The sequence below is a fragment of the Methyloligella halotolerans genome (assembly GCF_001708935.1).
In the GTDB taxonomy this organism is placed as follows: Bacteria; Pseudomonadota; Alphaproteobacteria; order Rhizobiales; family Methyloligellaceae; genus Methyloligella; species Methyloligella halotolerans.
On record NZ_MASI01000004.1, the window covers coordinates 1 to 56,457 of the forward strand.

The window sequence follows — 56,457 nt, forward strand, 5'->3', positions numbered from 1 at the left end:
GCCGGTAGCGAGAGAACTTCAAGGCCGCCGCAACATCGCTCCGGCGCTTGAGGGACCGTTTCTTGCCTTGGCCTGAACCTGCTATGCGTTTCCTTTTCGCCATCTCAGGCCACCACGGGCGCCGAGGCCCTTACCGGCCAGGTTATATGGACCGAGTGGTACATTTATCATCATTATCCGGCGAATGACAGAATAGGAGGCCCCGATGGACGATCAGACCATGGACGACCAGAAGTTTAACATGTCGATGCGGAAGTTCCTCAAGGAGGTGGGCGTCACCTCCCAGCAAGCGATCGAGGAAGTGGTCCGCGCGGAAAATCTCGGCGGCAAGGGCAAGCTGAAGGTCAAAGCGGTCCTGACTGCGGAAGGCACCGGCCTTGAGCATGTGGTCGAAGGCGAGATCGACCTCGGCTGAAGGCAGGCAGGTTTTATCCATGACAGACCGGACTTCCGAGCCTTGGCCCACGGAGCTTCGCGTGGCCAAGGACCGCCGCAACCTGCTTGTCCTGTTCGATGACGGCAGCAGCTACGATTTTGCCGCCGAGCTTTTGCGCGTCCGGAGCCCGAGCGCGGAGGTCCAGGGCCACAGCCCGGATCAGCGCGTGACGGTGCCGGGCAAGAAGAACGTCGAGATCGCTCGGCTCGAGCCCGTCGGCAACTACGCCGTGCGCGTCGTCTTCAGCGACGGCCACAACACCGGGCTGTTCTCCTGGGACTATCTGAAGGAGCTCGGCGAGAACAAGGACGCCCGTTGGGCGGAGTATCTGGACGAGCTGAGCCGTCAGGGCTTGAGCCGGTAGGGCGCTCTCGTCGGGCCGCGCCGGCTGGCGAGTTCACGCCGTCGCGAAGAAGTCCGGCCCGCGCCCCACGATCTTGGGATCCGGAGCATCGGCGACTTCCGGATCCTTTCCGTCGTACTGGATGCCGTGGAGAATGGCGCGAATGGCGTTGAGCCTTGCGCGCCGCTTGTCGTTGGAGCGGACCACCAGCCAGGGCGCGAAGCTCGTGTCGGTCCTGGCGAACATGCGGTCCCGCGCGGCCGTGTAGGCATCGAACAGCGCAAGCCCCCGCACGTCGTTGTCGGTCAGCTTCCAGCGCTTGAGCACGTCGTGGCGGCGGGCGTGAAACCGCTTGAGCTGCATCTCGCGCCCCACCGAAAGCCAGAGCTTGATGAGGATGATCCCGTCATGCACGAGCCCCGCCTCGAACTGGGGCACGGCTTCCATGAACCGGTGATACTGCTCTTCGGTGCAGTATCCCATCACGGGCTCGACCCCGGCCCGATTGTACCAGGAGCGATTGAAGATCAGCATATCGCCCGCCGTGGGGAGCTCGGCCACGTAACGCTGGAAATACCATTGCCCGCGCTCCGCATCCGTCGGCTTGGACAGCGCGACCTGTCGGGCGTGGCGCGGATTGAGATGGGCCAGAATGCGCTTTATGCAGCCATCCTTGCCCGCCGCATCCCGACCCTCGAAGACGATGACGAGGCGCTTGCCTTCCCGCTCCACCCAGCGCTGCAGTTTCAGAAGCTCGATCTGGAGGTCCAGCAACTCCTCGTCGTAGCGCTTGCGCTTCATGCGCTTGTTGTAGGGGTAGCCGCCGCTTCGGAAGGCCTTCTTATCGATCTCTTCCGGCAGCTCCGGGGCGTCGATATCGAAGCCCGGCAATTCCTCGCCTTCGCCCGCGTCCTCAAGCAGAAAAGATCCGCGCATACTTCCCTCCCAGCCCGCCAATGGCCATATGCCCTACCGAGTCTGTTAACCATGGTGTGGCGGCTTGTCGCGAAACGGTGATATTACCTAAGCAATTATCGCTCCCGACGGAAGCGCAGCGATTCGCACCGGAAGGGCGCTAAAATCGCGCTATGGCGGAGAGCCGAACCCCTATATTGCTGAGCGGCTTGGTTGAAGGTGCTAGGATTGCATCGCATGCAGAGCTTTTACGAACTTGGAGCACGCTTACGGGCAGCCCTCTGGCTGATCGTCGCCGTTGCGGCCATTCTCGCGACCCTCGTCGTCGAGACCGACCTGCCGCTGCTCTATGGTCTCGCCGGCTTCCTGGTGTTCCTCGTTTGCGCCGGTGCCGCACCGCGCAACCTGTCTCTCGAGGATGAGCCGCAGACGCTTCCCGGCAAGCGTTCGTCGGAGAATGCGGAGATCTCCCTCAACCTGGTGACGGAAGCCTACCCCGACCCGGCCGTAATGCTCGATAGCGCCGGCCACGTCCTGTTCTACAACGCCGCCGCCGGGGCCATCTTCACCTCTCTTCGCGAAGGCGGCCATGTCTCGAGCGTCATTCGCAATCCGGCGTTTTTGGACGCCCTCACGGCCGCGCCCGACCGCGGACGCTCCATCACCGTCAGCTATACGGAGCGCGTTCTCCCCGTCGGCCGCCGCATGGCGGTCACCGTGGCGCCCTTGAGCCATCAGGGCCATCGGGCCCGCTACATCCTGGTGCTGCTCCGCGACCTCACCGAATCCGAGCGTATCAACCAGATGCGGTCCGACTTCGTCGCCAATGCGAGCCACGAGCTCCGCACGCCGCTCGCCTCCCTGCGCGGCTTCATCGAGACCCTACAGCTGAGCGCCAAGGACGATGCCGGCGCCCGGGAGCGCTTCCTCAAGGTCATGGCCGAGCAAGCTGCCCGCATGACGCGCCTCATCGACCAGCTCCTCTCCCTCAGCCGGGCCGAGATGAACGTCCATGTCGCGCCGAGCAACCTCATCGATCTGAATCACGTCATCGACAATGTGCGCGACGCGACCGAGCCTCTGGCGCAGGAGCACGGCGTGAAGCTTCAGCTGAAGCGCTTCGCAGCGCCGGCCCTCGTCCGTGGCGATCTCGACGAGCTGGTCCAGGTCCTTCAGAACCTCGTGACCAACGCGCTGAAATACGGCGCCGACAAGGGTGTCGTGCGTGTCGAGGGGAACTACCGGTCGGCCCAGGGCCGCGGCAACGGACGCTATTCCATTGCCGTGATCGACGAGGGGAAGGGCATTCCCTCCGACCATCTGCCGCGCCTGACCGAGCGCTTCTACCGGGTCGACGTGGCCTATAGCCGCGAACGTGGCGGAACGGGCCTCGGCCTCGCCATCGTCAAGCACATCGTGAACCGCCATCGCGGCGAGCTCACCATCTCCTCCAAGCCCGGCGAGGGCTCGACCTTCACCGTCGTGTTCGATGCGGTCGAAAAGCCTCAGGAAAAGCCGGCCCCCTCCCAGGCGGCCGAATAGGCGTTCCGGGGAATTTCCCCGGCCGTCCACAGGGTGTCATCCGGCCCTGAACACTGTAATCGAACTGTCATATAACTGACATAGGGCTTCCCTCATGGCGCATCGGCGGGGATGCGGGCATTTCGTCCGCGTCCGCGATGCCGGAGAGGAGCGAAGTCTGAAATGTGTCCGGAGCAACCCCGGATCGGAGCCGCTGCCAATCGCGGATCCTCCACAGGCTTCAACCGTGGTGCCCTTTGAAAATCAACAGTTTGGGACTGTCACCAAGAGGAATCCGAGCTGTCATAAAAGCATTATCGCTGACGACTAGCGTGCCGGCGAGCTCGCGGCAGTCGCCGCTTTGCAGGCTCGCACCCAGAAACAAAAGCTCGCATCCAACGCAAGGGAGAGCAAAGTGAAAAGGTTTTCCATCATGGCGTCGGCCATCGCCGTCGGCGCTTGCATCACGGCCGGCCCCGCGCTCGCACGTGATCAGATCCAGATCGCCGGTTCTTCGACCGTCCTGCCCTATGCCCAGATCGTTGCCGAGGATTTCGGCAAGACCTACGGCAAGTATCCGACCCCCGTCGTCGAGTCCGGCGGCTCCTCTGCTGGCCTGAAGCAGTTCTGCAAGGGGCTCGGCGAATCCACGATCGACATCGCGAACGCTTCGCGCAAGATCAAGGACAAAGAGGTCGAGGCCTGCCACGCAGCCGGCGTGAAGAACATCATGGAAGTCCGCTTCGGCTATGACGGCATCGTCTTCGCCAGCGACGTCAAGGGCCCCGACATGGCCCTCGAGCCCAAGGACCTCTATCTCGCCCTCGCCGAGCAGGTCCCGGTCGACGGCAAGATGGTCAAGAACCCCTACAAGACCTGGGACGAGGTCAACGCCGACCTGCCGAAGTGGGAGATCGCCGCTTACATCCCCGGCGAGAAGCACGGCACCCGTGAGGTCTTCGAGGAGAAGGTCCTTGCCAAGGGTTGCGAAGAGGCCGGCGCCATCAAGATCATGGAAGAGGCCGGCAGCGACGAAGACACCATCGACGACGCCTGCATCAAGGTCCGCAAGGACGGCAAGGCCGTGGACATCGACGGCGACTACACCGAGACCCTGGCCCGCCTGCAGTCCAATCCGGAAGGCATCGGCGTGTTCGGTCTGTCCTTCTACGAGAACAACACCGACAAGCTGAAGGTCGCCACCATGAGCGGTGTCGAGCCCTCCGTCGATACCATCGCCAGCGGCGAGTATCCGGTGTCCCGTCCGCTCTTCTTCTACGTGAAGAAGGACCACATGGACGTCATTCCCGGCCTGAAGGACTACGTGGCCTACTTCGCCTCGGAGAAGATGATCGGCCCCGACGGCCCGCTCGCCGAATACGGCCTGGTTCCGCTGCCGGATGACGAGTTCGAAGAGCTGCAGACGCAGATCGAGAACGGCACGACCATGGGCATGTAGGCCCAGGATTTAAGACGATATCGAAGGGGCGGGCCGACAGGCCAAGGGCTTTACGGTCCGCCCCCTCATCGCGGGGCAACAAGATAAATTCGATAAGAGTGGGGCGCTCGTGTCCAACCTGACCATCCTTGCCATTCTCGCGGCGGCCGCAGTGCTCGCCTATCTGGTCGGGCGGTATCGCTCGGTTCAGGTCTCCAACGGCAACACCATCCCGACCCATTCGCGGCCGTCCTACCACGGCGCCTATCTCGCCATCTGGACAGTCATCCCGGCGCTCCTCCTGCTCACCGTTTGGACCGCGGCCGACAATCCGGTCTTCGAGTATTTCACGGCACAACAGCTTCCGGCGGCCTATCATGAGCAGTCCGACGCTCAGCAATCCCTGACCATGAACGTCGTGGAGTCGATCGCCGAAGGGCTCCCGCACCTGACCCCGCGCGAGGACGAAATCCTCCGCAAGGCGCGCTACGGCTTCGTCACAAACGACACCGCACGCGAGGTGCTGTCCGAGAACGGCGTCATCCTCGGCTCCGCCCCCGAGCCCTATGTCATCCAGGCCGCGATCTATCTCGCCGATCTCCGGGCCACTGCGCGGCTTGTGCTGCCGGCTGTGTGTTTTCTTCTGGCTGCGGGATGCTTCTTCTGGGCCTACCGCAACATCGCCCCGGCCTTGCGCGCCCGGACCTATGTCGAGCGGACAATGACGGCAGGGCTTTTCGCCGCCTCGACGGTTGCCGTCCTGACCACCGTCGGCATCGTCCTGTCGGTGCTGTTCGAGACCATCCATTTCTTCCAGCTCGTGCCGCCCCAGGACTACTTCTTCGGCACGGTCTGGGATCCGCGCTTCTCCGCCGCGGGAAGCGGGGGGAGCGAGGGCCAGTTCGGCCTCCTGCCGCTTCTCTGGGGCACCATGTATATCTCCCTGGTCGCGCTGCTCGTCGCGGTGCCCGTGGGCCTGTTCGCCGCCATCTACATGTCCGAATATGCAGGGCCCAAGGTGCGGACGATCGCCAAACCCTTGCTGGAGATCCTGGCCGGTATCCCGACCATCGTTTACGGCTTCTTCGCCCTCGTCACCTTCGGTCCCTTCATGCGCGACGCCGGCGCGGCGGTCGGCCTAGACATCTCGGCCTCCAGCGTCCTCACCGCCGGCATCGTCATGGGGGTGATGATCATCCCCTTCGTGTCGTCGCTCTCCGACGACATCATCAATGCCGTTCCAAATTCCCTGCGTGAAGGGTCCTACGGCCTGGGCGCCACCCAATCGGAGACCATCAAACGGGTGATCCTGCCGGCCGCCCTGCCGGGCATCGTCGGCGCCATCCTGCTGGCGGCCTCCCGCGCCATCGGCGAGACCATGATCGTGGTGCTGGCCGCCGGCATCGCCGCCAACCTGACCCTCAACCCGTTCGAGCAGGTCACCACCATCACCGTGAAGATCGTCAGCCAGCTGACCGGCGACCTCGAGTTCAACAGTCCCCAGACCCTGGTGGCCTTTGCCCTCGGTCTCACGCTCTTCGTCATCACATTGGGGCTCAACATCTACGCCCTGTACATCGTCCGCAAATACCGGGAGCAGTACGAATAATGACCGATCAGACCGTAGGCTCAGGCGGGCTCCCCGGGATCGCAAGCGCGGCCAACGAGAGCTCCAAGCGTCTCGCCAAGCGTCACGCAGCCGAGCGCCGCTTCCGCTGGTACGGCATCGCGGCGCTGCTGTTCGGGCTCGGCTTCCTGGTGATCCTATTCACTTCGATCATCGGCAAGGGCTGGACGGCGTTTCTGCAGACCTCCGCGCATCTGGAAGTCTATTTCGACCCAAAGGTCGTGAACCCCTCCGGCAATCCCGCCGACCGGGACGAGCTCTTGCGGGCGAACTACGCCAAGCTCGCCGACGAGGCGCTCTACAAGGTGATCGGCGTAGACCCGGACAACCGCAAGGAGCGTCGCTCTGCCAACAAGCTCTTGTCCCGTGGCGTCGACACCCAGCTCAAGGACATCGTCATGGCCGATCCCTCGGTCATCGGCGAGAAGCGCGACGTCTGGCTGCTGGCGGCCGATGATGTGGATGCTCTCCTGAAGGGTTCCATCAGCCGCGACACTCCAGAGGAGCGCCGCGCCCTGGACAACCAACAGCTGGGTTGGATCGATCACATGGTCGAGAAGGGCCTTCTGGAGAAGCGCTTCAACACCGGCCTCTTCGTCTACGGCGCCTCCAGCTATCCGGAAACCGCCGGCTTGGGCGTGGCGCTCATCGGCTCACTCTTCATGATGATGGTCGTCATCCTCTTGGCCGTGCCATTGGCGGTGGCCGCGGCGACCTATCTGGAAGAGTTCGCCGCCAAGAACCGGATCTCGGACCTGATCGAGGTCAACATCAACAATCTCGCGGCCGTACCGTCCATTGTGTTCGGTCTGCTCGGTCTCGCGATCTTCATCAACTTTCTGGGCTTGCCGCGCTCGGCGCCCATCGTTGGCGGTCTCGTGCTCTCGCTCATGACGCTGCCCACCATCATCATCGCCACCCGTGCCGCCCTGAAGGCGGTGCCGCCGTCCATCCGGGAAGGTGCGCTGGGTGTCGGCGCCTCGAAGCATCAGGTGATCATGCATCACGTTTTGCCCCTTGCCTTGCCAGGCATCCTCACGGGGACCATCATCGGTCTCGTGCAGGCGTTGGGGGAAACGGCGCCGCTGCTGATGATCGGCATGGTGGCTTTCGTCGCGGATTACCCGTCCACGCCGATGGATCCAGCGACGGCCTTGCCCGTGCAGATTTATATGTGGGCGACTGCGGCGGAGCGCGGCTTCATCGAACGTACGGCCGGCGCGACCATGGTGCTGCTGGCCTTCCTGATCGTGATGAACAGCTTGGCTGTGTATCTGAGGCACAAATTCGAGCGGAAGTGGTAGGGCCGCGTTATGGAGGACAGTGTGGACGTACAATCTGCAATGAAAGAGCGGGCGCCTGCTGTGCCCGAGCAAAATCCCGGCGCGATCTCTATGGAAGAGCACGCGCTCAAGATGGCGGCCAACAACGTCAGCCTTTGGTACGGCGAGAAGCAGGCGCTCCATGACGTCTCCCTCGAAATCTACGACAGCTCGGTCACTGCGCTGATCGGGCCGTCCGGCTGCGGTAAGTCGACGTTTCTGCGTTGCCTCAACCGGATGAACGACGTCATCGACATCGTGAAGATCAAGGGCGACATTCGGCTCGACGGCGAGGACATCTACGCCCCGGACGCGATCCGGTGCAGCTTCGCGCTCGCGTCGGCATGGTGTTTCAGAAGCCGAACCCGTTTCCCAAATCGATCTTCGAGAACGTCGCCTACGCTCCGCGGATTCACGGAACCGCCAGCAACAAGGCCGAGCTCGAGGATATCGTGGTGAACAGCCTTCGCCGCGCCGGCCTCTATGAAGAGGTGAAGGATCGCCTGGACGAGCCGGGCACGGGCCTCTCCGGCGGCCAGCAGCAACGTCTCTGCATCGCCCGCGCCATCTCGGTGAACCCCGAGGTTCTCCTGATGGACGAGCCGTGCTCCGCCCTCGATCCGATTGCCACGGCCAAGATCGAGACGCTGATCGACGAACTGCGCGAGACCCTCTGCATCGTCATCGTGACCCACTCCATGCAGCAGGCCGCGCGCGTATCCCAACGGACCGCCTTCTTCCATCTTGGCAAGATCATCGAGGTGGACGACACCACAGCGATGTTCACGAACCCCAAGGACGTGAAGACCCAGGATTACATCACTGGCCGCTTCGGCTAGTCGACGCGGGCCTAGAGCCAAAAGGAACGGCTAATGGAAGATCACGAGCATATCGTCAGCGCCTATGAGGAAGAGCTGTCGTCGCTGAACAACAAGATCGCCCGCATGGGTGGTCTGGCGGAGCAGGTGCTCGGCCAGTCCATCGACGCTCTGCAGGGGCGCGATCCGGAGCTTGCCGGCAACACCATCCAGCAGGATGAGGCGATCGACGCCCTGGAGAAGGAGATCGAAGAGCAGGCGATCACCATGATCGCCCGGCGCCAGCCGCTCGCCTACGACCTTCGCCAGATCATGGCGGCGCTCCGTATCTCGTCCGACCTGGAGCGCATCGGAGATCTGGGCAAGAATATCGCCAAGCGGGCGCTTGCCGTCGTCGAGGAGCAGCAGCCCAAGCAGCTCATGCTGGGTCTTCGCCATATGGGCGAGCTGGCGCTGGAGCAGCTGAAGGAGGTGCTGGACGCCTTCATCGAGCGCGACGCCGACGCCGCCCTGAAGGTCTGGTACAAGGACGAAGAAATCGACGCCATGTACAACTCGCTGTTCCGCGAGCTCCTGACCTACATGATGGAGGACCCGCGCAATATCGGGCTCTGCACCCATCTGCTGTTCGGCGCGAAGAATATCGAGCGCGTAGGCGATCATGCGACCAACATCGCGGAAACAGTCTACTTCCTGGTCCACGGCAAGCCTGTCTCCGAGGAACGTCCCAAGGGCGACAACACCAGCACCACCTTGCCGTTGCAGAGATCAACTGGCTAACGGGCAGAACGATCATGACGAATGGAACTGGAGCGAAGGTTTTGGTCGTCGAGGATGAGGAGCCGCTTGCCCTTCTCCTTCGATACAATCTGGAAGCGGCCGGCCACGCCGTAGACGTTGTCTATCGTGGCGACGAGGTCGAGCTGCAACTCGCGGAGAACGCGCCGGATCTCATCATCCTCGACTGGATGCTGCCCGGCATCTCCGGCCTGGAGCTCTGCCGCCGCATCCGGACCAATCGCGAATCCCGCCATATCCCCATCATCCTGCTCACCGCGCGCAGCGAGGAGAACGACCGCATCCGTGGCCTGACCACCGGTGCCGACGATTACGTTGTGAAGCCGTTTTCGGTGCCCGAGCTCATGGCGCGGGTTCAGGCCATCATGCGCCGGACCAATCCGGAGCGGATCGCCTCGGTGCTGAGCGCCGGAGATATCGAGCTCGACCGCGTTTCCCACCGGGTCACGCGGAGCGGCCGGCCAATTCACCTCGGCCCGACGGAATTCCGGCTTCTGGAGTTCCTCATGCAGAGCCCGGGCAGGGTGTTCAGCCGCGCCCAGCTCCTCGATGGGGTGTGGGGCCGCAACGTCTATGTCGACGAGCGCACCGTGGACGTCCATATCGGCCGCCTTCGCAAGGCCATGATGAACGACACTGAGCAGGATCCGGTCCGCACCGTCCGTGGCGCCGGCTACGCCTTCTCCGACGCTCTCGAGACGGCACCCGCCTAAAACGGCATCGTGACGCTCATGGTGAGGGCGCTCGCGTAAGCGGGCGCGTCTCGACCGTGCTGGCCCCGGCGTTGCAGCACCGAACCGCGCATCTCGGGCCTGGCGCCTTCGAGCTGCGCGTGGCGCGCCGTGCTTTCAGGGTGATCATCCAGCCCAAAAAAGAAGGCGCCCCGATAAGGTGGCGCCTTCTCATTCCCCGCTTTTTTTGACCGGGCCTGCCGAAGCGGTCCGGCCGTCCCTCTAACCGGTCGCGGACCGCTTGTCGCGCCGACGCTGCACGGGCTGATACGCCATGCGCGAGTGATGCTCGCAATAGGGGACCCCGGTCCCGCTCTTGCGTCCGCAAAAATGAAAGTTCTCTTCGCCGGGATCGCCAATCGGCCACCGGCACATATGCTCCTTGAGGCTGAGGATGGTCGCCCGCTCATGCAGCGGGATCACAAGTTCCTCCACCGGCTGCGGCGCCGCCACCGTCTCCGGCTCTTCCTCGAATTCCGGCTTCAGCGCCGTCGCGCCCCGCGTGGCGTAGACGACAGTATTCTGCTTCGGCTGCTGCGGCCGCCGTGCCGGAGTCCGCCGGATACGCGGCGCCGTGGACCGCGTGGTGGTGGCCCGCGCCGAAAGACCCAGCCGATGAACCTTGCCGATCACCGCGTTGCGGGTCACACCGCCAAGACGCGCGGCAATCTGACTGGCGCTCAGCCCATCGGCCCAGAGCTTCTTGAGAAGCTCCACCCTTTCATCATTCCATGCCATTGATTTGCCTCCTCGATTTTTCGGACTCAGAGTCCACCCGCAGCCGCGAAAACGGCTGAGGCCATACTCTGATGTACATTTGAGATGGACCGCTCAGACATCGCGAGGAACACCGCAACATCTTGTGGCCGAGCGGTTTCAACCCTACTAACTCCGGGGATCGCCAGCAACCGTCCGCCACGGATGAGAGCCGTTTTTTCCACCGGAATAGCCAGATTCTGCCACCGCTGGCTTGAGAACTCAATCGATCGTTAACCGGCTGTTAAGAAAGTTTCGTGGGTAACCTCTGAAACCGGCGGGAAAGCCTGTGTACGAACCCTGGGCAAACGGGCCTCGAGCCCAGATTGACAGCCAGCGCGGGCAGACCTAAAGCTCTTCTATGCGCCGCCGCCGGTTCGGCGGCGCTTTTGTTTTTGGCGTTTGCCAGCACCGTTTGCCAGTGAGGGAAAGCCGATGTCGGCCCTCTTTCCGACCTACGCGCGCTCGGCTCTTTCGTTCGAGCGCGGCGAAGGGGCTTGGCTCTTCGATGAGAACGGCGAACGCTACCTCGACTTCGGATCGGGCGTGGCGGTGACGGCGCTCGGCCATAGCCATCCTCATCTCGTGGAAGCGTTGAAGGCCCAGGCCGATAAGGTCTGGCATGTCTCCAACCTGCACCGGATTCCGGGGCAGGAGCGTCTCGCCGAACGCCTCTGCGAGGCGAGCTTCGCCGATCGCGTGTTTTTCGCCAATTCGGGTGCCGAGGCCAACGAAGCCGCCATCAAGCTGGCCCGGCGCTACCACTACGCCAACGGTCATCCGGAGCGCACCCGGCTCATCGCCTTCGAAGGCGCCTTCCATGGGCGCACGCTGGCGACCATCGCCGCCGGCGGCCAGGCCAAGCATCTGGAGGGCTTCGGTGAGCCGATGCCCGGCTTCGATCATCTGCCGGCGGGCGATATCGAGGCCGTGAAGGCGGCGGTGACCGAGGAGACTGCGGGCATCATCGTGGAGCCTGTGATGGGGGAGGGTGGCGTCCGCCTGATCGATCCCGGCTTCCTGCGCGACCTCCGCGCCCTTTGCGACGATAAGGGCATCCTCCTGATCTTCGACGAGGTGCAGACCGGCATGGGCCGCACCGGCCGCCTGTTCGCCCATAAATGGTCGGGCGTGTCGCCGGACATCATGTCCCTGGCCAAGGGACTGGGCGGCGGCTTTCCCCTAGGGGCATGTCTTGCCACCGAGGAGGTCGGCAGCACCATGACCCCCGGCACCCACGGCTCGACCTTCGGCGGCAATCCGCTCGCCATGGCGGTCGGCAATGCCGTGCTGGATGTGCTGCTCGAAGACGGATTCCTGGAGCGCGTGTCGGAAACGGCTCTGCGATTCAAGCAGCGGCTCGCCGCAATCAAGGACGAGCACAGCGATATTTTCGAAGAGGTGCGGGGCCAGGGTTTCCTGCTGGGCCTGAAATGCACCTCGTCCATTTCCAATGGCGATCTGGTGAAGGCGCTCGCGGCGCAACATCTTCTCACCGTTCAGGCCGGCGACAACGTCGTCCGCCTCCTGCCGCCCTTGATCATCGGCGAGGCTGAGATCGACGCGGCGTGTGAGAAGATCGAAGCGGCCTGCGAAACCGTCGCCCCGGCTGCTGCCGCGGCGTCCGCCTAGGCAGCCGAGCGCCAACGATTTCAGGCCGAAAGATGCAAAAAGCGACCACTCAAATCAGCCATTCGCTTCCCCAGCCGGGAGCCTCGGGAGAGTTGCGGCATTTCCTCGATATCGGCGATCTCGATACCGCGACCCTGAAGAAGATCCTCGCCCACGCCCACGAGATGAAGGCGGAGCGGAAGTCCGGTCCGGCACCGCTTCTGCCCGGCGCGGTGCTGGCCATGATCTTCGAGAAGCCGTCGACACGGACCCGCGTCTCCTTCGAGGTGGCCATCCATGAGCTCGGCGGCAAGGCAGTGGTGCTAAACCCCAACGAGATGCAGCTCGGCCGCGGCGAAACCATCGCCGACACGGCGAAGGTGCTCTCGCGCTACGTCGACGCCATCATGCTGCGTACCGGCCCCCATGACACGCTGCTGGAGCTCGCCGGCAATGCCGACGTGCCGGTGATCAATGGCCTCACCGGCCGCACCCATCCGTGTCAGATCATGGCCGATATCATGACCTACGAGGAGCGCAAGGGGTCGATCGAAGGCGCCACTGTCGCCTGGGTGGGCGATGCCAACAACGTTGCCGCGTCCTGGATCCATGCCGCGGCCCGCTTCGGTTTCGCCCTTAAGATCGCGGCACCCAAGGAATATCCGCCCGCCGAGGAGCTGGTCGCCTTCGCGCGCGCCGAAAATGCCGATGTCGTCGTGACCCAGGACCCCGGCGAAGCGGCCACCGACGCCGACTGCATCGTGACCGACGTCTGGGTCTCCATGGGCGATGCGGATGGCGAGCAGCGCAAGAAACTGCTTCGGCCGTACCAGGTGAACGCCGCCCTCATGGAAAAAGCGAAATCAGACGCCATATTCATGCATTGCCTCCCCGCCCACCGCGACGACGAGGTGACCGCAGAGGTCATCGACGGTCCGCAGTCCGTGGTTTGGGACGAGGCGGAGAACCGGCTTCATGCCCAGAAGGCGATCCTCGCCTGGTGCCTGGAGTCCAAGTCGAAACAATTAGGAGACTGACGATGGCCGGGCCATCTCAGGAGATGGCCGAACTGGTCATCCCCAAAGACGATCTCGCGCTCCCCTTCCAGGCGGAGCTGTCGCATGTGACTGGCCGGCTGGTGAAGCTCGGCCCCACCGTGGACGACATCCTTTCCCGTCACGACTACCCGGAACCCGTTTCGGAGCTTCTGGGGGAGGCCGTGGCGCTCGCCGCCCTTCTGGGCGCCGCGCTGAAATTCGAAGGCAAGTTCATCCTCCAGGCCTCGACCGACGGACCCGTGGATCTGCTGGTGGCGGATTACCAGACGCCGGGCCAGCTCCGGGCCTACGCCCGCTTCGACAAGGAGCAGGTCGCGGCTCTGGATGGCGCTCACGTCGATTCTGCGACCCTTCTCGGCAAGGGCCACTTCGCCATGACCATCGACCGCGGTCCCGACATGGAGCGCTATCAGGGCATCGTGCCCCTGGATGGCGAAACCCTGAGCCAGGCGGCGGACATCTATTTCCGCCAGTCGGAGCAGCTGCCGACCTTCCTGAAGCTCGTCACCGCCAAGCACTACCAGGGCGAGGACAAGAGCTGGAGCTGGCGCGCCGGCGGCCTGCTCGTTCAGAAGCTGACCTCGGAAGGCGGTCTGGCGTCGGAAGGGGAAGAGGCGGCGGAAGACGAGGACTGGAACCGGGCCAAGCTTCTGGCCGAGACAGTCGAGGATCACGAGCTGCTCGACCCGACACTGGCGGCCGAGCGTCTGCTTTATCGGTTGTTCCACGAGGAGCGGGTGCGGGCCTATCCGCCCCTGCCGTTGGACCCCTATTGCAGCTGCTCCCGCGACCGCATCGAGGGCATCCTCCGGAACTTCACCGATGAGGAGGTCGAGGAGATGACCGTCGAGAATGAGATCGAGGTCACCTGCGAGTTCTGCAACAAGCAGTACAGCTTCGATCCGGCGGAGATAAACGCCAAGCGCAAGCCGAACTAGCGGCTGACGCGGTCCTGTAGGCGGCCGAGAAAACCCATGCACGCCTCGAGCTCCGAGACACTGACGAACTCGTCGGGTGCATGGGCCTGGGCGATGTCGCCGGGACCGCACACCACCGCCGGGCAACCGGTCTTCTCGAACAGGCCGGCCTCGGTCGTGAAGGAAACGGCGCCGGTGGAATTCCGGCCCGTCAGGCTGAGAGCCAGCGCCACGGCGTCCGAGCCGGGCGGCGCTTGGAAGCCCGGAACATGTTCTTCCTGGGTCATCTCGATCCCGGTCTCTTCCGATACAGCATGCATCTTCGGCAGCAGCTCACGCTCGGCGAACGCCATCAGCTCGTCCGGGATTCGCGCCGCACCTTCCATGGGCAGGCTGCGCATGAGCCATTCGAACCGGCAGGTCTTCGGAATGATATTGGTCGCCGTGCCGCCCTCGATGGTCCCCGCTTCGGCTGTGGTGTAGGCGGGCGAGAACCGGTCGTCGTGATGGGTGCGCGCGGCTTCGGCGCCGAGCCGCTGCAGCTCGACGATCAGCTCCGCCGCATAGCGGATGGCGTTCACGCCCTTGTCAGGCTCGCTGGAATGTCCGGCCAGCCCGTTGACCGTCACGGCGTAGATGTCGATCTGCTTGTGGGCATCGACGACGCTCATCTTGGTGGGCTCGCCGATGATGGCCGCCCGCGGCATGGGAAGTTCCTTGCCGAAAAGGTCCAGCATGGGCCGTACGCCCACGCAGCCGACTTCTTCGTCATAGGAAAGCGCCAGATGGATCGGCTCGGCGAGCTCTGCCGCGACAAAGGAGGGCACCAGCGCCAGCACGCAGGCGAGAAAGCCCTTCATATCGCAAGACCCGCGCCCGTAGAGCTTGCCGTCCCGCGCGGTCAGCGTGAAGGGATCCGAGCTCCAGCTCTGCCCCGTGACGGGCACACAATCCGTGTGGGCGGAGAGCGCAACCCCGCCATGCCCTTCCGGCCCGATCGTGGCGAACAGCCCGGCCTTCGTTCCGTCTTCCGTCGGAACGCGCGTCGAGACGACGCCATGCTGACGGAGATAGTCCTCCACGAACGCGATCAGCTTCAGGTTCGACTTCGCGCTCGTCGTATCGAAGGCGACGAGCTTCTCAAGCAGCTCGGTTGCGGTGGTGATGTCGGACAAGGAAGCCTCGGCGGTCGTGAGAAATCGTCGGGACGATAGCGCGGTGCTGGCCAAGATACTCTTGGCCTTTTGGGGTAGTAGCCTCCCCCATGCGAGCGGTTATTGCCTGGCTTCCTAAATCGCCGCGACGCCCTTCTTGAGGTCGCCGATCAGATCGTCAGCATCTTCCAGCCCGATGGAAAGCCGCACCGTCCTGTCGAAGATGCCGGCCTCCGCGCGCGCTTCCGGGCTCAGCCGCTGATGCGTCGTCGTCGCTGGGTGGGTGATCAGGCTCTTCGCATCGCCCAGATTGTTCGAGATCTTGAAGATCGATAGCGCGTTGATGAAGCGGAAGGCCTCGTCCTTGCCGCCCTTCACCTCCAGCGCAACCATGGGTCCGCCCGAGGCCATCTGCTTCTTGGCCAGCGCGTGCTGCGGATGATCCGTCCGCCCCGGATAGAAGACGCGGCTGATCTTGTCCTGCTCGCCGAGGAAGTCGGCGATCTTGGCGGCGCTCTCGACCTGGCGTTCCACCCGGAGCGGCATGGTCTCCAGCCCCTTCAGCAGCACCCATGCATTGAACGGGCTCAGGGACGGCCCCGTATGCTTCAGGAAGGTGTGCAGGGTCTCGTCGATATAATCCTTTCGGCCCAGCACCACGCCGCCGAGGCACCGGCCCTGACCGTCGATATGCTTGGTCGCTGAGTAGACGACGATATCGGCCCCCAACTCCAAAGGCCGCTGCAGCATCGGCGTGGCGAACACGTTGTCCACCACCACCTGCGCGCCGACCTTGTGGGCGATCTTGCAGACGGCCTCGATATCGACAAGGCCCAGCACCGGGTTGGTCGGCGTCTCGAAGAACACCGCCTTGGTGTCGGGCCGCATCGCCTTCTCCCACTGGTCGAGGTCGGCCCCGTCCACCAGCGTGCATTCCACGCCGTAGCGCGGCAGCAGATCCGAGACGATGTAGAGACAGCTGCCGAACAGCGCCTTCGCCGCCACGATATGATCGCCCGCCCTCAGGAACGAGAGCAGGGAGGAGGACACGGCCGCCATCCCGCTCGCCATGCCGTGGGCAGCCTCGGCGCCTTCCAGCGCGGCGATGCGCTCTTCGAACATGGAGACGGTCGGGTTGGCGTAGCGACTATAGACATAGCCGTCATCCTCGCCCTTGAAGCGGGCCTCGGCGATTTCCGCACTGTCGTAGACATAGCCGGAATTGAGGAAGATCGCTTCCGACGTCTCGCCGAACTGGCTCCGCCGCGTGCCCTCATGCACCAGCGTCGTCGCCAGCTTCCAATTCTTCTCGTCTCCCGCCGCCATGGCGACACCTCCATCTCGCGCACCCGAAAGCGGGCACAAAAAAACCCGGGGCTTAGGCTGGCCGCCAAAGAACCGGGTGCTCGCGGGGGCTTTCCCGCAACGGCCCTTTTAGCGACTTGTTTTACGTGGCTGCAAGCCGCCGGCCAAATCACCACGAAGGATCCGAGTTAAAGCGCGGGTCGTAAGCGGCGTCAAGTGCGCGCTCATCGGGCGCGCTCCACAACCTTGCGGTAATAGACGACCCGTTCGGTCTCTTCGAAGCCCAGCGCCTGGTGCATGCCCTGGGAGGTCGTGTTGCCCAGCAGCACGTCCGAGGCGAGCTCTGTCACGCCTTTGACGCCAGACCAGCTCTCAACCGCTCCGACCAGCGCCCGCGCCACGCCCTTGCCGCGCCAGTCCGGCACCACGTAGATGCCTTCCAGGAAGGCGACCGGCGGCCGCCCGCAGCCGTTCACATAGTCGTAGCGCAGCGCCACCTCGGCGAACCCCACCGCCACGCCGTCCTCCGTCTTGGCGATGAAACCGGCGGAATCCTCGCTTTCCATCACCGAGAACGCCTGGGCGCGGTTCTCCTCGTCCGTATGGTCGGGCCAAAGCTGAATCCGCAAGGGCAGCCACGCGGCGAAATCTTCCGGTCGGCATCTGTCGATCTGCATGGGGGACATATAGGCTATTGTGAATCCGGGGGAGAAGCTTGGTGAGCACGTGACTCTGCCATAAACCGGTGTCACGAACCTTGCCAGCATCGATAAAACCGCGCCGGGACCCGATATTGTCAACAATGCAAGCCGCCGAGACCATAGTTCCGAAACCCGCAGACGACGGCAAGACCGCCCTGTCGCGCGCCGGCGTGCTGCCTGCCCAGGCGTTGCGTGCGCTCATCAAGCAGGGCGAGATCGCGTCTGACGGCGAGGACATCACTGAAGCCCAGATCCAGCCGGCGAGCCTCGATCTCCGCCTCGGCAGGACGGCCTATCGCATCCGCGCCAGCTTCCTGCCTGGGGCCAAGGCGACCGTGCGGGAAAAGCTCGACCAGTTCGCTTTCCATGAGATCGACCTGACCAACGGCGCGGTGCTGGAGACCGGCTGCGTCTATCTCGTGCCGCTCCAGGAAACGCTGGATCTGCGGGCGACCATCGCCGCCTTCGCCAATCCGAAAAGCTCCACCGGCCGCCTCGATGTCTTCACCCGGCTGATCGGCGACCGTCAGGTCAGCTTCGACGCGATCGAGGAGGGCTATTCCGGCCCGCTTTACGCGGAGATCTGCCCGCGCAGCTTCTCCATCAAGGTGCGCACCGGCTCGCGGTTGAACCAGATCCGCTTCCGCCGCCGGGGCAGCCAGCCGTTCCAGGCCGACGAGCGCCCGGGCCGGGTCGGCGACCGCGCGCTCAAAGAGCTGCACACCGATCTCGGCCTCGTCGAAGGCGAAGCCGCCATCCGCGAGGGGCTGAACCTCTCCATCAATCTGGCCCCGGCTTCAGGCGCCAAGCTCATCGGCTATCGCGCCCGCCGCTATGCCGGCGTGGTCGATATGGACCGCATCGGCGAGTACGCTGTAAGCCAGTTTTGGGAGACCGTGGAGCCGGACAAGGATCGGCGCCTCGTTCTCGATCCGCACGAGTTCTATATCCTGGCGTCCAAAGAGAGCGTTGCGGTGCCGCCGGGCTACGTCGCGGAGATGGCGCCCTTCGACCCGCTGATCGGCGAATACCGCGTGCACTACGCCGGGTTCTTCGATCCCGGCTTCGGCTATTCCGAAGGCGGCAGCCCCGGCGCCAAGGCCGTGCTCGAGGTTCGCAGCCTCGACATTCCCTTCATTCTGGATGACGGCCAGATCGTCGGCCGACTGGTCTACGACCGGCTGACCGAGCAGCCCGATACCCTCTACGGCCAGGGCATCGGCTCCAACTACCAGGGCCAGGGTCTGAAGCTCTCCAAGCACTTTAAGTAGGCGGGCACGGGCGTCCCCCCAACTCCTTCGTCATTCCGGCGTAAGCCGGAATCCGGCGTCAAGCTCAACAGTCGCGGTTGGATGCCGGCTTTCGCCGGTATGACGGAGAACCAGCTCTGTTCCACCTCCCGCCGTTTCCTGCCATAACCGTTGACGGGCATAAGAACGGGCAGGGGGAGCCGCATGCAATCCATTACATCCGCGCTGGAGTGGCTCCAGGTCATCGTCTGGGGCGTACCCATGCTGGTGCTGCTGCTGGGCGTCGGCCTCTACCTCACCATCGGCCTGCGCTTCCGCACTATCACCAACATCCCGCGCGCCTTCGCCATGCTGTGGAAGGGACGCACGGCCGCGGGCGAGGGCGATATCACCCCCTTCAACGCCCTGATGACCTCGCTCGCCGCAACGATCGGGACCGGCAACATTGCTGGCGTGGCCACGGCAATCTTCCTCGGCGGCCCGGGCGCGGTTTTCTGGATGTGGATGACCGCGCTGCTCGGCATGGCGACGAAATACGCCGAGGCCGTTCTGGCGGTGCGCTACCGCGAGAGGGATGTGCGCGGACAGTATGTCGGCGGCCCCATGTACTACATCCGCAACGGGCTGGGCGCAGGCTGGAGCTGGCTCGCCATCCTCTTCGCCATATTCGCAAGCGTTGCCGGCTTTGGAATTGGCAACACCGTCCAGGCCAACTCCGTCGCCGATGCCCTGGAAGCCTCCTTCGGCGTGCCCCACTGGATCACCGGCCTGGTGCTCGTGGGCCTGGTCGGCGCCGTCCTGATCGGCGGTATCCAGCGCATCGCAAAGGTCGCCGGCAGCCTGGTGCCCCTCATGGCCATCTCCTATATCGGCGCGGGCACCCTCGTTCTCATCATCAACGTGGCGTCCCTTCCGGAAGCCTTCGCCATGATCTTCACCGAGGCCTTCTCTGCGACGGCCGCCACCGGAGGCTTCGCAGGCGCCACGGTTTGGGCGGCCATCCAGTTCGGCGTTGCCCGGGGCGTCTTTTCCAACGAGGCGGGGCTCGGCTCCGCCCCGATCGCCCACGCCGCCGCCGAATGCAAAGGACCGGTCAGCCAGGGTATCGTCGCCATGCTGGGGACGTTCATCGACACCATCGTCGTGTGCTCCTTCACGGCTCTAGTCATCCTGTCTTCGGGCGCCTGGGATAGCGGAGAGACCGGGGCCGAGCTCACCGGCCGCGCCTTCGAGCTTGCGCTGCCCGGCTTCGGTAACACCATCACCGCGATGGCCCTCGCCGTCTTCGCCTTCACCACCATGCTGGGCTGGAGCTATTACTGCGAGCGGTCGCTGCAATATCTGTTCGGCGTGAAGGCGATCCTTCCCTTCCGCGTGGTTTGGTGCGCCGCTCCGCTCGTTGGCGCGACCGTGAATCTCGGCATCATCTGGCTCCTGGCGGACGTGCTCAACGCCATGATGGCGATCCCGAACCTGATCGCGCTGGCGCTTCTCAGCCCCGTGGTCTTCAAGCTCAGCCGGGAGTTCTTCCGGACACGGGGAGCGTCGGAGGACAATCCATTTTGATGGTGGGTGCTGACCCGATGTGAAGCGTCATGCCGGCCTTGCGCCGGGCATCCATAACCCCTGTGATTGTTCTTTCAATTTGCGTGGGTGTCCATGGATCACCGGGACAAGCCCGGTGATGACTCGGAGTAGTCAGCTGCAGCTCGCCCCGCCCAGCACGCAGAACTTCGCGCAATGGGGATGGCAGAGCTTCACCGCACCGGACTCGAACATCGCCCCATCGGCATCCGCCGCTTCCGCCAGCGTCGACCCCATCTCGAACGCACGGTCGTAAGGCAAGAGCGTGCAGGGCAGCACAGTCGGCTGAGTGGCGCCTTTGCGCTTCACGACCATCCGGCTGGACGCGCACATGACCTCATCGGGGCTCTTGCCCAAAATCTCCCAGCAGCCGGTGGTGATCTCTGGCACCTCCGCCGTCTCGTCCATCTCCGGAAAGATGACGAGCTGTGCCGGATCCTGCGCATCGATCGGCCAGCCGCGTCCAGCGATCAGCGTGGCGAATCCGGCCCTGGTTTGGTCTTCCGTTTCGGCCCAGCGGCTCCGCGCCGCGATGGTGACGTCGAACCCTTCGGCCGAGAGCCAGTCCATGCCGGCGGCAGCCTTGTCGAAGCTCCCGTCCCCGCGCTCCAGATCGTGTAGGCGGGCCGTGAAATGATCGAGGCTTACCCGCAAGGTCAGCTTCGCGCCGTAACGTTCGCGAAGTCCGATAAGCCCCTTCCGGATCGGCAGCCGCATCATGGGCTGCATGGCGTTGGTCAGCACCAGCGCGGAGAAGCCGCGAGCCAGCGCATCGTCGAGCATGGGCAGAAACGCCGGGTTCATGAAAGGCTCGCCGCCGGTGAATCCGATCTCGGAGGTGGGCAACGACAGCTTATCGATCTCATCGAGATAGGCCGCCACCTCTGCTGCGGTCAGGTAGACGAGCCGATCATTGGTGGGGCTCGATTCGATGTAGCAGTTCGCACATTCGATATTGCAGAGGCTGCCCGTGTTGATCCAGAGGGTCTGGAGCGCCCGCAGAGCCACGCGGGCACGTTCGGATCCGTCGGCGGTCCGGTCTGGGTCTGCAAACTTCTCTTGGCTGCGGAATTCGGTCAGAGCGCTCACGGTGAGAACCTAGCGGCGCACCGAGGCACAGCAAATCACTTCCCGGTGATTTCGGGCCATGCTACGACCGTCTCGGCGCGGGTGTAGCTCAGTGGTAGAGCAGTAGCTTCCCAAGCTACGTGTCGTGGGTTCGATTCCCATCACCCGCTCCAACCTTTCCGGTCACACGTCATCACCTCTCTTGCGCCCGCGTTTGAACCGCGGCGGGCGCGCTCGCGTTTACGTTTAGCAACCGAGGGAGGACGGAATGGAAGTTGTAGAGAATGCCGCGGGATGGATGTGGGTGATCGTGGGCGTCGGCGTGGTCTGCCTGGCGGCCTCGCTCGTCTATGGCCTCACCATGCAGCGGGGCGGGGAGACGCGCTCGGAGGCGGAGCGCCTCCGCACGGACCCAACCAAGGAAAGCTACGATTAGCCGGAAAGTCTAAACCGGCGAGTGCGGCGCACGACCGTTGTTTCGAAGACCGCTGGGCGGCATGATCCGGGCCAGACCGTGCGGCGTCTTCTCCCAGGCAAACCGCTTGGTGACGAAATGCCAGAGGCCACGATAGGTGCCCCAGGAAACAAGCAGCCAGTAGGCCGGCATCAGCGCGATCTGCGGCAGCAATAGCCGATGGCGCCGCTTGCGCGCTGCGAAGGCGGCGAGGGCCAGAGCACCGCCATAGCCCCCCAGGAAGACGAAGGCCGCGAGCCCCCAGATCGGCCAGCCGAGCAATCCTGCCGGGGCTGCAAAGAGGGTGCTTCGCACGAAATCGTAGGCTGCCAAGGCGTAGAACCAGGGATGCACCAGGGCGGAAAGCACCGTGCCGCCGACCATCAGCTGAAATCCGAGAAAGCCGCGCCAGCCCAGTTCGCGTAGCGTGCGGCGCGGATGGCGCATATGCACCAGATAGGTCTGGATGTACCCCTTCATCCAGCGCGTCCGCTGAGCAACCCAGAGCCGCAGATGGGGCGGTGCCTCCTCGTGGGTGGTCGAATCGATCACCCCGCAGGAGTAGCCGGCCCGCGCCAGCCGGATCCCGAGATCGGCGTCTTCGGTGACGTTGTAGGCGTCCCAACCCGAAAGCCACTTCAGCGCCGAGATGCGGAAATGGTTCGAGGTGCCACCCAGCGGTATCGGCAGACCGAACGCGGACAGCGCCGGCAGCAGCCCGTCGAACAGGGCCGTGTATTCCAGGGTGAACTGCTTGGTGAGCCAGGATTGACCCGCATTGTAGAGGTTGAGCTTGGCTTGCACGCAGGCGAGGTTCGGCGGGCCGACCCGAAACCCATGCAACGCCTTGCGCAGCTGATCCGGCTCCGGCAGATCCTCCGCATCGTAGATCACCACGTAGTCGCCGCGGGCGAGCGGCATGGCGAAATTGAGCGCCTTCGGCTTCGTGCGCGGCGCGAAGTCCGGCGCCACCACCAGTTCGAAATTGCCGGGCAGCCTGAGCGCCCGGACGGCGGCGAGAGTTTCGTGGTCCGTCTCCTCCAGGATCAGTTTGATATCGAGCTTGGCCGCCGGATAGTCGAGGCGCTTCAACGCATCCGTTAGCCGGCCGACGACGGCCGCCTCCCGGAGGAGAGGAACGAGCAAGGTATAGACCGGCAAGGCGGCGTCCGGAATTCGGGGTACCGCACGGATGGGCGCGCCGGCTTTCGTCGCGAAATGCCAGAGCGCCGCGATTCGCAAGCCTGCGATCGGCACGAACAGCGCCGCCGTCAGCAGGCTCAGCACCCGGATCGTGTCCGTGAACGAGACCGCGAGGGATCCGGCGATCGCGATCGCGGCGGCGGTCAGTGTTCCTATGATCCATCGGGGCAGGGGAGATTTCGCACTTCGATCCGGGTCGCGCCGGTGGAGCCCTTCCGCGGCGTGGCCTTTGAAAGCGGTCTCGAAATGCCGGCAGATCGCGGCCCGTACGGCCGGCTGAGGCGCCAGAGCGAGGAACCGTTTATCGATGCCTGCGAGTCCTCGTCTAAGGTCTGCGGGGTTTCTGTTGTCGCCTGCGAGTACGGCGCGGACCCGCGCACCGCGCTGCTTCAACAGGCCCGTCCGCAAGCAGTCGCGGGGCCGCAGGGCCGGGGCGGGCGGCACGAGCCGGTGGCGCTGCTCGGGCTCGACGAAACCGACCCCGCAGTGACGCGCCAATGCCCGGGTATAATCTTCGGCATCGAGCCGTCCCGTCGAGATGAGGGCCTGATGGGGAGCGACGCCCCAGCGGGCACCGAGGGCGACGCCGAGCGCAAGGGTGGCGCGGTCGATCGTGCCGTGGAGGAGAAATTCGTAGTCTGTGAAAGGATCGGGGTGCGCATCCGGTGCCGGCCAGACTCGCGCGTCTCCGATCTGCTTGCCCCCCAGCACCAGCCCACCCCTACGCAAAATAACGCCAGGGACAGTATTCCCGGATGCCGAGCAAGCTGCAACGCAGAACACGCGAAAAGAGCAACTAATTCAGCACTTTAAAGCTGTATCGTATTTGTAATACAACCTAAAGATGTGAAATCTTGCTGCTGACAGGGTGATGCGACGCAAGTAGAACCGGAACAAGCAGATGAAGCGGGGGATCGGAATGCGAGACGCTCAGAGAAGGGCCGGGTTTGCATCGGCTTGCATGACCGCGCTCTCGCTATCGCTCTTAGCCCTGCTGACTTGGGCTGCCGGTATCTATCCGGCGTCGGCCCAATCCCAGAATCCCCTCGTTCCCGATGTCTGGCAAGGCGATGTGGTGCCCCAGGCACCCAAGCTGGGAGATCGCGAGAAGCTCCGTTTCCTAACCGATAGCGACTATCCGCCGTTCCACTATTTCGATGAGGAAGGCGTTCTCACCGGCTTCAATGTCGACCTTGCGCGGGCGATCTGCGAGGTGCTCGAAGTGGAGTGCGAAATCGAAGAGGTCGACTGGGACGACATGCTGGACCGCCTCGAGGCGGGCGAGGCGGATGCCGCCATCGCCTCCATCCGCATCGACAAGGAGAATAGGCGCAAGGCCGATTTCACCCAGCGCTACTATGCGACGCCGGCCCGCTTCATCGGACGCAAGGACAGCGAGATCTCAGACCCGAAGCCGGAGACGCTGAAAGGCGTCAAGATCGCGGTCACGGAGGGTACCGGCCACGCGGCCTATCTGAAGCACTATTTCCCAGAGGCCGAGATATTGACCTTCAGCTCTGCCGAAGCGGCCAACGGCGCGGTCAAGGACGGCACCGCCGAGCTCGCATTCGGCGATGGCATCGGACTGACCTTTTGGCTGAATGGCGTTACCAGCGACGGCTGCTGCGAATTCCGCGGCGGGCCATACGTGGACGCGACCTTCTTCGGCGAAGGCGTCGGCATCGCAGTGCCAAAGGGCGACCGCAAGATGCTGGAACTCCTCAACTACGCTCTCTACCGGGTCCATGCCGACGGGCGGTACGATGAGCTTTTGCTCCGTTATTTCCCCATGAGTTTCTTTTAGGCCGGAAGCCTCGGCCGATCCGTCAACCGCGGTAAAAAAAGGGCGCGGATCGTAGACCCGCGCCCTCCATACTCGAATTCCGCTCCGTCGTTGGGCTAGCTCTTCTTGGCCGTGCTCCGACGTGCCGGCGCGCGCTTCGGGGCGGCCGGCTTGGCCGCCGGCGTCGTGCTGGTGCCCCGCACGACCTCGTCCCGCCGGTTATGCAGCTGGAAGGCCAACACCAAAAGCAGGATACCGAACACGATGGCGTAGGCCCCGAGCCACCACGTCAGCACGACAGCGCCGATCAGCGGGACGACCGCCAGCGCGATACCGAAGATCACCGAGGCGAGACCGCCCAGGGCGAGCCACCAGCGGCCGTGCTCCAGGTTGAGGCTGAACGCGGCGGACAGCATCAGGAACCCGCTCAGAACCGCCCAGAAGGCGATCAGGAGCATGAAGACCAGCAGCGTGATGCCGGGCCACAGAAACGCGACCACGCCCGCCGCGATGCTGACGACGCCCTCGAGGATCAGCAGCCCCCAGCGTTCGCCGTGGCTCGCCTGACGAATGCCGGCGACGATGGCGAATACGCCGTCCACCAGCATGTAGGCGGAGAACAACTGCACCAGCGTGAACAACGCGACGCCCGGCACAGCCAGGCAAATCAGGCCGAATGCGATACCGAAGACACCGCGCAGGCCAACCGCCCACCAGCTTGCCGCCAGGGCGTCACTCAACGCGTCATAGCGCTCAGTTGTCGAAGTCATCAAAATCCTCCTCGAGATGAGATCCCTGCGCTGCAGCGGTGGCCTCTTACGGCCGGCGCCGCCGAAGGGCGAGAAATGGCGCCGCACGATCCAATACCTGCGAATCACGGCAACGACGCAAAAACGCGACTGGCGTCACCGAATACAAGAATCGGCGGCAGTCAACGCAAAGTCTCGCAAAAAAGCCATGAAGTTATTGCAACCGACCATGATCCGGGCGAGCAACCGGATCGAACACATCTTGTAGAGTTCGCATCACGCTGGGGCCTGGGGGCAGAAGGCGAATGACCGATGCGCGCTGTTGCGTTTGTTCTCACAGTGCTGGCGCTCTGCGCCTACACGCTTCTTCTGACGGGGCCGGCGAAAGCCGCCCCTTCAGGGCGTTTCTCCAGCGCCGAACAGCTCATCGACTGGGCATCCAACTACCGCTCCCACCCTTCTCCTCATCGCCTCCCGGCTGCCGTCCACGCCATGCACGAGCTCGGCCTGTTCGGCGATGAGGAGAAGGGTGGCTTCTGCATCGGCTTCATTGCCGGCGTGCTCGGGACCAACAAGGCCGATGCGCCCAAGCTGATCGCGGGGATGTTTCCCATGCCGCCCAAGGAGCAGGCCGTCATCATCAAGGCGATCGCCTATTCCGGCCGCCCCGACTGGCAGGACCTGTTGATCCGCTTTCAGGATCAGATGCCGTATCGCAAGCCGCTGATCGACGCTTATGTCGACGGCAAGGAGCCGGGTCTCATGGAGATTCCCCTCGAGGAGGGATCTCCGGTCATCTACACGCTTTGGGGCTACTACAGCGCGACCGGCCAGTATCAGCCGGTGATGCGGATCATCGAGGCCCTCCGCTGGTCGAAGAGCGACGAGGAGGCGGGGTTTTCCTGGAGCAGCCTGTGGAGCGGATGGAAGACCGATCCCAAGCTCGTGGATAAGGTGACGACGGGCGCCACGGCGAAATGGACGCTCGCCTCCTACGCGGAGCGCGACCGCCAGTTGCTCAGCCTCTATCGCGCCGAATATCCGAACCAGCCGGAGGAGATCGCCATTCCCTTGCGGGAGGTGATCCTCGCCGCCGAATCCTTCGAGGCCGAAGAGGTGAGGAAAGATCAGCTATCGGCGATCGAGGAAGCCCAGCACGAGCATGCCATGAACCAGGCCGGCGGCTCCAAGCTCGCCAAGGTCGGTTCTATCGGCATAGCAACGGGCTGCGTTGCGGCGAGCGCTTTGGGGCAAGCCCAGATCGCCGTGCCGTGCGTCGTGGGCGGCGCGCTCTATAACGGCGCCGTCCAGCTTTTGCAGTAAGGGAAGCCGGCGCGGCTTACTCTTCGCCGCCCCGCCCGAGGAAATAGCCGAGAACCACGCCAACGCCGACCGCGAGCAGCATGGAGGCGGCGAGATTGTCCTTCATCAGCTCCTCGGCGTCGTCTGCCGTATGGGTGACGTAGGTCTTGGCCGAACTCGCGCCGCTTTTGGTGCTCTTGGACACCGTACGGCTCAGGTCGCCAAGATAGCTGCGCATGGAGTCGAGCTGATCGTACAAATCCTCGGGATCGAGATAACGGCTCGATTTGCGTTCATTCCAGCCCAGCATTGTGTCCTCCGACGGTGAAATGGATCAACGGAATGACTGTCTAACGAATAGCAGCCTGCTCCGTTCCCACCGCGAGGGGGTGAAAGAGCCGCAAAAACGCAACGTTGGCGCGGATCGTTGAAAATATGGTGACGAGGACCCTAAAGGACCGTGTTGCGGGCCCGGATGCCGCGCTCGATGGCGACCGTGGTGAGCTTGTCGAGGGCAAGCCCGGTGGCCAGGATTTCCAATAGGCGCGTCTCCTCGTCCGGCACGTCGAGGTCGGCGGCCGCAACCTCCAGGGCGACCGCGTAGGCCGTCTCCCGCAGGCGGTGGTCCAGCGCCTCCCGAACGAGGGCGATCACCTGCTGCAGCCCGTCCGGCTGGCCCAGAAGCTCGCCGCAGGCCGAGGTGGTCGGAACGAGCTGCTCGTCGTCGAAATCGTCGAAGATCGGCAGCGTAGACACGATCTCGCCGATACGCGCGTATTCCAGGTCGGAAATCGCCCGGTCGACTGCGGCGACGGTCACCATCACATAGATGAGCGCTTCATGATGGGTCAGCGAAGTCGGCATGGTGGGCTCCGGATCGGAAAGGCTTGAGACGAAGGGGCGAAGACGTCGCGGGAAGCTAGGCAATTCGTGGCGGCGCGGCAAGCGCTCCGATTGACGGTTTCGCGCGCGCGACCTAGTTTCGCGCCGAACCGCCGGGCGCATCGTCCGGCGACATACTTATTTGCCGGTTCTCATCCATGACTGACACTTCATCCGCGTCGCCCACGTCCAAGGCGGTACCGCTCGATCCCGCGCTGCTCGATGTTGCCAAGGACAGCAAGGCCTGGCCATTCGAGGAAGCCCGCAAGCTCATCGCGCGCCTGGAAGAGACGCCTGCCCAATCGCCCGTCATTTTCGAAACGGGCTACGGGCCGTCGGGCCTGCCCCATATCGGCACCTTCGGCGAGGTCGCCCGCACCACCATGGTGCGCCACGCCTTCCGGCTGCTGACCGAGGACAAGGTGCCGACCCGGCTGATCTGCTTCTCCGACGACATGGACGGTCTGCGGAAGGTCCCCGACAACATCCCCAACAAGGAGATGGTGGCCGAGCATCTCGGCAAGCCGCTGACCCAGATCCCGGACCCGTTCGGCGAGCATCCGAGCTTCGGCCAGCACAACAACGCCCGCCTGCGCGCCTTCCTCGATGCCTTCGGCTTCGAATACGAATTCTTCTCCGCCACCGATTGCTACCGGTCCGGCCGCTTCGACAAGACGCTCCTGAAGGTGCTGCAGCACTATGAGGCCGTGCGCGACGTCATCCTCCCGACCCTCGGGCCGGAGCGGCGCGCCACCTACAGCCCCTTCCTGCCGATCTCGCCGGAGACTGGCGAAGTCCTCCAGGTTCCGATCATCGATGTGGATACGGATGCCGGCGCCGTCCGCTTCAAGGACCCTGCCACTGACAAGCTGACCCAGCTCCCCGTCACCGGCGGTCATTGCAAGCTGCAATGGAAGGCCGATTGGGCCATGCGCTGGGTGGCGCTCGGCGTCGATTACGAGATGGCCGGTAAGGACCTGATCGATTCCGTGAAGCTCTCCAGCCGCATCGCCAAAATCCTGGGCGCCAACCCGCCGGAAGGCTTCAACTACGAACTCTTCCTGGATGAGAACGGCGAGAAAATCTCGAAGTCCCGGGGTAATGGCCTGACCATCGATGAGTGGCTGCGCTACGCGGCGCCGGAGTCCCTCGCGCTCTACATGTTCCAGAGCCCGCGCAAGGCCAAGCGGCTCTATTTCGACGTCATCCCCAAGGCGGTGGACGAATATGTCGGCCATCTCGCCGCCTATCCGAAGGAAGAGCCGGAGGCTCAGCTCCGGAACCCGGTCTGGCACATCCATAGCGGCGAGCCGCCCAAGGCCGAGCTGCCCATCTCGTTTGCGCTGCTTCTGAACTTGGCCTCGGCGTCGAACTCCGAGGATTCCGATGTGCTTTGGGGCTTCATCAAGCGCTACTGCCCGGGTGCTACGCCCGAAGAGCATCCGCTGCTCGACCAGATGGTCGGCTTCGCCGTGCGCTACTTCCATGACTTCGTGAAGCCGGCGAAGAAGTATCGCGATGCGACGCCGGAAGAGGCGGCCGCCATGCGGGAGCTGTCGGAGAAGCTGGGAGCGCTGGATCCGAGTGCCGATTCCACCGAAATCCAGAACCTGGTCTACGAGATCGGCAAGACCCACGAATTCGAGCCGCTCAGGAGTTGGTTCGGGGCCCTTTACGAGGTGCTGCTGGGTCAGACCCAGGGTCCGCGCTTCGGCTCCTTCATCGAGCTCTACGGCATCGACGAGACCCGCAAGCTGATCGCGGAGTCGCTCAGCCGGTAGCCGTCTGAAGGTGCGCGACTACTGTGTGGCCTCGCGCCAGATCTCGTGCATCTCCAGCGCCCGGCGGCCCGTCTCCTGCTGGGCGCAATCGGCGCCGATCACGTTGCTGTAGGTCCCGGACGAGTAGCGCGTCACCCAGAACCCGCATTTCTCGTCCCGGAAGGTGATCCAGGCCACCTGCGCATGGCGGAGCGCATCCGACGAGGCGGGGTCCAGCTTGTCCCGCGCTTCCGTATACCAGTCGTTCAGAAGCCGGTCCCAGATCGCCGTATGGCGCTGATAGCAGGATAGCGCCGCCGCCGTGGTGTCCTGATCCTTGCAGAGCGCATTGATCTCGCCGACGCAATCGGCCGCCTGCACGATCGCATCCGCATCTCCATGCCGGTTCAGGCAGTCGCGCACCCGCTCCCTGTCCTCCCGCGTCGGCGTGGCGTCCTGGGCCTGCGCGGCGGCCAGGCATGCGGCCAAGGCAATCATGGCCAGCAGGCCGCCGAGAAGCGTCTTCGTCATCGGATGTCCTCCCCCGTTCATTGGTCGTATATCGGCTCCGAGTCCGGATAGAGCGGATCGGACTCCTCGTAGATCGGCTCCTGCTCGAAGACCGGCACGGGTTCGCTCATAGTTGGCGCTGCCCGGCCTTGCCGCGGCCCGCCCCAAAGCCCGAGCTTGGCCTCCTTGGCCTTGTCGCGCGCCTTCGCGAACGTGTCGTCTGTGTCTGTGGCGGGCTTCGCCCAGCCTTGCTCCACCATCCAGAGCGACAGATCCGTCTCTCCGATCCGGCAGCGCGACGTGAACTCCGCCTCGTCCCCTGTTCGCGGAAGATCGCAAACCACGGCGCGGCCCCGGATCAGACGCGTGAGCGCCGCCCGCGCCCGGATCCCGCAAGGCCAGCTCGTGCCGTCCTCATCCTTGCAGGTCTCGTCCTCCTCCCGCACGGCGATTCCCTGCAGGTGGATGATGTGATTGCCTGTCTTCAGGGTGCCGGCGTCCCGCACGATGACGCGATAGAAGCGCTTCCGTCCCGGCGGCTTGAGCGTGATGGCGTGGTCCTTCTCGATGGCGGCGAAGCGCTGCACTTCTGGGGAGGCCTCCGTAAGCCGCGAGGCGCCGGCCGATTGCGCCGAAGACCTCTCCGCATCGCGGGACTGCTCGGCTTCGGGTGTCGGCGCGCGTTCTCCCCACGCGGTCGAGGGCTGTGATGCCGGGCCGGGAGACGGCTTGTCCGCGGAGGTCGAGGCCGTGCCGTCCGGGGTGGTATTGTTCAAAGTCGTGTTGTCCCAAGTCGTGTTCTTGGCGATCTTCACGTCTGAAGGCCGTCCATCCGCATCCGTCTGCGGTCCCTCGACCAAGCGGGGGAGCACGAAGAGCATCAGCACGGCAATGCCGACCGATAGAGCGGCGAGTCGGGCCAAGAGAAGCATGAAAGGCCTCGTTTCCTCACTGGCTGACCCAAAGGATCCGATGCATCCATTCTATCCGTTTCAGCGGAAAGACGAGATCGGAATGCGCCGGGTTGAACGAGGCGAGCTCCAGGGTCTTGGGCCCGCGCCGGACCAGGATCTTCGCCATGACTTCCCCGTCGGTCGTCTTAACCACCAGCCTGTCGCCTCGGCGGATAGCGGCTGCAGGCGATACGATGAGCACATCACCGGGGCGATAGAGAGGCGCCATGCTGTCGCCGGCGACCTCCAGGGCATAAGCGCTCTCGTCGTTGAGGCCGGGCGGCGTCACCTCATCCCAGCCGCTGCCCGCCGGAAACCCGCCATCGTCGAAGAACCCGCCGGCGCCGGCCTGGGTGAGACCGACCAGGGGAATGGGCCGGCCTGCGCGCGGCTCACCGGAAAGCAAGGCGATGAACTCTTCGAGATCGGCGCCCGTCGCGTGCAGCACCTTGGAGATGCTTTCCGTCGTCGGCCAGCGGGGGCGGCCCGCCGCGGTCGTCCGCTTGGACCGGTTGAATGAGGTGGCGTCGAGCCCCGCGCTCTTGGCGAGGGCCGAGGTGGAGAGATTGTAGCGCTTCGCCAGAGCGTCGATCGCGGACCAGACGTTGATGTGGGTCAGCCTGTCGTCCAGGGCCGGGGGCGCGCTTGCTTTTTTGGTCTGGTCCAGTTTCGGCATATAGGAATTATTCCCCATTCTTGGGGAGGGGCAACCGAATTCCGGCGCTTGCTCGCGGCCGGCCATCGCCGCTAAAGTCCGCCGACCGAAGGCCCCCAAAAGGCACGATGAACGACACCCTCTACAAAATTGCCGATGTGAGCGCCCTGGCCAAGGCCGAGGCAAGTGGTGTGCTGGAAGCGTCCGCCGATGATGTGCGCGACGGCTTCATTCACCTCTCCACCGCCGGCCAGGTCCAGGGCACCCTGGACAAGCATTTCGCCGGAGAAGAGAACCTGATGCTTCTCGCCTTCAACGCCGGCGGGATCGGCGAAGATCTGCGTTGGGAGAAATCCCGTGGCGGCCAGGCCTTCCCCCATCTCTATGGCGAGTTGCCCCTGTCGGCCCTCGAATGGTCGGAGCCATTGCCCATCAGCGCCGACGGCAGGCACGTCATTCCAGAAGCGGTGCTCGCGAAGATGGGCGGCCCACGGTGAGTGGATCGCTCATTCCCGGCATGCCGTTCGTCCCGACACTATACGGGATGGGCCAGCGCGCCCTGCGTTGCCTCGACCCCGAAAAGGCGCATCGGCTGACCATCAGCGCCCTCCAGATGGGGCTTTTTCCGCGGGCCTCCCAGACGGAGGATCCCCGTCTCACGCAAGAGGTTCTGGGGCTGACCTTCAAGAACCCGATCGGCATGGCCGCTGGGTTCGACAAGAATGCCGAAGTGGCCTCCCAGCTCATCGAGATGGGGTTCGGCTTCACCGAGGTGGGAACCGTCACGCCGCGGCCCCAGCCGGGCAACGACCAGCCGCGCCTCTTCCGGTCCGAAAAGGAGCGGGCGGTCATCAACCGCATGGGGTTCAACAACGAAGGCCACCTCGCCGCGCTGGAGCGGCTGCGCGGCAGTTGTCCCGGTGTGGTCGGCGTGAATATCGGCGCCAATAAGGACAGTACCGATCGCGTCGCAGACTACGTGAAGGGCATTGAGCGCCTGACCGATGTCGCCGGTTACTTCACCGTCAACATCTCCTCGCCAAACACGCCCGGCCTGCGCGATCTGCAATCGCCCGAAGCGTTGGGCGAGCTTCTGGGCGCCCTGAACGCCGCGCGCCGTCCGAGCGAAGCGACGGGCCGCGTGCCCCCGCTGCTCATCAAGCTCGCGCCCGATATCGAGCATGCGGCGTTGCCGGAAATCGTTTCCGTGGCGCGCCGGGGCGGTATCGATGGCATCGTGGTCACCAATACGACCCTCTCGCGCGACGGCCTGCGGGACGAAGCCTTCGCCGCCGAGCCGGGCGGGCTTTCGGGCCGCCCGCTCTTCGCCCGCTCAACCAAGTTCCTGGCCGAGCTCTATCTGCTCACGGAAGGCAAGCTGCCGCTGATCGGGGTGGGGGGCATCGATTCTGGCGCCAAGGCCGTGGAGAAGATCGAGGCCGGCGCCTCCCTGATCCAGCTCTACACGGGAATGGTGTTCGAAGGGCCTGCGCTGTTGGGTGAGATCAAGAGCGCCATCCTGAAGCGTCTCGACGAAGGCCCGCAAAAGCGTTTGCAGGCCCTCGTCGGCGTCAGCGCGACCGATTGGGCCGACCGCCTGCCTCTCTAGCTGGGCGATTAATGCCGCGGAGGCGGAGGCAGATTGGCATCCGCATCGCGCCGGGCCGAGCCGCTTCCGGTCATCAGCTTCAGCACCCGCGAGATCAGCCAGATCGGGAAGACCAGAACGGCGCCCAGCAGGAAGTAGCGGCCGAACTCTTCGATCGCCCGGAAGCCCATATTGTAGATGTAGTTGGCGAGCCGCTGGATGCTCTCCACGATCTCGAACGGGCTGAACCCGAAAGCGGCGAGCAGCATGCCGACGATAAGCGAGATAATGGCCAGGCGAAGCAGCACGAGCGCCGGATTGCCGCCGAAAAACCGTTCCATCGCCTGATATCCTCTCCATCGTTCGAGCCTGCGCCTTGTCATCGCGCGGTTCAAAGCCAAAGTTGGGTAAGCGGGAGCGCCAGGTCAAGCGCTACCGGTTGCACCATGGAGCGTTGTCCCCCGATGAAGGCTGCGAGTATTCGCCCGGCAGAAAGCGCCCCAGACGCGCTCCCGGAGCCTTTCGCCGCGTGGTTCAAGGGCCGCGGGTGGGAGCCCCACGCCCATCAGCTGGCGCTTTTGGAGCGCGCTCAGGCCGGAAAGGACACGCTTCTCATCGCGCCGACCGGGGGCGGCAAGACCCTGGCAGGGTTCCTGCCGAGCCTCGTAGAACTCGCCGAGCGGAATGCGGGCCGCGAGAAGGGCGCCCCCTCCCAGGGTATCCACACGCTCTATGTCTCGCCTCTGAAGGCGCTAGCCGTCGACATCGCCCGAAACCTCGCCACACCCGTGGAGGAGATGGGCCTGCCAATTACGCTTGAGACCCGCACCGGCGACACGCCCGCCTCGCGCCGCCAGCGCCAGCGCCTGAAGCCGCCCGATATCCTGCTCACCACGCCGGAGCAGATCGCGCTCATGCTGTCCCACAAGGACAGCGCCGAATTGTTCGCCAATCTGCGCATGGTGATCTTCGACGAGCTGCACGCCTTCGCTTCCACCAAGCGCGGCGACCTCCTGGCGCTCGGCCTCGCGCGGCTCCGGACCTTCGCACCCGATCTCCGCGCTATCGGCCTCTCGGCCACGGTGGCACGGCCCACCGAGCTTGCCGCCTTCCTGGTGCCGAATGCCCAGGACGCGTCCGGGCCCAAGGCCTCCAAGCTGGCCGAGATCGTCACCGCGCCATCCGGCATCGCGGCGGATATCGCCATCATGCCGTCGGAGGCCGACCTCCCCTGGGCCGGCCACTCGGCGCGCTATGCACTGCCGGAGATCTACGAAGCCATCAAGGCCCACAAGATGAGCCTGATGTTCGTGAACACGCGCTCCCAGGCCGAGATGCTGTTCCACCTCCTTTGGGACTGCAACGAGGACAATCTACCGATCGCGCTCCACCACGGCTCTCTCGATGTCGGACAGCGGCGCAGGGTCGAGGCCGCCATGGTGGCCGGCAAGCTGCGCGCGGTGGTCTGCACTTCGACCCTCGATCTCGGAATCGACTGGGGCGACGTCGACCTCGTCATCAATGTCGGGGCGCCGAAGGGTGCGAGCCGTCTCGCCCAGCGCATCGGCCGCGCCAATCATCGGCTCGACGAGCCGAGCAAGGCGCTGCTGGTGCCGGCCAATCGCTTCGAGGTAGTCGAGTGCCGCGCGGCCCTTGAGGCGGCTGCCGAAGGAGCCCAGGACACGCCGCCTTTCCGACCTGGCGCCCTCGACGTGCTCGCTCAGCACGTGCTCTGCGTGGCGTGCTCCGGGCCCTTCGACGCGGACGCGCTCCATGCCGAGATTGCGAGCGCCGCGCCATATCACGCCATCACCCGCAACGATTTCGAACGCATCGTCCACTTCGTCGCCACCGGCGGCTACGCCCTTTCCCATTACGACCGCTATGCAAAATTGCGGAAGACACCCGAAGGTCTCTGGCGTATCGCCCATCCCCGCGTCGCCCAGCAATACCGCCTGAACGCCGGCACCATCGTCGAGGCGCCCATGCTCCGGGTTCGGCTGGCCAGAGGGAAGGGCGGCGCGCTGAAGCCGAAATCGGTGTTGGCCGCCGGCAAGGTGCTGGGCGAGGTCGAGGAGTGGTTCGTCGAGCAGCTTAGCGCCGGCGACACGTTCCTCTTCGCCGGTCAGGTTCTCCGCTTCGAAGGCATCCGCGAGAACGACGCCATCGTCACGCGCACCACCAAGAACGAACCGAAGATCCCGTCCTATGACGGCGGCAAGTTCCCCCTCTCCACCTATCTGGCCGACCGGGTCCGCCGCATCTTCTCCGATCAGTCCCAGTGGGCTGGACTGCCCGAGCAGGTTTCGGACTGGCTCCGTCTCCAGGCCGACGTCTCTTCCGTTCCGAGCCCCGACGAGATCCTGGTCGAGACCTTCCCGCGCAGCCGGAAGTACTACTTCGTCTGCTACCCCTTCGAAGGACGCCTCGCCCATCAGAGCCTCGGCATGCTGCTCACACGCCGGCTGGAGCGGGCGGGGGCCAGGCCGCTGGGCTTCGTGGCCAACGAATACGCCCTGGCCATCTGGGGCTTGAGTGACATGGGCGAGATGATCCGGCGGGGCCGCCTCGATCTGGAAGCCCTGTTCGACGAGGACATGCTGGGCGACGATCTCGATGCCTGGCTCGCCGAATCCAACCTCATGAAGCGGTCGTTCCGCACCTGCGCCATCATCTCCGGGCTGATCGAGCGCCGCCATCCAGGGAAGGAGAAGACCGGCCGGCAGATGACCGTCTCCTCCGATTTGGTCTACGATGTGCTCCGGGCTCACGAACCGGACCACATCCTGCTCCAGGCGGCTTGGGCAGATGCCGCCACAGGGCTTGTCGACATCGCCAGATTGGGGCAGTTTCTCAAGCGTGTACGGGGGCGAATCACCCACCATGCATTGAGTCGAGTCTCACCCCTCTCAGTTCCTGTCATGCTCGAGATCGGGCGCGAAACGGTGCCCGGCGACGCCAAGGAGACTCTGCTCCGTGAAACCGTCGATGAACTTATCGCTGAAGCCGCTTCTGGTCGCGGTCAGCCCTGACACGGTTGTGCCGTCGGCGGCGCACGAGAGCGACGATCCGCGCCTCAAGCTGTGCGGTCAGGATTTCATTCCTCATTCCGAAGGGGCGCTCTACTGGGAAGCCCAGCGCACCTTGCTTGTCGCAGATCTCCATCTGGAGAAGGGAGCGGCCTTCGCCCGCCGCGGCAGCATGTTGCCGCCCTACGATACCCGCATGACCCTGTGGCGTCTTCGCAAGGTCATCGACTATTTTGAGCCCGCCCGTGTGGTGGCGCTTGGCGACAGCTTCCATACGTCGGAGGTGGCTGCCTTCCTCCCCGAGGAAGAGCGCGAGACCATCGCGGAGCTGCAGGACGGCAGGGAGTGGTACTGGGTGACCGGCAACCACGATCCCGAGATTCCGTCCGCGCTGGGCGGCACGGTCTGCGAGTCCCTCGCCATCGGCGGCATCACCTGCCGTCACGAGCCGACCCGCTCCGGCCAGGAGATCGCTGGCCATCTGCACCCTGTCGCCCGCATCACCGCGCGCGGCGAGGCGATCCGCCGGAAATGCTTTGCCACCGATGGCGACAAGATGGTGATGCCGGCCTTCGGCTCCTATGCGGGCGGCTTGAGCATCTTCTCCGACGCCTTCGCAGGCCTGCTGTCCCGCGACCGTCTGGCCGCCTGGCTGCTCGGCCGCGACGCGGTCTACCCGATCTTCGGCGCCGCTCTCTTCCGCGGCTGAGGGCCTCAGGGGTTATGGATGCCCGGCACGAGGCCGGGCATGTGCTCAGAGATTAATCCCGCCGGAACAGCGCCCATGCCCCGAGCCCCATCAGCAAGGCGATGGCCACGGCGAGCAGGCCGTAGATGACCGGGTGCCGGAACGCGAGGATGTAGACCCCCCGCTCGAAGCCGACCTTCTGGACGTTCAGGGTGCTCTCGTCCTTGCTCAGAAGCTTGCCGTCCTGAAACAGCAGAACCTCCGCGGTATAGACGCCGATGGGCACATTGACCGGCATGTCCACCGTCCCCCGGAACAGGCTTCGTCCGATGAAGCTCACCGCATTGTCCAGATATTGGAACAGCAGCCGCTCCTCCTTGTTGCGGATGACGGCCTGGCGGAAGAGATCGTCGCTCACCGACGAATGATCGTCCGGCCCGAGATCCAGCGCCGTGAAGCCGACCTTCAGCTCGTTGAGGGTTTCCTCCGGCGCGATCGCCCGCAACGGACGCGACGACAGCACCGCATAGAAGCCTGGAATGTCGTGGAACACCTTCGAGCTGCCGTTCAGCCAGATGCCCGCGAACCGCTCTTTTCGCCGCGCGACCACGTCCTGGGTCGGGCCGCGGATCACCATGATGACGTCGTAGGGCGGTGCCTTGGGATCCGGCGGCGCATAATCCACCGCGCCGAAGATCACGATTTCGATACCGGTGAAGTTCGACTTGATGGCGATCTCGCGGGTCGAGATATCCGAATGCACGCGTTCCGTCGGGATCTCGTCCGGCCCTTGCGGCGTCTGCGCGGGCGCAGCCGTCGCTGCCATCGCGGCCGAGACTCCCAGAGCGATCCCGAACGCCACGCGCCGGGTATGATGCATCAGCCCTACCACCGTGGCGTCTCCACCGGTGCGATGGTGTAGAGGTCGGACGGCGTGATGACGAGCCCGAGCAGCAGCCGGATGGCCACGGCGAGCACCATGATCGCCAGCAGTGCGCGGAGCTGCTCGCCCCGGAGGTTCTGTCCCGCACGGGCGCCGTATTGCCCGCCGAGCACACCGCCGATGATCAGCAGGAAGGCGAGCAGGATATCGATGGTCTGATTGAATACGGCGTGCAGCATGGTGACCGCCGCGGTGATGAAGATGATCTGGAACAGCGAGGTTCCGATCACCACCGAGGTCGGCATGCGCAGGATGTAGATCATCGCCGGCACCATGAGGAAACCGCCGCCGACGCCCAGCACCGACACGAGGATGCCCACGACCGCGCCGATCATCAGCACCGGGATGGCGCTGATGTAGAGCTTGGAGCGGTGGAACCGCATCTTGAACGGCAGGCCGTGCACCCAGCTGTGCTCGCCCGGCCGCCGCCCCTTCACCGGCTTGCCCGCCCGCTCGCGCCTCAGCGCGCGGACGCTCTCCGCGAGCATCAGCGTTCCGATCGTGCCCAGGAATGTCACATAGCCCAGCGCGATGGTCAGGTCCGCCTGGCCGTACGACTTCAGGAGATTGACCAGCAGCACGCCGATGATGGAGCCGAACAGGCCGCCGACGATCAGCACGCCGCCCATGGTCGTATCGACATTGCCGCGCCGCCATTGAACAAGCGCGCCGGAGACCGACGAGGCGACGATCTGGTTGGCGCCCGTCGCCACCGCGATCGCCGGGGGAATGCCGAGGAACATAAGGAACGGGGTGAGCAGGAAGCCGCCGCCCACGCCGAACATGCCGGACAGAAAACCGACCGCTCCGCCGAGCATCAGGATCACCAGGAGGTTCACTGATATCTCGGCAATGGGGAGATAAACCTGGAGCATCGGGCGTCGGCTTTTGATTTCTTATTGGTGACGCAAGCGTGTTCGCCGGGCGCGCCCCTGTCAATGGAGGCTGAGAGCGGATCGGCTGGCCTGCAAAATAAAAAAACGCCTCCGGCCAAATTTGGGCCGAAGGCGCTTTAAAATCCGTTGCTGCGGAGAAGCGTCGTCAGCCGGCAAGCTTCTCCAGCCGGGAAACCAGCGGGATGCTGACCTCGCCCGTCTCGGGCAAGCCGTTGCGCCGCTCGAAATCGAGGATGGCGTTCCGCGTCATGTTGCCCAGTGCGCCGTCCACCGGGCCGGCTTCGTAGCCGAGATCGTTGAGCAGGGCCTGTGCCTTGCTGATCAGCGCGGCGCTGGGCTCAGTGGCGTCGGCCATCCAAGCCGGCTCGCCCTCGACTTCGTTCGCGGCGACCTCGGCCGGCTTGGGCTTCCAACCGCCGACGGCCGCTTCCGCCTTGGCGAGCTGATCGCCGGTCAGCTTGTCGCGCAGCACGTCGCGCCGCTTCGCAGCTTCCGTGTCGCCGCTAGCCGCTGCCAGGGAGAACCACTTATAGGCCTCGACAAGGTCGAGCGAGGTGCCGAGCCCGTGCTCCTTGAGGACGCCGAGATTGAACTGGCTGTCCGACAGGCCGTACGCGGCGGCCTTGGCGTACCATTTCGCGGCATCCGTATAGTCGCCGTTGCCTTCCTTGCCGCCCTCGATGACCGCCAGGTTGTGCATGGCTTTCAGATTGCCTTTGCTGGCCGCACGGCCATACCAGGCGCGCGCCTGATTGAGATCGAACTCGACCCCTTCGCCGCGCTCATACAGCACGCCCAGCCGGTACTGCGCCGGTGCCAGGCCGGCGGTCGCTGCCAGGCGCAGCCAGCGCAGCGATTTCTCCATGTCCCGCAGGCCGGCATCGCCTTCCGAATAGCGCAGGCCGATCAGATATTGGGCCTTGGCATCGCCCGTGGCAGCCGCCCGGCGCAGGGCGTAGGTGCCGGCTGCGGTATCGGGCATGGGATATTTCAGCTTCTCTTCGTATTCCGCGTGACCGGCCTTGGAGTCCTTGGCGTCGCCGCCGGAGTTCGGGACAACCGTCAGGCTCACGCCGGGCGGAAGGTCGGGTCCGCTGCCGCGCTTCACCGAAGCCGGCGTCGGGGGCAGGGTGGGAAGCTTGAAGCCCGGGAGATCCGGCTCCGGCACGGCTTCGTGCCCGACATCGACATCGTTCTTCTGCCGCGGGATCATCGTCTCGATCGGCTTGTCCAGCCGGCCCGACTGCTCAGGCGCGGTCCCGGAGCCGTCCGGCGCGGCCTCGGGCTTGGCGTCGCCAGAACCCTCCGCAGGCGCCTGCTCCTCCGCCGCCGGAGCCGCTTCCTGGCCATCCTCGGGCTTGGAGCCGAGGCGGCTATAGAGCAGGGCGGCGCTGACGATCAGCAGAAGGATCGCGAAATACATCAGATAGGAGCGTTTCTTCTTCTTCGGCTGCTCCTCCAGATCCAGCGTGCTGCCGGGAAGCGCCTTCTCGCGCTTCTTTTTCTTCTTGTCGCCCCAGCTGCTCGACTGCTCGGCTTGGGCTGCCGCTGCCTGAGCGGCACGCCGCGCCGCGGCAACGAAGCTGTCCGAGCTTTCCGAACCTTCATTGTCGTCGCTATAGGCCATTGGACGGCGCGGCTCGTCCGCCGCAGGCTCCGTGCCCTTGCGGCCGAACGGACCGGACGGCTCGTCGTCTTGCTCCTCCGGCATAACCTGGGCGAGCTGGCTGCGCAGGCTGCGATCCGCACTCACCTCCTTGGTGTCCTCGGACCGGACCGGCATATCCTCGCCCACATCGCCGGTCGTCTGGGTGGCGATGGCCGGGGGTTCGTCGAATGAGGCGTCTTCCTCGTTGGAATAGGCATCGGCGAAAGGCGCGCGGCGGATCGGGGCGGGCGAAGGCTTGCCGGCCTGCTCCACCAGCTGCTTGAGGGATTCGTGCACCGCGCCGAGCGTGTCGGCCAGACGGTCGTCCGTCGTGGCGCTCCGCTCGTTCATGGCGGTGAGATCCTTGTGGATCGCTTCCAGCCGCTCGGCGGCGCTGGACTTCACCTCGCCCACAATCTTCTGCGCGGCCGAATCGGCGGCGCGCTCGGCGACGTCCTCCATGCTGGGCTGGGTGTCGATATGCTCCATCAGCTGCGTGAGCTGCGCCTCGATCGTGCCGATCTTGGAGACTTCCGTCTCCGTGCGGCCGAGCTGCTGGCCGATTTCGGCAAGCTGCTGCTCGATATTCTGCAGGGCGTCCGGCTGCGGGCTCTCGCCCTCGCTGCGCTGGAGCGCCCGGTCGAGCTGATTGGCGATCTCGTCCATCTTTGCGTTGAGAGACTCGATCTGGTCGTTCGGAACGATGGTGCCGAGCGAACCTTCGAGCCGCTGCGCCGCGTCGTAGAGACGGCGGGCGTAATCCGTGTCGTCGGACGATGCCGCCCGATAGGGCGCTTGAGCATGGAGAGCGGCGCCGGAATCGTCGTCCATTGCGGCTTGGAATTCCGCTTCTTCAGCAGGGGCGTCGAAGTCGCTCGAGAAATCGAAGTCATGGGACTGGTCGAAGCCGCTGGTTCCGAAGCGCGACTCGGCCGATCCGCCCACGGACGGCGCGTCCTCGTCGGGAACGAGCGCGGGAAGCTCGACTTCGGGCGTGTGGCGGTCCGAATCATCGTCGACGCCGAAGAAGGAAGGCCCCGAATAGTGATGCTCATAGCCGCCGGCCGGAGTCTCCGGTTCGGAAGCCGTCATGGTGAAGTCGCTCGACGGCGCATCGCCATAGGGCTCGCTGCCCTTGGCCAGCTTGGTGAGGAGGTCGCTGTCCGGCGATCCACCCATCTCGCCGCTTTCCGTCTCGGAAAGGCGCTTGGCCAGGCTGCTCACCTGCTCGTGCAGTCGGTCCAGGGTCTCGCTATCGTCGGAGCCGCTGGCCGATTTCGCCGCTTGGGTCGCCTGGGAAAGCTGATCGAGCCTGGAGTGAAGATCCTCGAGCGCCTGGCTGTAGCGGCGCTCGCTGTCCTCCACGCGACTGATGAGATGCTTGACCAGGGACTCCACCGAATCCTGGCTGCCGCCTTGTATCGTGTCTGTCTTGAAAGTGGGGTCCGAAGCCATGCTCGCCGTCCGATGTTGAGATGATGACCGGGGCGCCCTGCGCGCCGCCGAAAACTCAAAATCGACCCTGAGCCGATGCGGTAAATTAACGGTTAAGCATCGCGTCTTCTTGGGACATTCGGGTTCCGGGGTCCTGGAAACGACGCGATCCGGCCTGTAAATGTCGGACACTCAGGCGCGTTCGAAGGGAAGACGACATGACAGGTGTGCCCCAGGCCGGCCACCAGATCGAGATCGAGACCTCGGGGAAGGGTTTCGTCGAAATCACCGCGCTGCTGAAGCGTTGGCTCAGTGAGATCGGAGCGGAGGCGGGGCTCCTCACCGCCTTCATCCGCCATACCTCGGCGTCCCTGATCATCCAGGAGAATGCCGATCCCAATGTCAGGGTGGATTTACTCGACGCCTTAGAGATTTTCGCACCGGAGGACCGCGCTTACGCTCACTCCGAAGAGGGCCCCGACGATATGCCGAGCCATATCAAGTCCATGATCAATGCTGTGAGCCTGAATATCCCTGTGGCCGGCGGGGCAATGACATTGGGGACGTGGCAGGGCGTCTATGTGCTGGAGCACCGGACGGCGCCCCATCGACGGAAGATCGCGCTCTCCTTTATCGGCCGGGTCGCCGACGCGTGATGCCGGACTAGCGCGCGGCCGCAGCCGCGGCGGCCGCCGCCCGATGCCGCGCCTCGTCGTAGAGCGCCTCGCCTTCCGGATCGCGCAGCCCGTCGAAATAGGCCGTCGCGGCCGGCGGCGGCTCCCGGTCCCACAAGCTGACGCCGACACCGGCGCCTGCGGCGAGCAGTGCGCCCAGCACGGAGACGGCCATGGTCCCGGTGCCAAGCTCGATGGAGGCTGAGAAGCCGCGCACCAGGAGCTCGATCAGCATGATGATTCCGCCCACGCCGAGGCTCGCCAGCGCGCCGAGCTCCGTATAGCGCCGCCACCAGATCGAAAGCAGCATCAGCGGGAAGAATGTTGCGGCCAGCAGCGCGAAGGCGCTCAGCGCCGCCCGCATCAGGTCGACATCGCCGATGGCCAGATAGATCGCGGTCCCCAACGCGAAGACGCCGCTCACCGCCCACACCGCCGTATGGCGCGGCAGCCGGGGTACATCCAGCTTGAGAAGACGCGCGCCCTCCTCGTCGAACAGACGATAGATGTCCTCCGACACGCACGCGCCCAGCGTATAGAGATGAGACGCGGCGGCCGCGAAGGCCATGGCGATCCCACCCGCCGCCACGATCAGCGTGCAGACCACGGGAAGCTCGGCCGCGATGGGGAAGGCGAGGAGGATGCCGTCTCGCGACAACAGGACCTCGTTGGCCTGCAAGCCGCCGCTGGAGTTGAAGTCGCGGGCGATCATCAGGTGCTTGTCGATCAGCGCCGTCATCCAATCGGGAAGTAGCTCGGGGCGAATCTGGGAGAGGTCCTGGAACATCAGCCATTTCGCGAAGACGGCCAAAGGCGGCACGCTGATGGCGAAGATAGCCACGAATAGGACAGTCCAGGCGCCCGCCCAGCGCTGCTCCGACACGCTGAGCGCAACACCGCTACGCATCAGGAGGCTCGGCAGGCACGCCGCTCCCATCGCCACGCTCAGAAAGATCATCAGGAAGGCGACGGGCGAATAGGCGCCGAACGCCTCCATGAAGGGTTTCGGCACCGCCTCCGCGTCGTTGCCGGGCATGGCCTCGGCGAGCCCCTCGCCGCCGGCAGGCTTGAAGCCCGCATTGATCTCCGACGTCTCCAAGCCGTTCAGGGTCACCCCGTAGGTGAGCTGCGGCGCCGGTAGAACCGTCGTCAGCACCGAGACGATGATCAACGGAACGGCGAAAGCGATCGCGCCCACGATGAACTGCGCTCCGCCGGTCCAGGTGAGCGACCGCATTCCGCCGAGGATGACCACCCCGCTGGCAAGGGCGGCGGTGAACAGAGCGGCGATGGAGTAGGGCACCGGCACGAACATCGAGGCGACCAGCCCTGCGATCTTGATCTCCGCGGCGAGCAACAGAACCACGGGCAGGATCAGCGCAGCGGCGCTCGCGATGCGCAGGATCTTCGAGCCGAAGCGGAAGCCGAGAAAGCTCGGCACCGTGAACGCGCCGGCCTTTCGAAGGTAGGGCGAGAACAGCACCGTGAAGAGCAGCATGCCGAACGTGAGCCCGATGCCGATGGCGAACGCATCGACCCCCAGGAAGAAGGCCGCGCCCGTATAGGCGAAATAGCCGACGCCCCCAATGGCCGTCGCGGCCAGCATCAGTCCGTTATAGACGCCGGGTACACGGCGCCCGCAGGCGAAATAGTCTTCCGTGTCCATGGTCCGGGTGCGGACCGCGATGGCGGCGTAGAAGACGATCGGCAAAAGAATGAGCGCCTGTCCCAGCCACGCTTCGCCCCATCCGACCTGCTCCAGCAGCGCAAGCAGAATGGACAGCGAGATGAACGCGCTGGCGGTGATCCCGAAATAGGCGCCGAGATGCGGATTGGGGGTGCGTAAGCGCAGGGCGGGACGCATGGGCTTCTAGAACTCCTCGCTTTCGCCGAGCTCCTCTTCGAGCCGGTCCTGCACCCGTGCGTACCAGAAGCCGCCGCCCGCGATCAGGAGGATGAGCCCTTGGGCGAGCCCGTAGAAGCCGAGGGGAAAGCCAAAGAATCCATACGCGTTGAACTCCGTCTCGCCGAAGGTGAGGATGATCGCCGTCACCAGCAGCGCCCCCAGCAGCCCTCCCGCCAGAATGAGGCTGTGCCGCCAATAGAGCGCGCGTGCGCTTAAGGCCGATTGCGACATGGTTCGCGCTTCCCTCCCAAGCTTAGCGTCCCGAAGCCCCGATGCCCGGTCCCCCCAAGCCATGGCTTCTATAATGGGCCGCACCATGGCACAGATAGGAAGGGCGGTGGCAAGCCTTTACCGCAAGGCCCTTGCCGAAGGGTGGGCTGCGGGGCCGCCCGCTGAGATGACCGCGATTTGGAGGGGAGAAGAGCCATGGCGATCGTCAAGGAATTCAAGGAATTTGCGCTCCGCGGCAACGTGGTCGATATGGCCGTGGGCATTATCATTGGTGCGGCCTTCTCGACCATCGTGAAGTCGCTTGTGGACGATGTGATCATGCCGCCGATCGGTGTCGTCACCGGCGGCGTCGACTTCAGCGATCTGTTCATCGCGTTGGATGGGGAATCGTATCAGTCCCTGGCCGTGGCGCGGGAGGCCGGAGCGCCCACCATCAATTACGGCCTCTTCATTAATTCGGTGATCAGCTTCGCCATCGTGGCCTTCGTCCTCTTCCTGCTCATCAAAGGCATGAACCACCTGCGCCGAAAGCAGGAGGACGAGAGCAATCAGGACGTTCCTGCCCCGAAGGACATTCAGCTTCTCGAAGAAATCCGGGACGCCCTGGTCGAAGCCAACCAGCGCAAATAGCGGCAATTCGCTGCCCACCCACGGGGTAGGGGGAAGGATTTTGCGCAACCCCGCCCCGTGAAGCATTTCCCGTTGCGCCCAACGGCCATATAAGAAAATAATTCTACTTTTTTGGCGTAGCAGGAACGAGTTTGCTGCTTTTTGCGTCTTTCCCGCTTACATGAGAAAAGATTTTTTACTAGTGTGCGCCAAGAAGATGGGGCGTGGGCGCATCGCTGTGGCGTTGCCGCGCCCCTGATAGTTTCGACCGCGCAACACGCAATTTCGGTTGGTTTTCAAGGTTGGCCTGAATGCATATCACGGTCCATCTGCCCGACGGTTCGACCCATCGCCTCGAAGCCCTGGAAGGCTGGCGAGTCATGGAGGTGATCCGCGACTGGGGCCTCCCCATCAAGGGGGAGTGCGGCGGCGCTTGCGCCTGCGCGACCTGCCACGTCCGCGTGAAGGAAGAGTGGCTCGACAGGCTGATTCCGGCCAGCGACGAAGAGCTTGAGATGCTGGATGGCGCCTTCAACGTGGAGGACAGCTCCCGGCTGTGCTGCCAGATCATCATGACGCCCGAACTGGACGGGTTAGAGGTCGAGCTGGCCGAAGACAGTCTGGCCGAGCTGCCGCCCGAACGTCTGGTGGTGGGAGGTTAGTCATGCGCACATTTCCCGTCTTTCTCAGAGTTGACGGCAAACCGCCATTGGTGGCCGGCGGCGGAGATCTCGCCGGCGTCAAGGCGCGCCTCGTCCTGAAGCGTGCACCGCTGGTGGAGATTGCCGCCGATCGTCTCGACGCGGAGCTGTCCCGGCTCGAAGCCGAAGGCAAGGTCCGCCGGATCGAGCCCATGCGCGGCATCGATCAGATTCGCGGCCGTCCCCTGGTCGTCTCGGCGACCGAGGACGACGATGAGGATGCCCGCGTTTCGGCCATCGCCCGAGCCCTCGGCGTGCCGGTCAATGTGCCGGACCGCCCGGAGCTGTGCACCTTCGCGCTGGCCGCCATCGTGGACCGCGACGAGGTGACGGTCGCTATCGGCACCGAAGGGCTTGCTCCCGTACTGGCCCAGCGGCTGCGTGCTGGCTTCGAGCGTGAGCTTCATCCGCGTCTGGGCAGCCTGGCGCGTCTCGCCGGCACGTTCCGGGACCGGGTTGCCGCTCAGCTTCCCGAAGGCCCCGCGCGCCGCAATCTCTGGGACCGCATCTTTGGCGGCCCGGCGGGTCAAGCCGCCCTCGACGGCGATGAGACCGAAGCTGGACGGCTGTTCGATCAGGAGATCGACGCGGCCGTGGCGGGCGAGCAGGAGTCGAAAGGTGTCGGCCGCGTGCTGATGGTCGGCGGCGGTCCGGGCGATCCGGACCTGCTGACCCTCAAGGCCGTGCGCGCCCTGAAGGCTGCCGACATCATTCTCTATGACGGTCTGGTGGGCGAGGGCGTGCTGGAGCATGCCCGACGCGAAGCGCTGCTGATCCCCGTGGCAAAGGCCAAGGGCGCCCATTCGGTGTCCCAGGAGAACATCAACCGTCTGATGGTCGAGCACGCCAAGCAGGGCCATACGGTGGTCCGCCTCAAGGGCGGCGATCCGTTCGTGTTCGGCCGCGGCGGCGAGGAGCTCGACGCTCTGCGCGAGGCCGGCATTGCCGTCGAGGTCGTGCCGGGTATCACGGCTGCGGTGGCAGCCGCCGCGAGCGTGCAGATTCCGCTGACCCATCGCGATCACTCCCACAGCGTGACCTTCGTGTCCGGTCACGCGGCGAAGAGCGACCGCCCGGATTTCGACGGCATCGATCTCACCGCCCTCGCCGGCGGCGGGAACACGCTGGTGCTCTATATGGGCGTCTCCACCTCCGGCGAGGTGGCCGGTCAGCTCCTGGCGGCCGGCTGGTCGCCCGAGACACCGGTTCTCGCGGTGGAGAACGCCACCCGCAGCAATGAACGCCGGGTCGCATGCCGGCTGTCGATCCTGGCCCGGAGCCCGGAGCGGCTTCAGCTCGCGAGCCCCGCGGTCCTGTTCTTCGGCGAGGTCGCTGGCCTTGAAGCCGAAGGGCTTGTCGACCGCGTGCTCGATGCGCCGGCGCTGCAAGGGGCCTTCGAAGAGATCATGCCGAGGAGGGCGGTCAATGGCTGAACCCCGGTCGGCGAAGGCCGGCACAGTCCGGGCCATGACGGCGAACCGTCTGAGGGACGGCGTCGTGGTCTATCTGGCGACGGACGGGCGCTGGACGGAAGAATTGGAAGAAGCGCGTATTGCCGAGTCCGATGAGGAGGCGAAGGCGCTTGAGGAGCAGGCGAAAGAGGCGATCGAAGCCCGCGAAGTTGTCGGCGCCTACACGATCGCCGTCGAGATTGAGGATGGAGTGCCGGGGGCCATTTCGGTGCGTGAGCGCATCAGGGCAGCCCACCGCACGACACTGACGAAGGATTGGTACGATGTACCGCTATGACGAGTTCGACTACGGCTTCGTCCGGGAGCGGGTGAACGAGTTCCGCGATCAGGTGGAACGCCGCCTCGACGGCAAGCTGAACGAGGATGAGTTCAAGCCCTTGCGCCTGCGCAACGGGCTCTACCTGCAGCTGCACGCCTATATGCTCAGGATCGCCGTGCCTTACGGCGTCCTGGCTCCGCGCCAGCTGCGTCAGCTCGCCTATATCGGCCGGAAATACGATCGCGGCTACGGCCACTTCACCACGCGCCAGAACCTCCAGTTCAACTGGATCAAGCTGGTGGACGTGCCGGACATCCTGAGCGATCTGGCCGACGTCGAGATGCATTGCATCCAGACCTCGGGCAACTGCATCCGCAATACCACGGCCGACCCTTACGCCGGCGCCGCCCATGACGAGCTGGAGGATCCGCGCGTCTGGTGCGAGGTCATCCGCCAGTGGTCGACCCTGCATCCGGAATTCAGCTGGCTGCCGCGCAAGTTCAAGATCGCCATCTCCGGCGCCGCCGAGGATCGCGCGGCGACCGCGTTCCACGATATCGGCCTGCGCCTGGTGAAGGGCAAAGGCGGCGAGGTCGGCTTCAAGGTGCTGGTCGGCGGCGGCATGGGCCGCACGCCTTATGTCGGCCAGGAGATCCGCCCCTTCCTGGAGAAGGAGCACCTGCTCTCGTACCTGGACTCGATCCTGCGCATCTACAATCGCTACGGCCGCCGGGACAATATCTTCAAGGCGCGGATCAAGATCCTCGTGAACCATCTCGGCATCGACAAATTCCGCGAGGAGGTCGAGGCCGATTGGGAGAAGACCCGCAAGGATCTCGTCGATCTGCCGCGCGCCGAATACGAGCGCATCGACGCCTATTTCCAGCCGCCGGAGCTGACCCCCGGACCGGTGACCAACGAGGCCGTCGAGCAGCGCCGGGAGACCGACCCGCTGTTCGGCCAGTGGATGCGCCACAACGTGAAGCCTCACAAGGTTCCGGGTCATGGCATCGTCGTCGTCTCCCTGAAGGAGCCGGGCCGCACCCCGGGCGATGCGAGCTCGGAAGCCATGGAGCTGGTCGCCGACCTCGCCGAACAGTACAGCCAGGGAGAGATCCGGGTGAACTACACCCAGAACCTCATCCTGCCCCACGTGGCGCTGGCCGATATCCCGGCGGTCTATGAGGCGTTGAACGAGGCGGGCCTCGCCACCGGCAACAACGATCTCCTGGGCGACATGATCTGCTGCCCGGGCCTGGACTATTGCAACCTGGCCAACGCCCGCTCGATCCCGATCGCCAAGGAGATCGCCAAGCGGTTCGAGAATCCCGCGCGTCAGGAGGAGATCGGCGATATCCGGGTGAATATGTCCGGCTGCATCAATGCCTGCGGCCATCACCACTCGGGCAATATCGGCATCCTTGGCGTCGATAAGAAAGGGACCGAGCTCTACCAGATCACCCTTGGCGGCAATCCCAAGGACGATGCCGCCATCGGCACCATCATCGGCCCGGGCTTCCGCGCCGAAGCGGTGCCCGATGCCATCGACACCATCGTCTCGACCTACATCGCCAATCGCGACGAAGGCGAGACCTTCCTGGAGACCTGGCGCCGCGTGGGCGCGACCCCTTCAAGGAGGCCCTCTATGGCGCTCGTTGATCTTCGAAAAGGCGATCTGCTGAATCGGAGCAATGCCCCGCAGGTAACCCTGGCGCCCGATGCGGACGACGCGGCGCTGGAGGAGGCAGCCAAGGCTTCGGTGGTTGCGGTCGATTTTCCGACCTTCAATGATGGAAGGGGCATGACCCTGGCTCGTCTGCTGCGCGAACGCTTTGGCTTCAAGGGCGAGCTTCGCGCGGTGGGTTACCTGCTGCCCGATCAGGCGCAGTTCCTGTTCCGCTGCGGTTTCGACGCGGTCGAAGTCGAAGTCGGCGACACGCTGCAGACCTGGCGCGCCTCCGTCGAGCGCATCCGTCACAATTATCAGGGCTCGAGCCGCAACGTCTTTGCTCTGCGCCATGGGACGGCCACGCCGGATAACGACGAGTCTGATTCCGAGCCGTCTTCCGGCGGGTCTTCGGGATCGTCCGGGCCCGACGCGGCGAAGAAGCTGGATGCGAAGCTCGCATCGGCGGAAAGCCTGCAGGACCGGATCGATATCATTGCCCGGGAAGTGGATGGCCGGATCGCGTTCTCATCCAGCCTGGGGATCGAGGATCAGGCAATCCTCGACGCCATCGCGGAGACCGATGAGCCGGATGCGGAGTTCGACATTTTCACTCTGCAGACGGGCCGTCTCTTCCCCGAGACGGAAGAGACCCTGCACCGTTCCGAAGAGCGCTACCACCTGCCGATCCGCGCCGTGGCGCCCGACCCGAAGGAAGTGTTGCAGCTTGTCGCCCAAGACGGCGTGTTTGGATTCCGCCACGCCATCGAGAACCGCAAGCGCTGCTGCGAGATCCGCAAAGTGCACCCGCTGAACAAGTCGCTCGCCGGCGCCGCCGCCTGGATCACCGGCATCCGGCGCGAGCAGTCGGGCAACCGTTCCTCCATGCCGTTCGCGGAGTGGGACGAGGCTCACGCGCTGATCAAGATCAACCCTCTGGCCGATTGGACCGCCGAGGTTCTCGACGCCTACATCGCCGACCACGATGTGCCGGTGAACCCGCTTCACGACCAGGGCTTCCCCTCCATCGGCTGCCAGCCCTGCACCCGTGCGGTGCAGCCGGGCGAAGATCCCCGCGCCGGCCGCTGGTGGTGGGAGAACGAAGACAAAAAGGAATGCGGGCTGCACGTGGGCTCCATCCCCCAAGCCGAGCTTCAAGACCGGAAGGAGCCGCACCCGGCATGACCGTTCTGACGTCTCATCTCAAGCTGCTGGAAGCGGAGAGCATCCATATCTTCCGCGAGGCGGCGGCCCAGTTCCGCACGCCTGTGCTGCTCTATTCCATCGGCAAGGACTCCACCGTGCTGCTGCATCTGGCGCGCAAGGCGTTCTGGCCGGCAAAGCTGCCGTTCCCGGTGCTGCATATCGACACCAAGTGGAAGTTCCGCGAGATGATCGAATTCCGCGACCGCACGGCCAAGGAGCTCGATCTCGACCTCGTGGTACACACCAACGAGGATGGCCGGTCGCGCGACATCAACCCGTTCGACCATCCGCCGTCCGTCTATACCGACGTCATGAAGACCCAGGCGCTCCGCCAGGCCTTGGATGCCGGCGGATACGACGCCGCGTTCGGCGGTGCCCGCCGCGACGAGGAGGCGAGCCGCGCCAAGGAGCGCGTCTTCTCCTTCCGCGCTCCCGGTCATCGCTGGGAGCCGCGCCGTCAGCGGCCCGAGATGTGGAACATCCTCAACGGCCGCCTGGGCAAGGGCGAGACCGTGCGCGTGTTCCCCCTGTCCAATTGGACCGAGGCCGATGTCTGGCGCTACATCGCGCTCGAAAATCTGGACGTGGTGCCGCTCTATTTCGCCAAGGAGCGCCCGGTGGTGGAGCGCGGCGGCCAGCTCATCATGGCCGATGACGACCGCTTGCGGTTGGAGCCCGGCGAGACCATCCAGCAGCGCAGGGTCCGGTTCCGGACGCTGGGCTGCTACCCGCTGACAGCGGCCATTGAATCCGAGGCCGACGATCTCGATTCCGTCATCGACGAGACACTGAGCGCGAAATTCTCCGAGCGCGCCGGCCGTCTCATCGATCACGATCAGGCAGGCGCCATGGAGAAGAAGAAGCGCGAGGGATACTTCTAATGAACTTGGCAGCGCTTGTAGATCACGAGGTCGCCTCGGCGGCACCCGCGGAGAGTGCCGGCAGCATGCTGCGCCTGCTGACCTGCGGTTCCGTGGACGACGGCAAGTCGACGCTGATCGGTCGTCTGCTCTGGGAATCCGGCGCCGTTCCGGACGACCAGCGCGAAGCCGTGCTCGCCGCCTCCAAAGGGCGGAGCAATCTGAACGGCGAGGAGATCGATTTCTCCCTGCTGCTCGACGGGCTCCAGGCCGAGCGCGAGCAGGGCATCACCATCGACATCGCTTGGCGCTTCTTCGAAAGCGCAAGCCGCCGCTACGTCATCATCGATGCGCCGGGCCACGAGCAGTACACCCGCAACATGGCGACCGGCGCCTCCCATGCCGACGTCGCCATCCTGCTCATCGATGCGCGCCACGGCGCCAAGCGCCAGACCCGCCGTCACGCCGCCATCTGCGATCTGGTGGGCATTCGTAACGTGGTGCTCGCCGTCAACAAGATGGATTTGATCGATTTCGACGAGGCGACCTTCCGTCGGATCGAAGCCGAGTTCTATGAGATGACCAAGAGCTTCGGCTTCGAGCAGGTGCAGGCCATTCCCGTGGCGGCCCTGACCGGCGATAACGTCTCCGGCCAGTCGGCCCGGATGCCTTGGTACGACGGCCCGAGCCTGCTGGAATATCTGGAAGAGTCCGAACCCGCCATGGAGGCGTTGGACGCGCCCTTCCGCTTCCCCGTCCAGACCGTGCTTCGCAACGGCGATTTCCGCGGCTATGCCGGCACCGTCGCCTCGGGCGCCATTCGCCCCGGCGACCGGATTCTGGATGCCCGCAGTGGCCTGTCTGCCCACGTGAGACGCATCGCCACCATGGACGGCGACCGCGAGGAAGCCGCCAAGGGCGACGCAGTGGCCATCGAGCTCGATGCTGAGCTCGACATCTCCCGCGGCGCTGTGCTGTCGGAGGCCGACCACGCCCCCGTGAATGGCGACGTCGTGGAAGCGCGGATCGTCTGGGTCTCCGAGACCCCGTTCGATCCGGAAGCGGGCTATCTGCTGCTCACCAACACCGATCAGGTGCCCGTCAGCAGCATCAGCATCTCCGCCCTGATCGATTTCGAGAGTCTGCAATCGGCGCCGGCCCACGACTGCAAGGTCAACGACATCGCCGACTGCCGCATTCTGCTCGGACGGCCGGCGGCCTTCGACCTTTTCAGCGAGCTGCCTGCCACCGGCAATTTCGTGTTGGTCAGCGCCATCGACGGCGCCACCGTCGCCGGCGGCGTCATCACCTTCGCGCAATCGGGCGCCGCAACCCCGGAGAACACGTTCGTTCTCAGCCGTGATCTGCTCGCGCGTGGGCTATGCTCTGACCTTGGCGATTCGGCTGAGGATCGGGCGGAGTTCGAGCGGCGTGCCCAGGAGGCGGCAAACCTGCTACGGTCTGTCGGCGTACCGGTCATCATCGAAATCTAGTAGACTTTGTTTAGTAGACTTGGGGACGTGAGGAGTCGGGTCAGGATGCGGCCCGTTTCCAAGGGGAACTCGTTGCGCGAATATCGGATATGAGCTGGGTGGTAGACTTTCTGCCGCTCGTCGGAGCGGGCTGCGTCGTCGGCTTCCTGATCGGTCTGACGGGGGTAGGCGGCGGCGCGCTGATGACACCGCTTCTCATCTCGACCTTTGGCGTGAGCCCGCAGATCGCGGTCGGCACCGACCTGCTCTACGCCTCCATAACCAAATGCACGGCGGGCTGGCGTCACCACACCCTCGGCCACGTCGATTGGCCGATCATGCTCCGCCTAGCGGCCGGCAGCGTGCCTGCTGCGCTCATTGTGTTGGGGCTGATGGCATTCACGCCCCTGAATACCGAGGCCCTGGCGGAAGCCATCCGCGGCGCGCTGGTCTTCGTTCTTCCCGCCAGCGCCCTGGCCATCCTCGTCTATCCGCGCTTCATCAAGGGGCCTTTATCGGGCGAAGATTACGACGTCCCGGTGCGGCCTCTGCCCACCATCATCTTTGGTGTCGTGCTGGGCGCCCTCGTCACGCTCACGTCGGTGGGCGCGGGCGCCATCGGCGTGGCGGTGCTTTCGACCCTTTACCCGCTCCTGCGCGCCCGCCGCGTCGTGGGCACCGATATTGCCCATGCGGTGCCGCTGACCCTGGTCGGCGGGCTCGGCCATCTCGGCCTCGGCCATGTGGACCTGACCTTGATGGTCGCTCTGCTCGTAGGCTCCATTCCGGGCATGCTGATCGGCACGCGTCTCGTCGGCCTCGCTCCGGAGTGGCTGCTAAGGCCGGTCCTCGCCATCGCGCTCTGCTACGCCGCTTACAGCCTATTCACCCACGCACACTAGCTCTTCCGCGGGAAAGCCGTAGAAGGGACCCGTGAAGGCCTAGCAGAAGGCCTGCAGGCCCGTGATCGCCCGGCCGAGGATCAGCGCATGGATGTCGCTGGTGCCCTCATAGGTGTTCACCGTCTCCAGATTGGCCGCATGGCGCATCACGTGGAATTCCGCCGAGATGCCGTTGCCGCCATGCATATCCCGGGCGGCGCGCGCGATCTCCAGAGCCTTGGCGCAATTGTTGCGCTTGATCATGGAAATCGTCTCCGGTGCGAGCTGGCCGAGATCGAACAGCCGCCCGGCCTGCAGGCAGCCCTGCAGGCCGAAGGCGATCTCCGTGGTCATGTCAGCGAGCTTTTTCTGGATCAGCTGGGTGGCGGCGAGCGGCCGGCCGAACTGCTTGCGGTCCAGCGTGTACTGGCGGGCTGCCGCAAGGCAGGCTTCCGCCGCGCCGAGCGTGCCCCAGCCGATGCCGTAGCGCGCCCGGTTCAGGCAGCCGAACGGACCGCTGAGCCCGCTGGCCCCCTCAAGCAGGTTTTCGTCGGGCACTTCGACGCCGTCGAGCACGATCTCGCCCGTGATCGACGCCCGCAAGGAAAGCTTGTCCGAGATCTTCGGGGTCGAGAAGCCTTTCGCCCCGCGCTCCACGATGAAGCCCTTGATGGCGTCGTCATGGGCGGCCGATTTCGCCCAGACGATGGCGATATCGGCGATGGGCGAGTTGGTGATCCAGATCTTGTTGCCCGTCAGCCGGTAGCCGTCCGCGGTCTTCTCAGCGCGGGTCCGCATACCGCCGGGATCCGATCCCGCGTCGGGTTCCGTCAGACCGAAGCAGCCGATCAGCTCGCCCGTGGAAAGCTTGGGCAGATACTTCTTCCGCTGCGCCTCGTCGCCATAGGCATATATCGGGTGCATCACCAGGGACGACTGCACGCTCATGGCGGAGCGGTAGCCGGAATCCACCCGCTCGATCTCACGTGCCGCGAGCCCGTACGCCACATAGCCGAAGCCCGCGCCGCCATACGCTTCCGGAATGGTGCAGCCCAAAAGTCCGAGCTCGCCCATCTCGCTCATGATCTCCCGGTCGAAGCGTTCTTCCAGATAGGCGGATGTGACCCGCGGCAGGAGCTTGGCCTGGGCGTAGCGATGGGCAGTGTCTCGCACAAGCCGCTCGTCCTCCGTCAGCTGACTTTCCAGGTCGAACGGATCTTCCCAGTCGAAACGCGTCTTCATGGTTTCGACCCCGCCGTTGCCGCTTTTGGCCGAAGGTTGAGGGGAAGTGGACATGTCGTCTCCATCGCAAGAAGTATTGTCTGATGGCTTCGCAGGCGTGAAGAGATGCTCCGGCATCGAAGCCCGGGTTCCAAGGATATAAAACACGGTCGTCTTGCGCGGAAGGTCGAACTGTGGAAGCGCTAGCCCGCCATTGATCAGGATGAAATTGCGAGGAGGTCCATGCGCCCGCTTGAAGGAGTGAAAGTGTTGGAGCTGGCGCGGATACTTGCCGCGCCTTGGATGGGGCAGCTCCTCGCCGATCTCGGTGCAGATGTGATCAAGGTGGAAAGCCCCGCTGGCGACGACACCCGTGGGTGGGGCCCGCCCTTCGTGCCGGCGGAAGGAGGCGGCGATCTTTCAGCGGCTTATTTTCACGCCGCCAATCGCGGCAAACGCTCCGTCACCGTCGATTTCCGCGAGGCGGAGGGGCAGGCCGAGATCCGCCGTCTCGCCGCGAAAGCCGACATTCTGATCGAGAACTTCAAGGTTGGGGGGCTCGTGAAATACGGGCTGGATGCGGAGAGTTTGCGCACCCTCAATCCGAAGCTGATCTATTGCTCGGTCACCGGGTTCGGACAGACCGGCCCGGAAGCGGGCCGGGGCGGCTACGACTTTCTCATCCAGGGCATGGGGGGGATCATGAGCCTGACCGGGGAGCCGGACGGCGAACCTATGAAGTCGGGCGTGGCCTTCGCCGATATCTTCACCGGCCTCTATGCTTCGAACGCCGCCCTTGCGGCGCTCCGGCGGCGTGATCAGACGGGCGAGGGCGCCACCATCGATATGTCGCTTCTCGACTGTCAGGTCGCGGTGCTGGCCAACCAGGCCATGAATTACTTCATCGATGGCGCGCCGCCGGCGCGCCTCGGCAATGCCCATCCCAACATCGTCCCCTACCAGGCCTTCGCGGTGTCGGACGGTCACGTCATCGTTGCCGTCGGCAATGACGGCCAGTTCAAGCGGTTCTGCGCGGTGATCGGCGCTCCGGAACTCGCCGACGATCCCGACTTTGCCACCAATCGCGCCCGGGTCGACAATCGCGAGGCGCTTGTGCCGCGCATCGCCGAACGCCTGCGTGGTTTCAAGAAGCAGGACCTGCTCGATCGGCTTCAGGCCGAAGGCGTGCCCGCCGGTCCGATCAACGATCTGGAGGAGGTGTTCGCCGAGCCCCAGCTCGCCCACCGCAAGCTTCGCATCGATTTGGCGGACGACGGAGCAGCGGGCGGAACGATTCCCGGGCTGCGCTCTCCGATCGTGATCGATGGCGAACCCATGGCGGCCGAACGCCCATCGCCGAGACTCGGGGCCGACAACGACGCGTTGCGGAACGGCAAGCTCTGGGACTAGCCGGGACCGACAGCGGATTTGGAGATTTTTGGCGATAAATGGTGCCGCCGGAGTGGATT

50 protein-coding genes, 1 tRNA gene, 3 pseudogenes and 1 riboswitch are annotated in these 56,457 nt (G+C 64.6%); of the genes and pseudogenes, 34 read left to right on the top strand and 20 right to left on the bottom strand.

What is annotated here, in order from left to right; genetic code table 11:
- Positions 1-220: 220 nt before the first annotated feature.
- Positions 221-415: a DUF6494 family protein gene (locus tag A7A08_RS08430; protein ID WP_069095299.1), complete on the top strand. Its 195-nt coding sequence runs from the start codon at positions 221-223 to the stop codon at positions 413-415.
- 19 nt (positions 416-434) lie between these two features.
- Entirely contained in the window at positions 435-800 is a 366-nt protein-coding gene (locus A7A08_RS08435; RefSeq protein ID WP_069095073.1) for a gamma-butyrobetaine hydroxylase family protein, read from the top strand.
- Between the two features lie 33 nt (positions 801-833).
- On the opposite strand, the gene ppk2 is transcribed toward A7A08_RS08435, so the two are convergent.
- Positions 834-1,715 (bottom strand): polyphosphate kinase 2, encoded by an 882-nt coding sequence (gene ppk2 / locus A7A08_RS08440; protein ID WP_069095074.1) that lies wholly within the window; start codon positions 1,713-1,715, stop codon positions 834-836.
- Between the two features lie 216 nt (positions 1,716-1,931).
- On the opposite strand from ppk2, the gene A7A08_RS08445 reads away from it, so the two are divergent.
- From A7A08_RS08445 to phoB, 7 genes and pseudogenes are all read left to right on the top strand, one after another.
- Entirely contained in the window at positions 1,932-3,236 is a 1,305-nt protein-coding gene (locus A7A08_RS08445; protein ID WP_069095075.1) for an ATP-binding protein, read from the top strand.
- 394 nt (positions 3,237-3,630) lie between these two features.
- Positions 3,631-4,674, top strand: coding sequence for a PstS family phosphate ABC transporter substrate-binding protein (locus tag A7A08_RS08450; protein WP_425349007.1), 1,044 nt, complete (start codon positions 3,631-3,633; stop codon positions 4,672-4,674).
- Positions 4,675-4,837: 163 nt separating this feature from the next.
- A complete protein-coding gene (pstC, locus tag A7A08_RS08455) occupies positions 4,838-6,262 on the top strand; it encodes a phosphate ABC transporter permease subunit PstC (protein ID WP_425349012.1) in 1,425 nt (474 codons plus the stop codon).
- Positions 6,262-7,584: a phosphate ABC transporter permease PstA gene (gene pstA / locus A7A08_RS08460; protein WP_069095077.1), complete on the top strand. Its 1,323-nt coding sequence runs from the start codon at positions 6,262-6,264 to the stop codon at positions 7,582-7,584. The genes pstC and pstA overlap by 1 nt, the downstream gene beginning before the upstream one ends.
- 90 nt (positions 7,585-7,674) lie before the next feature.
- A pseudogene (gene pstB / locus A7A08_RS08465) lies at positions 7,675-8,441 on the top strand (phosphate ABC transporter ATP-binding protein PstB).
- Positions 8,442-8,474: 33 nt separating this feature from the next.
- Positions 8,475-9,200, top strand: coding sequence for a phosphate signaling complex protein PhoU (phoU, locus tag A7A08_RS08470; protein ID WP_069095078.1), 726 nt, complete (start codon positions 8,475-8,477; stop codon positions 9,198-9,200).
- Between the two features lie 14 nt (positions 9,201-9,214).
- Entirely contained in the window at positions 9,215-9,931 is a 717-nt protein-coding gene (gene phoB / locus A7A08_RS08475) for a phosphate regulon transcriptional regulator PhoB (protein ID WP_069095079.1), read from the top strand.
- Positions 9,932-10,171: 240 nt separating this feature from the next.
- Here phoB and A7A08_RS08480 read toward each other — a convergent pair whose 3' ends face one another.
- The gene (locus tag A7A08_RS08480) at positions 10,172-10,687 is read right to left on the bottom strand and encodes a GcrA family cell cycle regulator (protein ID WP_069095080.1); all 516 of its coding nucleotides are present in this window, start codon (positions 10,685-10,687) and stop codon (positions 10,172-10,174) included.
- 453 nt (positions 10,688-11,140) lie between these two features.
- On the opposite strand from A7A08_RS08480, the gene A7A08_RS08485 reads away from it, so the two are divergent.
- Genes A7A08_RS08485 through A7A08_RS08495 form a run of 3 tightly spaced genes read left to right on the top strand, consistent with a single transcriptional unit; the run spans position 11,141 to position 14,312 of the window.
- Complete coding sequence (locus A7A08_RS08485; protein WP_069095081.1) at positions 11,141-12,337, top strand: aspartate aminotransferase family protein; 1,197 nt, start codon at positions 11,141-11,143, stop codon at positions 12,335-12,337.
- A gap of 32 nt (positions 12,338-12,369) precedes the next feature.
- Complete coding sequence (gene argF / locus A7A08_RS08490; protein WP_069095082.1) at positions 12,370-13,353, top strand: ornithine carbamoyltransferase; 984 nt, start codon at positions 12,370-12,372, stop codon at positions 13,351-13,353.
- A 2-nt stretch (positions 13,354-13,355) separates the two neighbouring features.
- Positions 13,356-14,312, top strand: coding sequence for an Hsp33 family molecular chaperone (locus A7A08_RS08495; RefSeq protein WP_069095083.1), 957 nt, complete (start codon positions 13,356-13,358; stop codon positions 14,310-14,312).
- Here A7A08_RS08495 and argE read toward each other — a convergent pair.
- From argE to aac(6'), 3 genes are all read right to left on the bottom strand, one after another.
- A complete protein-coding gene (argE, locus tag A7A08_RS08500) occupies positions 14,309-15,466 on the bottom strand; it encodes an acetylornithine deacetylase (protein WP_069095084.1) in 1,158 nt (385 codons plus the stop codon). The two genes, A7A08_RS08495 and argE, sit on opposite strands and share 4 nt — an antisense overlap.
- A gap of 114 nt (positions 15,467-15,580) precedes the next feature.
- The gene (locus A7A08_RS08505; RefSeq protein WP_069095085.1) at positions 15,581-16,771 is read right to left on the bottom strand and encodes an O-succinylhomoserine sulfhydrylase; all 1,191 of its coding nucleotides are present in this window, start codon (positions 16,769-16,771) and stop codon (positions 15,581-15,583) included.
- Positions 16,772-16,858: 87 nt separating this feature from the next.
- Positions 16,859-16,936, bottom strand: a riboswitch (SAM riboswitch).
- Positions 16,937-16,974: 38 nt separating this feature from the next.
- Positions 16,975-17,427 (bottom strand): aminoglycoside 6'-N-acetyltransferase, encoded by a 453-nt coding sequence (aac(6'), locus tag A7A08_RS08510; RefSeq protein WP_083226594.1) that lies wholly within the window; start codon positions 17,425-17,427, stop codon positions 16,975-16,977.
- A gap of 116 nt (positions 17,428-17,543) precedes the next feature.
- Between aac(6') and A7A08_RS08515 the strand changes: the two genes are divergently transcribed.
- Both A7A08_RS08515 and A7A08_RS08520 read left to right on the top strand, forming a co-directional pair.
- A complete protein-coding gene (locus tag A7A08_RS08515; RefSeq protein ID WP_425349008.1) occupies positions 17,544-18,722 on the top strand; it encodes a 2'-deoxycytidine 5'-triphosphate deaminase in 1,179 nt (392 codons plus the stop codon).
- 183 nt (positions 18,723-18,905) lie between these two features.
- Positions 18,906-20,267 carry an alanine/glycine:cation symporter family protein gene (locus tag A7A08_RS08520; RefSeq protein ID WP_069095088.1) on the top strand — a complete coding sequence of 454 codons (1,362 nt, stop codon included), beginning with the start codon at positions 18,906-18,908 and terminating at the stop codon, positions 20,265-20,267.
- Between the two features lie 132 nt (positions 20,268-20,399).
- Here A7A08_RS08520 and A7A08_RS08525 read toward each other — a convergent pair whose 3' ends face one another.
- Entirely contained in the window at positions 20,400-21,374 is a 975-nt protein-coding gene (locus A7A08_RS08525) for a radical SAM protein (RefSeq protein ID WP_069095089.1), read from the bottom strand.
- 77 nt (positions 21,375-21,451) lie between these two features.
- Between A7A08_RS08525 and A7A08_RS08530 the strand changes: the two genes are divergently transcribed.
- Positions 21,452-21,526: transfer RNA gene (locus tag A7A08_RS08530), tRNA-Gly, on the top strand.
- A gap of 95 nt (positions 21,527-21,621) precedes the next feature.
- Complete coding sequence (locus tag A7A08_RS16275; protein ID WP_169822967.1) at positions 21,622-21,789, top strand: hypothetical protein; 168 nt, start codon at positions 21,622-21,624, stop codon at positions 21,787-21,789.
- Positions 21,790-21,798: 9 nt separating this feature from the next.
- Here A7A08_RS16275 and A7A08_RS08535 read toward each other — a convergent pair whose 3' ends face one another.
- A complete protein-coding gene (locus A7A08_RS08535; RefSeq protein WP_069095090.1) occupies positions 21,799-23,721 on the bottom strand; it encodes a glycosyltransferase family 2 protein in 1,923 nt (640 codons plus the stop codon).
- A gap of 250 nt (positions 23,722-23,971) precedes the next feature.
- On the opposite strand from A7A08_RS08535, the gene A7A08_RS08540 reads away from it, so the two are divergent.
- Positions 23,972-24,814: an ABC transporter substrate-binding protein gene (locus tag A7A08_RS08540; protein WP_069095091.1), complete on the top strand. Its 843-nt coding sequence runs from the start codon at positions 23,972-23,974 to the stop codon at positions 24,812-24,814.
- 95 nt (positions 24,815-24,909) lie between these two features.
- On the opposite strand, the gene A7A08_RS08545 is transcribed toward A7A08_RS08540, so the two are convergent.
- Positions 24,910-25,563, bottom strand: coding sequence for an HdeD family acid-resistance protein (locus A7A08_RS08545; RefSeq protein WP_069095092.1), 654 nt, complete (start codon positions 25,561-25,563; stop codon positions 24,910-24,912).
- 291 nt (positions 25,564-25,854) lie between these two features.
- Here A7A08_RS08545 and A7A08_RS08550 point away from each other — a divergent pair, with 291 nt between their 5' ends.
- Positions 25,855-26,865 (top strand): hypothetical protein, encoded by a 1,011-nt coding sequence (locus tag A7A08_RS08550; protein ID WP_069095093.1) that lies wholly within the window; start codon positions 25,855-25,857, stop codon positions 26,863-26,865.
- A gap of 16 nt (positions 26,866-26,881) precedes the next feature.
- Here the strand turns inward: A7A08_RS08550 and A7A08_RS08555 are convergent, their stop codons facing one another.
- The gene (locus A7A08_RS08555) at positions 26,882-27,154 is read right to left on the bottom strand and encodes a hypothetical protein (RefSeq protein ID WP_069095094.1); all 273 of its coding nucleotides are present in this window, start codon (positions 27,152-27,154) and stop codon (positions 26,882-26,884) included.
- Positions 27,155-27,294: 140 nt separating this feature from the next.
- Positions 27,295-27,708, bottom strand: a complete 414-nt coding sequence (locus A7A08_RS08560; protein ID WP_069095095.1) for a tellurite resistance TerB family protein — start codon at positions 27,706-27,708, stop codon at positions 27,295-27,297.
- Between the two features lie 176 nt (positions 27,709-27,884).
- On the opposite strand from A7A08_RS08560, the gene A7A08_RS08565 reads away from it, so the two are divergent.
- Positions 27,885-29,507, top strand: a complete 1,623-nt coding sequence (locus A7A08_RS08565; RefSeq protein ID WP_083226598.1) for a lysine--tRNA ligase — start codon at positions 27,885-27,887, stop codon at positions 29,505-29,507.
- 18 nt (positions 29,508-29,525) lie between these two features.
- Here the strand turns inward: A7A08_RS08565 and A7A08_RS08570 are convergent, their stop codons facing one another.
- From A7A08_RS08570 to A7A08_RS08580, 3 genes are read right to left on the bottom strand one after another with little or no spacing between them, the layout of a single operon-like run.
- Complete coding sequence (locus tag A7A08_RS08570; RefSeq protein ID WP_069095096.1) at positions 29,526-30,017, bottom strand: lysozyme inhibitor LprI family protein; 492 nt, start codon at positions 30,015-30,017, stop codon at positions 29,526-29,528.
- A 17-nt stretch (positions 30,018-30,034) separates the two neighbouring features.
- The gene (locus tag A7A08_RS08575; RefSeq protein WP_069095097.1) at positions 30,035-30,928 is read right to left on the bottom strand and encodes a thermonuclease family protein; all 894 of its coding nucleotides are present in this window, start codon (positions 30,926-30,928) and stop codon (positions 30,035-30,037) included.
- Between the two features lie 16 nt (positions 30,929-30,944).
- On the bottom strand, positions 30,945-31,625 hold the full coding sequence (locus A7A08_RS08580; RefSeq protein WP_208430600.1) for a S24 family peptidase: 681 nt from the start codon (positions 31,623-31,625) through the stop codon (positions 30,945-30,947).
- A 107-nt stretch (positions 31,626-31,732) separates the two neighbouring features.
- On the opposite strand from A7A08_RS08580, the gene A7A08_RS08585 reads away from it, so the two are divergent.
- The gene (locus tag A7A08_RS08585; RefSeq protein ID WP_069095098.1) at positions 31,733-32,101 is read left to right on the top strand and encodes a DUF952 domain-containing protein; all 369 of its coding nucleotides are present in this window, start codon (positions 31,733-31,735) and stop codon (positions 32,099-32,101) included.
- 47 nt (positions 32,102-32,148) lie between these two features.
- Positions 32,149-33,213, top strand: coding sequence for a quinone-dependent dihydroorotate dehydrogenase (locus tag A7A08_RS08590; protein ID WP_141693926.1), 1,065 nt, complete (start codon positions 32,149-32,151; stop codon positions 33,211-33,213).
- A gap of 8 nt (positions 33,214-33,221) precedes the next feature.
- Here A7A08_RS08590 and A7A08_RS08595 read toward each other — a convergent pair whose 3' ends face one another.
- Positions 33,222-33,533 carry a DUF6460 domain-containing protein gene (locus A7A08_RS08595; RefSeq protein ID WP_342586644.1) on the bottom strand — a complete coding sequence of 104 codons (312 nt, stop codon included), beginning with the start codon at positions 33,531-33,533 and terminating at the stop codon, positions 33,222-33,224.
- A 123-nt stretch (positions 33,534-33,656) separates the two neighbouring features.
- On the opposite strand from A7A08_RS08595, the gene A7A08_RS08600 reads away from it, so the two are divergent.
- Both A7A08_RS08600 and pdeM read left to right on the top strand, forming a co-directional pair.
- Positions 33,657-36,224 carry a ligase-associated DNA damage response DEXH box helicase gene (locus A7A08_RS08600; protein ID WP_069095101.1) on the top strand — a complete coding sequence of 856 codons (2,568 nt, stop codon included), beginning with the start codon at positions 33,657-33,659 and terminating at the stop codon, positions 36,222-36,224.
- Entirely contained in the window at positions 36,181-36,930 is a 750-nt protein-coding gene (gene pdeM / locus A7A08_RS08605; RefSeq protein WP_083226601.1) for a ligase-associated DNA damage response endonuclease PdeM, read from the top strand. Before A7A08_RS08600 ends, pdeM begins: the two co-directional genes overlap by 44 nt.
- A 52-nt stretch (positions 36,931-36,982) precedes the next feature.
- Here the strand turns inward: pdeM and A7A08_RS08610 are convergent, their stop codons facing one another.
- The 3 genes from A7A08_RS08610 to A7A08_RS08620 form a co-directional block, all read right to left on the bottom strand.
- Entirely contained in the window at positions 36,983-37,735 is a 753-nt protein-coding gene (locus A7A08_RS08610; RefSeq protein WP_208430601.1) for a TIGR02186 family protein, read from the bottom strand.
- A 59-nt stretch (positions 37,736-37,794) separates the two neighbouring features.
- Complete coding sequence (locus A7A08_RS08615) at positions 37,795-38,727, bottom strand: sulfite exporter TauE/SafE family protein (RefSeq protein ID WP_069095102.1); 933 nt, start codon at positions 38,725-38,727, stop codon at positions 37,795-37,797.
- Between the two features lie 166 nt (positions 38,728-38,893).
- Complete coding sequence (locus tag A7A08_RS08620) at positions 38,894-41,851, bottom strand: peptidoglycan-binding protein (RefSeq protein WP_069095103.1); 2,958 nt, start codon at positions 41,849-41,851, stop codon at positions 38,894-38,896.
- A gap of 197 nt (positions 41,852-42,048) precedes the next feature.
- On the opposite strand from A7A08_RS08620, the gene A7A08_RS08625 reads away from it, so the two are divergent.
- Positions 42,049-42,486: a secondary thiamine-phosphate synthase enzyme YjbQ gene (locus A7A08_RS08625; protein WP_069095104.1), complete on the top strand. Its 438-nt coding sequence runs from the start codon at positions 42,049-42,051 to the stop codon at positions 42,484-42,486.
- A gap of 7 nt (positions 42,487-42,493) precedes the next feature.
- On the opposite strand, the gene A7A08_RS08630 is transcribed toward A7A08_RS08625, so the two are convergent.
- Positions 42,494-44,368 carry a sodium:solute symporter family transporter gene (locus A7A08_RS08630; protein WP_069095105.1) on the bottom strand — a complete coding sequence of 625 codons (1,875 nt, stop codon included), beginning with the start codon at positions 44,366-44,368 and terminating at the stop codon, positions 42,494-42,496.
- Positions 44,369-44,374: 6 nt separating this feature from the next.
- Positions 44,375-44,641, bottom strand: coding sequence for a sodium/substrate symporter small subunit (locus tag A7A08_RS08635; RefSeq protein WP_069095106.1), 267 nt, complete (start codon positions 44,639-44,641; stop codon positions 44,375-44,377).
- A 201-nt stretch (positions 44,642-44,842) separates the two neighbouring features.
- Between A7A08_RS08635 and mscL the strand changes: the two genes are divergently transcribed.
- From mscL to A7A08_RS08680, 9 genes and pseudogenes are all read left to right on the top strand, one after another.
- Complete coding sequence (gene mscL, locus A7A08_RS08640) at positions 44,843-45,271, top strand: large conductance mechanosensitive channel protein MscL (RefSeq protein ID WP_141693928.1); 429 nt, start codon at positions 44,843-44,845, stop codon at positions 45,269-45,271.
- 290 nt (positions 45,272-45,561) lie between these two features.
- Positions 45,562-45,912 carry a 2Fe-2S iron-sulfur cluster-binding protein gene (locus A7A08_RS08645; protein WP_069095108.1) on the top strand — a complete coding sequence of 117 codons (351 nt, stop codon included), beginning with the start codon at positions 45,562-45,564 and terminating at the stop codon, positions 45,910-45,912.
- Positions 45,913-45,914: 2 nt separating this feature from the next.
- On the top strand, positions 45,915-47,384 hold the full coding sequence (cysG, locus tag A7A08_RS08650; protein WP_069095109.1) for a siroheme synthase CysG: 1,470 nt from the start codon (positions 45,915-45,917) through the stop codon (positions 47,382-47,384).
- Entirely contained in the window at positions 47,377-47,700 is a 324-nt protein-coding gene (locus tag A7A08_RS16280) for a DUF2849 domain-containing protein (protein ID WP_069095110.1), read from the top strand. The genes cysG and A7A08_RS16280 overlap by 8 nt, the downstream gene beginning before the upstream one ends.
- Positions 47,687-49,341, top strand: a pseudogene (locus A7A08_RS08660) (nitrite/sulfite reductase). The gene A7A08_RS16280 and the pseudogene A7A08_RS08660 overlap by 14 nt, the downstream one beginning before the upstream one ends.
- A gap of 55 nt (positions 49,342-49,396) precedes the next feature.
- Positions 49,397-50,533 (top strand): annotated as a pseudogene (locus tag A7A08_RS08665) (phosphoadenylyl-sulfate reductase); the annotation flags it as partial.
- Complete coding sequence (cysD, locus tag A7A08_RS08670) at positions 50,530-51,435, top strand: sulfate adenylyltransferase subunit CysD (protein WP_069095112.1); 906 nt, start codon at positions 50,530-50,532, stop codon at positions 51,433-51,435. The pseudogene A7A08_RS08665 and the gene cysD, both read left to right, overlap by 4 nt.
- Positions 51,436-51,440: 5 nt before the next feature.
- Complete coding sequence (locus tag A7A08_RS08675; RefSeq protein ID WP_425349009.1) at positions 51,441-52,907, top strand: sulfate adenylyltransferase subunit 1; 1,467 nt, start codon at positions 51,441-51,443, stop codon at positions 52,905-52,907.
- An 89-nt stretch (positions 52,908-52,996) separates the two neighbouring features.
- Positions 52,997-53,788 carry a sulfite exporter TauE/SafE family protein gene (locus A7A08_RS08680; RefSeq protein ID WP_069095114.1) on the top strand — a complete coding sequence of 264 codons (792 nt, stop codon included), beginning with the start codon at positions 52,997-52,999 and terminating at the stop codon, positions 53,786-53,788.
- 39 nt (positions 53,789-53,827) lie between these two features.
- On the opposite strand, the gene A7A08_RS08685 is transcribed toward A7A08_RS08680, so the two are convergent.
- Complete coding sequence (locus A7A08_RS08685; protein ID WP_069095305.1) at positions 53,828-55,009, bottom strand: acyl-CoA dehydrogenase; 1,182 nt, start codon at positions 55,007-55,009, stop codon at positions 53,828-53,830.
- A 222-nt stretch (positions 55,010-55,231) separates the two neighbouring features.
- Between A7A08_RS08685 and A7A08_RS08690 the strand changes: the two genes are divergently transcribed.
- A complete protein-coding gene (locus tag A7A08_RS08690; RefSeq protein WP_069095115.1) occupies positions 55,232-56,398 on the top strand; it encodes a CaiB/BaiF CoA transferase family protein in 1,167 nt (388 codons plus the stop codon).
- Positions 56,399-56,457 lie beyond the last annotated feature (59 nt).

Bases quoted from the DNA above. Each gene is read 5' to 3' on its own strand.
- A7A08_RS08430 (WP_069095299.1), top strand. From the start codon at position 221: ATGGACGACCAGAAGTTTAACATGTCGATGCGGAAGTTCCTCAAGGAG.
- A7A08_RS08435 (WP_069095073.1), top strand. From the start codon at position 435: ATGACAGACCGGACTTCCGAGCCTTGGCCCACGGAGCTTCGCGTGGCC.
- ppk2 (WP_069095074.1), bottom strand. From the start codon at position 1,715: ATGCGCGGATCTTTTCTGCTTGAGGACGCGGGCGAAGGCGAGGAATTG.
- A7A08_RS08445 (WP_069095075.1), top strand. From the start codon at position 1,932: ATGCAGAGCTTTTACGAACTTGGAGCACGCTTACGGGCAGCCCTCTGG.
- pstA (WP_069095077.1), top strand. From the start codon at position 6,262: ATGACCGATCAGACCGTAGGCTCAGGCGGGCTCCCCGGGATCGCAAGC.
- phoU (WP_069095078.1), top strand. From the start codon at position 8,475: ATGGAAGATCACGAGCATATCGTCAGCGCCTATGAGGAAGAGCTGTCG.
- phoB (WP_069095079.1), top strand. From the start codon at position 9,215: ATGACGAATGGAACTGGAGCGAAGGTTTTGGTCGTCGAGGATGAGGAG.
- A7A08_RS08480 (WP_069095080.1), bottom strand. From the start codon at position 10,687: ATGGCATGGAATGATGAAAGGGTGGAGCTTCTCAAGAAGCTCTGGGCC.
- A7A08_RS08485 (WP_069095081.1), top strand. From the start codon at position 11,141: ATGTCGGCCCTCTTTCCGACCTACGCGCGCTCGGCTCTTTCGTTCGAG.
- argF (WP_069095082.1), top strand. From the start codon at position 12,370: ATGCAAAAAGCGACCACTCAAATCAGCCATTCGCTTCCCCAGCCGGGA.
- A7A08_RS08495 (WP_069095083.1), top strand. From the start codon at position 13,356: ATGGCCGGGCCATCTCAGGAGATGGCCGAACTGGTCATCCCCAAAGAC.
- A7A08_RS08505 (WP_069095085.1), bottom strand. From the start codon at position 16,771: ATGGCGGCGGGAGACGAGAAGAATTGGAAGCTGGCGACGACGCTGGTG.
- A7A08_RS08520 (WP_069095088.1), top strand. From the start codon at position 18,906: ATGCAATCCATTACATCCGCGCTGGAGTGGCTCCAGGTCATCGTCTGG.
- A7A08_RS16275 (WP_169822967.1), top strand. From the start codon at position 21,622: ATGGAAGTTGTAGAGAATGCCGCGGGATGGATGTGGGTGATCGTGGGC.
- A7A08_RS08540 (WP_069095091.1), top strand. From the start codon at position 23,972: ATGACCGCGCTCTCGCTATCGCTCTTAGCCCTGCTGACTTGGGCTGCC.
- A7A08_RS08545 (WP_069095092.1), bottom strand. From the start codon at position 25,563: ATGACTTCGACAACTGAGCGCTATGACGCGTTGAGTGACGCCCTGGCG.
- A7A08_RS08550 (WP_069095093.1), top strand. From the start codon at position 25,855: ATGCGCGCTGTTGCGTTTGTTCTCACAGTGCTGGCGCTCTGCGCCTAC.
- A7A08_RS08555 (WP_069095094.1), bottom strand. From the start codon at position 27,154: ATGCTGGGCTGGAATGAACGCAAATCGAGCCGTTATCTCGATCCCGAG.
- A7A08_RS08560 (WP_069095095.1), bottom strand. From the start codon at position 27,708: ATGCCGACTTCGCTGACCCATCATGAAGCGCTCATCTATGTGATGGTG.
- A7A08_RS08565 (WP_083226598.1), top strand. From the start codon at position 27,885: ATGACTGACACTTCATCCGCGTCGCCCACGTCCAAGGCGGTACCGCTC.
- A7A08_RS08570 (WP_069095096.1), bottom strand. From the start codon at position 30,017: ATGACGAAGACGCTTCTCGGCGGCCTGCTGGCCATGATTGCCTTGGCC.
- A7A08_RS08575 (WP_069095097.1), bottom strand. From the start codon at position 30,928: ATGCTTCTCTTGGCCCGACTCGCCGCTCTATCGGTCGGCATTGCCGTG.
- A7A08_RS08580 (WP_208430600.1), bottom strand. From the start codon at position 31,625: ATGCCGAAACTGGACCAGACCAAAAAAGCAAGCGCGCCCCCGGCCCTG.
- A7A08_RS08585 (WP_069095098.1), top strand. From the start codon at position 31,733: ATGAACGACACCCTCTACAAAATTGCCGATGTGAGCGCCCTGGCCAAG.
- A7A08_RS08590 (WP_141693926.1), top strand. From the start codon at position 32,149: ATGGGCCAGCGCGCCCTGCGTTGCCTCGACCCCGAAAAGGCGCATCGG.
- A7A08_RS08595 (WP_342586644.1), bottom strand. From the start codon at position 33,533: ATGGAACGGTTTTTCGGCGGCAATCCGGCGCTCGTGCTGCTTCGCCTG.
- A7A08_RS08600 (WP_069095101.1), top strand. From the start codon at position 33,657: ATGAAGGCTGCGAGTATTCGCCCGGCAGAAAGCGCCCCAGACGCGCTC.
- pdeM (WP_083226601.1), top strand. From the start codon at position 36,181: ATGAACTTATCGCTGAAGCCGCTTCTGGTCGCGGTCAGCCCTGACACG.
- A7A08_RS08610 (WP_208430601.1), bottom strand. From the start codon at position 37,735: ATGGCAGCGACGGCTGCGCCCGCGCAGACGCCGCAAGGGCCGGACGAG.
- A7A08_RS08615 (WP_069095102.1), bottom strand. From the start codon at position 38,727: ATGCTCCAGGTTTATCTCCCCATTGCCGAGATATCAGTGAACCTCCTG.
- A7A08_RS08620 (WP_069095103.1), bottom strand. From the start codon at position 41,851: ATGGCTTCGGACCCCACTTTCAAGACAGACACGATACAAGGCGGCAGC.
- A7A08_RS08625 (WP_069095104.1), top strand. From the start codon at position 42,049: ATGACAGGTGTGCCCCAGGCCGGCCACCAGATCGAGATCGAGACCTCG.
- A7A08_RS08630 (WP_069095105.1), bottom strand. From the start codon at position 44,368: ATGCGTCCCGCCCTGCGCTTACGCACCCCCAATCCGCATCTCGGCGCC.
- A7A08_RS08635 (WP_069095106.1), bottom strand. From the start codon at position 44,641: ATGTCGCAATCGGCCTTAAGCGCACGCGCGCTCTATTGGCGGCACAGC.
- A7A08_RS08645 (WP_069095108.1), top strand. From the start codon at position 45,562: ATGCATATCACGGTCCATCTGCCCGACGGTTCGACCCATCGCCTCGAA.
- cysG (WP_069095109.1), top strand. From the start codon at position 45,915: ATGCGCACATTTCCCGTCTTTCTCAGAGTTGACGGCAAACCGCCATTG.
- A7A08_RS16280 (WP_069095110.1), top strand. From the start codon at position 47,377: ATGGCTGAACCCCGGTCGGCGAAGGCCGGCACAGTCCGGGCCATGACG.
- cysD (WP_069095112.1), top strand. From the start codon at position 50,530: ATGACCGTTCTGACGTCTCATCTCAAGCTGCTGGAAGCGGAGAGCATC.
- A7A08_RS08680 (WP_069095114.1), top strand. From the start codon at position 52,997: ATGAGCTGGGTGGTAGACTTTCTGCCGCTCGTCGGAGCGGGCTGCGTC.
- A7A08_RS08685 (WP_069095305.1), bottom strand. From the start codon at position 55,009: ATGAAGACGCGTTTCGACTGGGAAGATCCGTTCGACCTGGAAAGTCAG.
- A7A08_RS08690 (WP_069095115.1), top strand. From the start codon at position 55,232: ATGCGCCCGCTTGAAGGAGTGAAAGTGTTGGAGCTGGCGCGGATACTT.